Genomic DNA, 57,671 nt, shown 5'->3' on the forward strand with positions numbered 1-57,671 from the left:
TTTTCCTGCTTGATCGCACCTGTGAAGGACAGCTTCTGCTGGCTGGAGTAACCGGCACCGACCTGAATATTGCCGGTCGGCCGTTCTTCCACTGTCAAGATCACATCGACCTGATCCTGGGCACCGGCGACCTCGTTGGTGTCGATGGTCACTTCCTTGAAGTAGCCGAGGCGCTCAACGCGGTCACGCGAGGCCTTGATACGACGACCGTCGTACCAGGCCGATTCGAACTGCCGGAACTCGCGTCGAATCACTTCGTCCCGGGTGCGGTTGTTGCCTGCAATCAGCACGCGGCGCACATAGACACGACGAGCCGGCTCGGCCACGAAGGTCACCACCACTTGGCCGGTGGCCCGATCGATTTCAGGGCGGCTGTCGACACGCGCGAAGGCGTAGCCGAAGCTGCCATACAAATCGGTGAAGGCACGGGTAGTCTGGGCCACGGCCTCGCCCTGATAGGGCTGGCCAGGGCGCAACAGCACCATGCGGCGGAAATCTTCCTCGCGCCCGAGGAACTCGCCCTCCAACTTGACGGCGGTCACGGTGTAGGGCTGGCCTTCATTGACCGTGACGGCAATACTGATGCTCTGCTTGTCCGGCGAGATCGTCACCTGGGTCGAGGTGACGGCGAACTCCAGATAGCCGCGGTTCATGTAGTAGGAGCGCAGCGTCTCCAGATCGGCATTGAGCTTGGTGCGGGAATAGCGGTCGGTCTTGGTGTACCAAGTCAACCAGCCGCTGCTGGTCTGCTCCAGCAGACCCAGCAAGGTGCTCTCGGAAAACACCTTGCTGCCCAGGATGCGCACTTCGCCAATCTTGGCCGGCTCGCCCTCGCTCACGGTGAAGCTGACGTTGACGCGGTTGCGCTCCAGCGGCGTGATGGTGGTGGTGACCTCGGCACCGTAGAGGCTGCGCGTCAGGTACTGGCGCTTGAGCTCCTGCTCGGCGCGGTCGGCCAAGGCGCGGTCAAAGGGCTTACCCTCACCGATGCCCACGTCCTTCAAGGACTTGCTGAGCGCTTCGGTGTCGAATTCCTTCAAGCCGATGAAGCTCACATTGGCAATGATGGGCCGCTCTTCAATCATGATGACAACATCGTTGCCGTCAATATTGATGCGCACATCCTTGAACAGGCCGGTCGCGAACAGGGCGCGCAGTGCGGCCGCGCCCTTGTCGTCGTTGTAGCTGTCGCCGACGCGGAAGGGCAAGGAGGCAAAGACGGTGCCGGGGTCGGTACGCTTCAGACCCTCGACGCGAATATCCTTGAGAACAAAGGGATCCACCGCCCAGGCGGCGCCTGACTGCAGTGTGGCCGCAAGGGCCAAGGTCAGGATGGAGGGGCGCAGGGGCGCTCCCGTTCTAAAGAATGAGGACATGCAAGTAGAGTCAATGCAGGCCCGTCAAGCGGGCCACGTCGTTGGAAAGGGCCAAAGCCATCATCAGCATCAGGATCAGCGCGCCCGCGCGCTGCAGTTGCGTTTGCCACCACTCCGAGACGGGGCGGCCGCTCAAACCCTCGAAAAGATAATACATCAGGTGTCCACCATCGAGCATCGGCAGCGGCAGCAGGTTCAGCACACCCAGACTGACGCTGACCAGAGCCAGAAAGCCCAGATACTGCGCCAGACCCGACCGCGCTGACTGACCCGCGTAGTCCGCAATCGTCAGCGGGCCACTGAGGTTCTTCAGCGAAGCCTCGCCGACCAGCATACGGCCGAACATCTTGAGGGTCATCCATGAGACGTCCCAGGTGCGTTCGGCGCCCCGCAGCAGCCCATCCCACGGGCCGTAACGGACCATCACCATGGCAGGCTGCCCGCCGACCATGGCTTCGATGCGGCCAAACTTGCGGCCGTTCTCGGCCACCACTTTGGGCTGAACCTCTAACTCGACCAACTGATCGCCGCGTGCGACTTGCCAGCGCATCGTCGTGGCCGGCTCTTGCGCGCCGGCCAAGCGGATACGTTCACGCAACTTGGCGGCATCGGGGACGACAACACCATCGACCTGGCGCACCAGGTCACCCACTTGCAGGCCAGCCTGGGCACCCGCACCGCCGGGAGTCAATGGACCCAGCACCGGCTCGCTGTAGGCCGGACCCAAGCCGAGCTTGGTGATCACTTGCGCATCGATCTCATGAGCTCCCAGGCTCTCAGTGTCGAGTTGCACGCTGCGCCGGCCATGCCCTTGGGCGTCGCTGAGCTCCAGATGCAGCTTGCGACCCTGCTCCACCGCCTCGGTCAAGCGCCAGCGCAGATCGGACAAAGAATGCACGTCCTGCCATTGCTGACCATCCAGCGACACCGCCTGCACCCAATCCCCGGCGCGCAAACCAGCGCGCTCGGCCAGGGACTCTCGGGCCGGCGAACCGAGCACGGCCTTGGGCTCCTCTTGCCCGACCCAGTTGACGCCAGCAAATAGCAGAATGGCCAGCAGGAGATTGGCCACCGGGCCGGCAGCCACGACGGCGACACGCTGGCGCAGCGGTCGGTTGTTGAAGGCCTGCTCGCGCAAGCCTGCGGGCACGGGGCCCTCACGCTCATCGAGCATGCGCACATAGCCACCCAGGGGCAAGGCGCAGAGCGTGAACTCGGTGTGCTCCGGGCTGCGTTGGTGGCGCCAGATCACGCGGCCAAAGCCAACCGAAAAGCGCAAGACCTTGACGCCACAGGCGCGCGCCACGCGGTAATGCCCGTACTCGTGCACGATGACCAGCACCGCCAGAGTCAGGATGAAGGCCAGAACGGTGCTCATGCGCCCAGCTCCGCAATCAGAACCAGGGCCTGGCGGCGTGCGCGCTGATCCAGGCTCAGCAAGCCTTCCACGCTATGGCACTCACCGGCCTGTGGCAGTGTGCTTTCCAGACTTTGCGCGTTGACGCGGTGGATGTGGTCGAAACGCAGGCGACCATCGAGGAAAGCGGCAACAGCCTCCTCATTGGCCGCATTGAGCACCGCCGTCGAGCCCTCGGCCGCACGCAGCGCCTGCCAGGACAGATAGAGGCCCGGGAAACGTCGTTCATCGGCTTCCTCGAAGCTCAGAGACGGCTGGGTCAGCAGATCAAGCCGGCTGGCGCCTGCCTCGATGCGTTCGGGGAATGACAGACCATAGGCGATGGGCACACGCATATCCGGCGTACCCAGCTGGGCCAGCACCGAGTTGTCTCGACAGACCACCATCGAGTGAATGATGCTCTGTGGATGGATCAGCACCTTGATCTGCTCGGGCTTGAGCGCGAACAACCAGCGCGCTTCAATCACCTCGAGCGCCTTGTTCATCATGGTGGCCGAGTCGACCGAGATCTTGCGGCCCATCACCCAGTTCGGGTGCGCCACGGCCTGGGCCGGGGTCACCTCATGCAGGGTGGCCGGGTCGCGCTGGCGGAAGGGGCCGCCCGAGGCTGTGAGAACGATGTGATCGATGCGCTGCGCCCAAGTGCTGCGGTCCTCGGGCAGGCATTGGAAGATCGCAGAATGCTCGCTGTCGATGGGCAGCAAGGTAGCCCCGCCCTGCTCCACCGCCTGCATGAACAAGGCGCCACCGACGACGATGGCCTCCTTGTTGGCCAGCAGCAGGCGCTTGCCCGCTTGGGCTGCTGCCAGGCAAGGCGCCAGGCCCGCGGCGCCGACGATGGCAGCCATGACCATGTCCACGTCCGGATGCGCCGCCACAGCGGACAGTGCTTCAGGTCCGTCTAGGACTTCGGTGCGGCTGCCCTGCTCGCGCAGCAAGCCGCGCAGCTGGGCGGCCAGGGTGGCATCGGGAAGCACTGCAAAACGCGGCTGCCATTGCAAGCACTGAGCCAACAAGGCGTCGACCCGGCTCATGGCACTCAAGGCAAAGACTTCAAAACGCTCGGGATGCCGGGCCAGCACGTCCAGGGTGTTGACGCCGATGGAACCGGTGGAGCCAAGCACGCAGATGCGCTGCGGACGGGAATGAAGACTCATGGGAGAGAGGAACTCAGGGAACTCAGCGCCAGAGCCAGAGGGAATACCGGCAGCAAGGCATCGACGCGATCGAGCACACCGCCATGGCCGGGCAGCAACTGACTGCTGTCCTTGGCGCCGACCGCACGTTTGATCAAGGATTCGAACAGATCACCGACCACGCTCATGCTGGCCAGGAAAACCAGGGCCAGCAAGCCCGTGAACAGGCCTTGCCCTTGCAGCAGGCGCTGGTAGAGGCTGGCGGAATCGACCGCGAACTGGCGGTCGATCACAAAGGTCCAGAACAGACCCAGGGCCAACACACCAACCATGCCGGTCCAGACCCCTTCCCAGCTCTTGCCGGGGCTGATGGTGACGGCCAGCTTGCGGCGGCCGAAGGTACGACCACCAAAGTAGGCGGCGACATCGGCCATCCAGACCAGGCAGAAAATGGAGAGCAGGAAGTTGATGCCGGTGGCCTTGGCCTCCAGCATGGCACCCCAGGCAGCCCAGAGCGCAAGAGCACCGAGCAGCAAACGCAAGGCCTTGGAGGCCTGCGGCCAAGCCGCCGGGCCACCGCGCAAGGCATAGGCCCCGCCCAGCACCCAGATCAGGCCCGCCAGCCACCAGCACCAGGCCGGCCGCGGCGCCAGGCCAAACAACCAGAGCGTGCCTGCACAAGCAGCCGCCAGGGCGGCGCCGAATGCGAGAGCCGGCAGGCCACCGGCGGCATTGAGCCTGCACCACTCCCAGCCGGCCGCGCCAATCATCAGCAAGGTCAGCAAGGCAAAAGGCCAGGGCGAGGCGGCGAACAGAGCGGGCAACAAGACGGCCAGCAAGGCCAAGGCCGTGATGATGCGGGCTTTGAGCATGGGGTTCAAACGCCAGCCAGGGCCGGCGCCTCTTTGACGCCGCCGAAGCGGCGGTCGCGTTCACGGAAGGACTCGATGGCCGCGTCCAGCTGCGCCTCACCGAACTCGGGCCAGAGGCAGTCAGAGAACACGAATTCCGTGTAAGCGACCTGCCAGAGCAGGAAATTGCTGATGCGCACTTCGCCGCCGGTGCGGATGAAGAGATCCGGGTCCGGCGCATAGCTCATGGCCATGAACTCGGACAGGCGCGCCTCGGTCAGCTCGGCCGGCGGCACGCCCGCCTCCATGGCCGATTTGCAGGCCTGCACCACATCCCAGCGGCCGCCGTAGTTGAAGGCCACCGACAGAGTCAGCTTGCTGTTGTGCGCCGTGGCCGACTCGGCCTCGTTCCAGGCATTGCGCAGCTTGGGCGAGACCGCCTCGCGATCACCGACGATGCGGATGCGCACCCCCATGGAGCCCATGCGGGCCAGGTAGCGCGACACCGCGGCCAGCACCAGACCCATCAGGCCTGACACCTCATCGCTGGGGCGCTTCCAGTTCTCCGAGGAGAAGGCGAACACCGTCAGATACTCGATCTCCCGGTCGATACAGGCCTGGACCACCTTGACCAAGGCATCGACGCCTTGCTTGTGGCCAAAGAAGCGCGGCAGAAAGCGCTTCTTGGCCCAGCGACCATTGCCATCCATCACGATGGCCACATGACGGGGCACCGCCATCTTCTCGCTCGTCACTGCGTCTGTTCCGCTCAAACCGCCAGAATTTCGGCTTCTTTGCCGGCAACCAGGCGGTCGATCTCGGCGATCGTGCGATCGGTGAGCTTTTGCGCATCGTCGAGGCTGCGGCGCTCGTCATCTTCGCTGATCAGCTTGTCCTTGGTCAGCTTCTTGGCCTGCTCATTGGCTTCGCGGCGCAGATTGCGCACAGCGATCTTGGCGTCTTCACCGGCATTGCGCACCACCTTGGTCAGGTCGCGACGGCGCTCTTCGTTGAGCGGCGGCATCGGCACACGGATCAACTCGCCTTGCGAGGCCGGATTCAGGCCGAGATCAGACTCACGGATGGCCTTCTCGATCTTGGCGCCCATGCCTTTTTCCCAGGGCTGAACGCTGATGGTGCGCGCATCCAGCAAGGTCACATTGGCCACCTGGGAGATCGGCACCATGGAGCCGTAGTAGTCAACGCTGACCTGGTCGAGGATGCCAGGGTGGGCACGACCGGTGCGGATCTTGTGCAACTCGCCCTTCAGTGCCTCGACCGACTTGCCCATCTTGGTTTCGGCGTTCTGCTTGATGTCTGCAATGCTCATGATTCTTGACCTTGAAAACCTTTGTTTCTCAAACGTGCACCAAAGTGCCTTCGTCTTCACCCATCACCACGCGCTTGAGAGCGCCCGCCTTCAAGATGCTGAACACGCGGATCGGCAGCTTCTGGTCGCGGCACAACGCGAAGGCGGTGGCGTCCAGCACTTGCAGATTCTGGGTGATGGCCTCATCGAAGCTGATGCGCGAGTAGCGGGTGGCGTTCGGGTCCTTCTTAGGGTCGGCGGTGTAGACACCGTCCACCTTGGTGGCCTTGAGCACGATCTCGGCGCCGATCTCAGCACCGCGCAGCGCCGCGGCCGTGTCGGTGGTGAAGAAAGGGTTGCCCGTGCCGGCCGCGAACACCACGACCTTGCCTTCTTCCAGATACTGCAGCGCCTTCGGGCGCACATAGGGCTCCACCACCTGCTCGATGCCGATGGCCGACATCACGCGAGCGACGATGCCCTCCTGGCGCATGGTGTCAGCCAAGGCCAGGGAATTCATCACCGTGGCCAGCATGCCCATGTAATCGGCCGTGGCGCGGTCCATGCCGACCGAGCCACCCGCGACGCCGCGGAAGATATTGCCGCCGCCGATCACCACCGCCACTTCAACACCGAGCTCGGTGACCTCACGGATTTCTTGCACCATGCGCACGATGGTCGCGCGGTTGATGCCGAAAGCGTCGTCGCCCATCAGGGCTTCACCGGAAAGTTTGAGCAGGATGCGTTTGTGCGCGGGCATGAGGACCTCTTGATGGCTGCTGTTGCTGGAAATGGGAGTGTCTGGCTTGTGCCGCGTCAGCGGCGTGCCGTTTGAGCACCTGCGGCAACCCAGGGGATAGGAGCTGCCGACTTCAACGGGCACAAGTGTAAAGGGCGCCAGAGGCGCCCTTTGTTTGCTTCAGGGCTTATTGACCCTTGGCGGCGGCCACTTGCGCGGCCACTTCGGCGGCGAAGTCGTCCACCTTCTTCTCGATGCCTTCACCCACCACGTACAGGGTGAAGCTCTTCACCGTGGTGGCCTTGTCCTTCAGCATGGCGGCGACGGTTTGCTTGCCGTCAGCGGCTTTCACGAAGACTTGGTCCAGCAGCGAGACTTCCTTCAGGTACTTCTGCACGGCGCCGTCCACCATCTTGGCGACGATATCGGCCGGCTTGCCGGACTCGGCAGCCTTCTCGGCAGCGATCTTGCGCTCCTTCTCGACCAGATCAGCCGACACTTCGGCTGCCGACAGAGCGGCCGGCTTCATGGCAGCCACGTGCATGGCGACGTCCTTGGCGGCGACTTCATTGCCGTCGAACTCGACCATCACGCCGATGCGGGTGCCGTGCAGGTAGGAAGCCAGCTGGGCGCCCGAGTTGTACAGCTTGATGCGACGCAGGGTCATGTTCTCGCCGATCTTGCCGATCAGGCCGCGGCGCACATCTTCCACGGTCGGGCCGAAGCCTTCTTGCGACAGCGGCAAGCCAGCCAGGGCTTCCACTTCGGACACGGCATTGGCAGCAGCCACTTGGGCGCAGGCATTGGCGAAGGCCAGGAATGCGTCGTTCTTGGTGACGAAGTCAGTTTCGCAGTTCACTTCCAGCAGCGCGCCGGTCGTGCCCACCACGGCCGAGGCGACCACGCCTTCAGCGGTGACGCGCGAAGCGGCCTTGCCGGCCTTGTTGCCCAGCTTGACGCGCAGGATTTCCTCAGCACGGGCCAGATCGCCCTCGGCTTCGGTCAGCGCCTTCTTGCATTCCATCATCGGGGCATCAGTGCGAGCGCGCAGCTCAGCGACCATGCTTGCGGTAATTGCAGCCATTTGAATCTCCGTTACTCAATGGACTCGCCCGGTTTTGAATCAGGCGAACACTTCAATTTGCTTTGAAAAAAAGGGGCTGAACACAGCCCCTTTGCGTCGGCGTCAGCCTGGCAGCTTGAAACTCAAGCGCCTTCGCTGACTTCCACGAACTCGTCGCCAGCCGGGGCAGCGGCTTGCACGACTTCGTTGCCAGCGTTGGCACGGCCTTCGATCACGGCGTCAGCGACGGCGCGAGCGTACAGGGCCACGGCCTTGGCCGAGTCATCGTTGCCGGGGATCACGTAGTCGATGCCGATGGGCGAGTGGTTGGTGTCAACCACGCCGATCACGGGGATGCCCAGCTTCTTGGCTTCCAGCACGGCAATCTTGTGGAAACCCACGTCGATCACGAAGATGGCGTCCGGCAGACCGTTCATGTCCTGGATGCCGCCGATGTTCTTTTCCAGCTTGGCCAGATCACGTTGGAACATCAAAGCTTCCTTCTTGATCGCGGGCTGGGTGCCGGCGTCAACTTGGGCTTGCATGTCCTTCAGGTTCTTCAGCGAAGTCTTGACCGTCTTGAAGTTGGTCATCATGCCGCCCAACCAACGCTGGTCGACGTAAGGCACGCCGGCGCGCTGAGCTTCCATGGCCACCACTTCACGGGCTTGGCGCTTGGTGCCGATCATCATGATCGTGCCGCGCTTGGCCGACAGTTGGCGAATGAACTTCAAAGCCTCTTCGAACGCGGGCAGCGTCTTCTCGAGGTTGATGATGTGGATCTTGTTGCGGTGGCCGTAGATATACGGGGCCATCTTGGGGTGCCAGAAGCGGGTTTGGTGACCAAAGTGGACGCCGGCTTCCAGCATTTCGCGCATCGTAACGGACATGTTTTTAACTCCGAAGGTTGTGTCTAAAATCCGGCCCGAATTGCTCTGCTTTGTGGCCCCAGCCCTGCATCAAAACAGGGCCTGGCCTCTTGCAACAACTTGCAGCAGCAACACCTCTCAGTGGCCGGTTTGCGATTGATTCACCAGCACCAACCCCCTGCAACAATTGCAAAGGGGCGTCCGGCAAAACCCAAAGAGTATACACGACCTATGCCCCACGACCTGAGCAGCGCCTTGACCGCACTGCATGAAGGCCGCCTCCATGCCCTGGATGCCCTACGCACCAGCGAGCAAGCCGCCCACTCCGACGCCTGCCGTCACGCCTTCATCGGCGACTCCCTCGCCGCCATGGCGCCGAGCGCCGAGGCCGCTGCGTGCGCCAGCGACGCCGCAGCACAAGCCGGTGCACCTCGCCCCCTGCTGGGCGGCCTGTCCATCAGCATCAAAGACCTGTTCGACAGCGCCGGCTGCACCACGAGCGCTGGCTCCCGCTTGCTGCAAGGCCAGCCGACGGCCAGCAAGGACAGCCCCGCCGTCGCCCGACTGCGCCGAGCCGGCGCCGCCCTGCTGGGGCGCAGCAATATGAGCGAGTTCGCTTTCTCGGGGGTCGGCATCAACCCCCACCACGACACACCCGCCAATCCGGCCACTCACGCGATCGACGGACTGCAGCGCATTCCGGGCGGCTCCACTTCGGGCGGTGCGGTATCGGTGGCCAGCGGCGCGGCCTGGGCTGCACTGGGCTCGGACACCGGCGGCTCGATTCGAATTCCCGCCGCACTGCAAGGCCTGGTCGGATTCAAGAACACCGCCCGCCTGACGCCGACCGAAGGCTGCATTCCGCTCTCAACCACGCTGGACACGGCCTGCGCGATCACGCGGTCGGTCCGCGACGCAGTGCTGCTGCACGAAGTGCTGGCAGCGCGCGAGGTCCGGCTGAAACCCCGCCCCTTGCGCGCCACCCGGCTGGCCGTGATCCAAGAGCTGTTCCTCGATGGCATGGACAGCACCGTCAGCACCGCCTTCGAGGCCAGCCTGCGCCGCCTGCGCGAGCAAGGTGCGCAGATCGAGGAGATCCAACTGCCCGCCCTGCAAGACCTGCCCCCGCTGCAAGCGCAAGGCGGCTTTGCTGCAGCTGAAAGCTGGGCTTGGCACCGCCCACTGATGGCCCAGCATGGCGATACGTCCTACGACCCGCGCGTGGCCGCCCGCATCCGCCGCGGCGCGGCGATCAGCGCGGCCGACTACATCGACCTGATCCACACCCGCCGGTGCTGGATTGCCACCATGGAGGCGCAGCTGCAAGGCTTTGATGCCGTGCTCAGCCCCACCGTGCCGGTGGTCGCGCCATTGCTGCAGCCCCTGCTACTCAGCGACGAAGCCTTCTTCGCTGCTAACGCCTTTTTGCTGCGCAATCCTTCGGTGGTCAATCTGCTCGACGGCTGCGCCTTGTCCCTGCCCTGCCATGCACCCGACCAGCTGCCGGTTGGCCTGATGCTCTGGGCCCCGGCCTTGCAGGACGACGTACTGCTGAGCCTGGGCCTGCAGGTCGAACTGGCCCTGCGTTCAGCACACACTCACGGCGAGGAGCACTGAGATGCGCATCGCCATCATTGGCGCCGGCGTGGCCGGCGTCTGCAGCGCCTACGAGCTAGCCGCGGCCGGCCACCAGGTCACCGTGTTTGAACGCCGAGGCAGCGTGGCCGCCGAAGGCAGCTTCGCCACCGGCGGACATATCGCGCCCGCTCTGGCCCTGCCCTGGCTCGCGCCTAGCTTCCCGCGCCCCGGTGCCGGCCCGCTGGGCTGGCAATGGCAACGCTGGCGCAGCCAGCGCAAGCCGGCCATGCAGGAGGCGCAGGACCGCGTCTTGCACTTGGCACGTTTCAGCCATGAACGCCTGCAGCAACTGCGCCGCCACCTGCAGCTGGACCATGAGCGGGCCGAAGGGCAACTAGTGCTGCTGCGCCAGGACAAGGACCAGAAGGCCATCCAGTTCGGGCTGGAGCGCCTGCAGCGACTGGACATGCCCTATCGCTTACTCGATGCCGCGCAGTGCCTGGCCGTGGAGCCAGGCCTCAACCCCGAGATCGCTCTGCACGGCGGCATCCAGCTAGGCCTGGGCGAGGTCGGCAACACCCGACAGTTCTGCCACCTGCTGCGCAGCGAAGCGCAGCGCCTGGGCGCTCGCTTCCGCTTTCACACCACGGTGCGCCGCCTGGAGGCCGGGGCGCCCGCAAGCCTGGTGCATGAGTACACACCCACCGATGAGCAGCTGGGCCCGAGCACGCCCCAGCTGCGCCGCGCCGAGCCACCAGACGCGGGCGACACCCAACCCGCGCCGCTTGGTCCGCAAGAGGAGCGCTTTGACGCCGTGCTGGTGTGCGCCGGCACGGGCGCCGCGCCCCTGCTCAAGGCCTTGGGCTTGAAGCCGCGTTGGCGCGAGCTGCACACGCAATCCATCACGGCGCCGCTGCGCGTTCTGGAAGCCCACCCCCACCTGGGCCCGGTCGCCGGCCTGCTGGACTGGCAGCGCCAGGTCGGCATCAGCCGTATCGGCCAGCGCGTTCGCATCGCCAGCCTGCCAAGCCCGATTGCGCTTGAATTGAAGGCCAGCTCCCTGGCACCGCTGCACCAGGCTCTGAGCGACTGGTTTCCCGGTGCCATGCAAGGCGGGCAGGTGCAGAACTGGCAGGGCCGTCATCTGGCACTGGACGACGGCCTGCCCCTGCTGGGCGCCAGCGGCCAAACCGGCATCTGGCTCAATCTCGCTCAGCAATCGCTGGCCCATTCCGGTTGGACCCTGGCTTGCGGCGCGGCGGCCGTGCTGGCCCGGCAGATTGGCGGCGGCACCGCAGCCCAGGGCGCGCAAGACCCGACCCTGCCCGATATCGGCGGGCTGGACATTGGGCGCTGGGCCTGACAAGCTCGGCCCGTGCTGCAGCCCATTGACCTCCCCACCCACGCACTGACTTTGCACAGTGCCGCCCAGAGCCGCGCCCTTGAGGCAGCGGCTCTGGCCGGCCTGTCCAAGGGCGCCCTCATGGAGCGCGCTGGTGTGGCCCTGGCACGACTGATTCTGGCGCTGCCGCGCCGTGGAGAGGGCCCGATCCTGTTTGCCTGCGGCCCCGGCAACAACGGCGGCGACGGCCTGGTCGCAGCACGCCTGCTGCATCAACATGGGCTGGCGGTGCGAGTCCAACTGATCGAGGCCAGGAACGGCAGCAGCCAAGCCAGCGATGCCCGCGACGCACTGCAGGCCGCGCAGGCCGCAGGCGTCAGCATTCACGCTGGCTGGCAAACGCCGGCCCGCAGCAGCCTGGCCGTCGACGCCTTGCTCGGCCTGGGCTTGCAACGCGCACCGGGTGGCGCCTTGGGCGAAGCCATTCGCGCGCTCAATGCGCAGCAGATGTGCGAAGTGCTGGCGGTGGACCTGCCCAGCGGCCTGCTGGCAGACACCGGCATGCCCGCAGAAGGCGACGCTCACAGCCCTGCCCTGGCAGTGAAGGCCCAGCACTGCCTGAGCTTGCTGACGCTCAAGCCCGGTCTTTTCACCGGACAAGGCCGGGCCTTCTGCGGGCGCATCTGGCTTGACCGCCTCGACACCGACGGCATCAGCGTCAGTGACACCGTGACGGCCCGCCTGCTCGGCCACGACAGTCTCGCGCCATGGCACGGCGAGCCGGCCGGCGCACGCCATCTGCAGCACAAAGGCAGCCAGGGCGATGTGTTGGTGATTGGCGGAGCCACCGGCATGCGCGGCGCCGCGCGTCTGGCCGCACGAGCCGCCTTGGCAGCCGGCGCGGGCCGTGTCTACGCTTGGCTGCTGGGCTCCTCAGCGGACAGCGACATCGACCCGCAACGCCCCGAGCTGATGCGCTGGGCGGCCTCCGAGAACCCTGCCGATGCCAGCGCTTGGCGAGCTCGCACCGTGGTTTGTGGCTGCGGCGGCGGCGAAGCCGTGGAGGCCCATCTGGTGACGGTGCTGAAGCAAGCCGAGCGCCTCGTGCTCGATGCCGACGGACTCAATGCGGTGGCGCGCGCGCCAGAATTGGGGGCCCAATTGCTAGCGCGGGCGGCACGCGGCCAAGCCACGGTGCTCACCCCCCACCCGCTGGAAGCTGCGCGCCTGCTCGCCTGCAGCGTTGCCGAGCTGCAGTCAGACCGGCTGCATGCCGCGCAAGCGCTTGCGGACCGCTGGCACTGCACGGTGCTGCTGAAAGGCTCGGGCAGCGTGATCGCCAGCCCAAGCGGCGCTGCCGGTGGGGCAGCACCACCAGCCATCAACAGCAGCGGCAATGCGGCCTTGGCCACGGCCGGCACAGGCGATGTGCTGGCGGGCTGGCTGGGCGGGCTGTGGGCGCAGAAACCCGACATGCCCGCGCAGACCGTGGCCAGCGCAGCCTGCTTCTGGCACGGGCTGGCCGCCAAGCAATACAGCGGCGGGCCCCTGCGAGCCGCCGATCTGGTGGAGCGCATGCACGCGCTCCACCGAGGCTGAAGCCGCTGCTCAGCGACGCTTGCGGGCGGGCTGCTCGGCGACCTTTGCGGCTTTGCCTGCCTTGCTCGCCTTGCTTGATTTACTCGCCTGATTCTTGCGCGCCACCTGGCGCGCCAACTCGACCGGATGCGCCGGCTGGACCGAAGAAGCCGTGGCACGGCTGCGCCCCGCGGCACCGCGGCGAGCGGACTTTGCCACTGACTTGAGCTCGCGATCGCGGCTCAACAGCTGCTCCAACTCATCCTCGGCCGTGGCCGGCAGGGGCCGGGCATTGAGCCCCGCCTTGTCGCGCGCCGCACGAGCGACCAGCTTGGCCTCGCCACTTTCCTGAACCAGACGGAAATCGATCTTGCGGGCATCCAGGTCGACGCGGCTGACCTGAACCTGAACCTTGGCTCCCGTGGCATAGCGGATGCCAGTGCGCTCGCCGCGCAACTCCTGGCGCACTTCGTCGAACTTGAAATACTCGCCGCCCAGTTCGGTGATGTGGATCAGGCCCTCGACGAACAAGGCATCGAGCTGGACAAAGAGACCGAAGCTGGTCACGGCACTGACCGTGCCCGCGAACTCTTCTCCCAGATGCTCGCGCATATAGCGGCATTTGAGCCAGGCCTCGACATCGCGCGAAGCCTCGTCGGCACGGCGTTCGTTGGCGCTGCAATGAGCACCGACCACGTCCCAGCGTTCGATTTCGGTTGAGGCCTTGGCCGGGTCAATCGGCGCCGCGCGACCTGGGCGTTTGGCCGGCATGGGCACGTTCATCTTGCCGGCGTCGAGCTGGTACTTCTTGTCGACCAGCAGCGCCTTGATGACCCGATGCACAAGCAGGTCGGGATAGCGGCGGATCGGGCTGGTGAAGTGGGTGTAAGCCTGATAGCTGAGACCGAAATGGCCCGCATTGGCCGAGGTGTACATGGCCTGCTGCATGGAGCGCAGCAGCATGGCATGAATCTGCGTGGCATCCACCCGGTCCTTGGTGGCTGCCGCAATCGCCTGGTATTCGGCCGGCTTGGGATTGTCACCAATCGACAGCCCGAGACCCAAGGCACGCAGATAGGCCTGCAAGGCCACGCGCTTCTCGGGCGTGGGCCCTTCGTGCACACGGAACAGCGAGCCATGCTTGGAATGCTCGATGAAATCAGCCGCGCAGACATTGGCGGCCAACATGGCCTCCTCGATCAGCTTGTGCGCCTCGTTGCGCGTGCGCGGAATGATCTTCTCGATGCGGCCGTTGTCATCGCAAACGATCTGCGTCTCCACCGTGTCGAAGTCAATGGCGCCGCGCCGATGACGCTCGGCCAGCAAGGCCCGATAGACCTCGTGCAAATGCAGCAGATGCGGCACCAGCTCTCGTCGCTTGGCCGCCTCCGGCCCATGGGTGTTGCCCAGGATGGCTGCGACCTCGTTGTATGTGAAACGCGCTTGGGAACGAATCACCGCGGGGTAGAACTGATAAGCCTGGACTTCCCCGCTCTCGCTGACCAGCATGTCGCAAACCATGGACAGGCGGTCTTCATGGGGATTCAGAGAGCACAGCCCGTTGGAGAGCTTCTCCGGCAGCATCGGAATCACGCGGCGCGGAAAGTAGACCGAGGTGGCGCGCTCGTAGGCATCGCCGTCCAGGGGGTCGCCGGGCTTCACATAATGGCTGACATCGGCGATGGCCACCAGCAGGCGCCAGCCGGTAAAGGCCGTCTTGCCGCGCCCTTGCTTGTGCGGCTCGCAGTAGACCGCGTCATCGAAGTCTCGCGCGTCTTCGCCGTCGATGGTGACCAGGGCGACGTCTCGCAGGTCAATGCGCCCTTTCAAATCGGCGGCGCGCAGCTTCTCGGGCAGCTTGGCTGCCTGGGCCAAGGTTTCGGCGCTGAAGCGGTGCGGCACCTCGTACTTGCGCACGGCGATCTCGATCTCCATGCCCGGGTCGTCGATCTCCCCCAGCACCTCGACCACCCGGCCGACCGGCTGCGCATACAAGGAGGGCGGCTCGATCAGTTCCACGGCCACCACCTGCCCGGCCACCGCATTGGCAATGCCGTTCTTGGGAATCAGAATGTCCTGACCCATTCGCTTGTCTTCCGGCGCCACCAACCAGATGCCCGACTCCAGCAGCAAGCGGCCGATGATGGGCTTCTTCTTGCGCTCCAGGATTTCCAGCACCCGACCCTCGGGCCGTCCGCGCTTGTCATAACGCGTGATTCGCACGCGCAGTCGGTCGCCATGCATGACGGCGTGCATTTCCTGCTGCGACAGGTAGATGTCCTGTGCGCCGACATCGGGCAAGAGGAAGCCATGCCCATCGCGGTGCCCCTGCAAAGTCCCGTCGACTTCGCTGAGCAAACCTGCGTTCTCGGCGGGCGCCACAGCATTTGCGCTGCCAGCACTTGAGTTCTTAAAGTTTTTGATGATAGAATCCTTGCTTTCCTGAAACGTCAGGGCTTACTCAAAAGATCATTCTTGAGAGCAAAGCTTTGAACCTTGCCCAGGTGGCGGAATTGGTAGACGCACTAGTTTCAGGTACTAGCGGGTAACTCCGTGGAGGTTCGAGTCCTCTCCTGGGCACCAAATCCATCAAAGGCCAGTATCGAAAGATACCGGCCTTTGTCATTCTCGCGCCCCAAAAGCTAGGGGCAGCGCGGTCAAAAGAGAAAAGCCGGCCGACGCCGACCTGCAGAAGGTCAGCGTCGCCGGCTTTTTGCATGGCCTGCAGCGTAGGCTCAGACAACAAACTTCTTGGCCAGCGCATCAGGGCGCATGTCGTCGTACTCTTCGAAAGGCTGGTGGATCCAGGGGCTGGTGTCCAGCATTTCGACATAGTAGTCCGGCGTGTAGCTGGACACACCCTTGGTCCAGATCACGGCCGAACGCAGTTCGCTGATCGCCGGCATGCCGCGCAAACGCTCAACCACAGCCTTGAGCGTCACGCCGGAGTCGGCGAGATCGTCCACCAGCAGCACTCGGCCGGCCAACTCGCCCTTGGGCATGGTGATGTACTTGGCAATGTCCAGGCGCCCCTGGATGGTGCCGGCTTCGGCACGGTAGGAGCTGGTGGACATGATGCCCAGCGGCTTGTCGAACACGCGGGACAGCACGTCACCAGGGCGCATGCCGCCACGGGCGAGGCAAAGAATCTGATCGAACTCCCAACCGGAAGCGTGGATCTTGAGCGCCAGGCGCTCGGTCAGCATGTGGTATTCGTCCCAGGACACGTACAGATGCTTGCCGTCGTCGGTCAACATGGATGGTTTCTCCTGTGGAGTGGGCGGGTGAGGCTCAGAAAACTAAAGAAATGCCCAAAGCTAGGCAAGGGATCGGATCAAGCCGTGTAGGGATGACGGAGCAGGATGGTGTGCTCGCGGTCCGGTCCGGTCGAGACCATATCAATCGGCGCGCCAATGACTTCCTTGATGCGCTGCAAGTAATTGCGGGCATTCTGCGGCAAGGCATCCCAGGCCGTCACGCCGAACGTGGTCTCGGTCCAACCCGGGAAGGTTTCATAGATGGCCTCGCTGCCGACGATTTCATCACCATCCAGCGGCAGGATGTCGAGCACGCGGCCGTCGGCCAGCTTGTAGCCCACGCACATCTTGATCTCGCTCAGGCCGTCCAGCACGTCGAGCTTGGTGATGCACAGGCCGGTGATGCCATTGATGATGACCGAGCGCTTGAGAGCAGCCGCATCAAACCAACCGCAACGGCGGGCGCGGCCTGTCACCGTGCCACGCTCCTGGCCGACAGTGGCCAGATGATGGCCGACGGTACCCTCTTTTTCCCACTCCAACTCGGTCGGGAACGGGCCAGAGCCGACACGGGTGGTGTAAGCCTTGGTGATGCCCAGCATGTAGTGCAGCATCTGTGGACCAACGCCGGCACCGGCGGCGGCATTGCCGGCCACGCAGTTGCTGGATGTGACGTAAGGATAGGTGCCGTGGTCGATGTCCAGCAGCGTGCCTTGAGCGCCTTCGAACAGGATGTTGGCGCCCGCCAGGTGAGCCTTGTGAATCATGTAACCCACATCAGCCATCATGGGCTTGATCACCTCAGCCATCTTCATGGCCTGGTCGAAGATGGGCTGGAACTCGAGCGCGGTGGCGTTCAGGTAACCACTGAGTGCAAAGTTATGCAGGTCGAGCAACTCACGCAGCTTCTTGGCAAAGCGATCGGGATGCTTGAGGTCCTGCACGCGCAGGGCACGACGAGCCACTTTGTCCTCATAGGCCGGGCCGATGCCCTTGCCGGTGGTGCCGATCTTGCCGGCGCCGCTGCTTTCACGCAGGGCTTCGCGAGCTTTGTCCACTTCCACATGGAAGGGCAGGATCAGCGGGCAGGATTCGCTGATGAACAGGCGCGAACGCACTTCCACACCGGCTTTTTCCAGGCGCTCGATCTCGCCCAGCAGGTGGGTGGGGTCCACCACCACACCGTTGCCGATGTAGCAGGCCACGCCGTCACGCATGATGCCCGAGGGGATCAATTGCAATGCCGTCTTCACACCCTTGATGACCAAGGTGTGCCCGGCATTGTGGCCGCCCTGGAAACGCACCACGCCTTGCGCGTGATCGGTCATCCAGTCGACCACCTTGCCCTTGCCTTCGTCACCCCATTGAGTGCCCACAACAACCACATTGCGGCCACGAGCGATTTCGCTATTCATCTTGATAACCCGATGATCAAAAGTAAATCCTGGCGACACGCGGCTCAAAGCGCGCGCACCACCCACTGAGTGTCGACCAGCGCCAGTTCCCGGTCGCAGTCGAATTCGTCGCCTTCGTGCTCGTGCCCTGGCAGCACGCACACCACGGTTTCACCCGCTTCGCGCAGACGCCGCACCGCAGCCCGCAGCTCGGCATCTTCGCCCCAAGGCGCACGCACTGCCGCCCGCAAGGGGCTGGCAGGGCTCAAGGCCTCGAGTGTTTTCAGGTCCAGACTGAAACCCACGGCCGGGCGCCGCCGACCGAACACCGCGCCCACCTCGTCATAGCGTCCACCGCGCAAGACAGCATCGCTGAAGCCCGCGGCATACAGCGCGAAACGCACGCCGCTGTAGTAGGCATAGCCGGTGAGATCCGCCAGATCAAAGCCAATGCGGATATCTGGATGACTGTGCTGCAGATGCAGCGCCAACCATTGCAGATCATCGAGCGCCGCGGCGATCAAGGGGTGAGCCGGAAGCTGCTCGCGCGCACGCGCCAGCACCTCGACACCGCCGAACAGTGACAGCAGACTATGCAGGTACCCTTGTACCGAAGCGGGCAGATCCGCCGCCAAGGCTGCCAGCGCGCCCGCATCCTTGCTGGCCATGGCGGCCACCAGCGCATCGAGTTGGGCCGGTGCCAACGACACATCAGCCAGCACGCCGCGCACCAGGCGGGCATCACCCATGTCCAAGGTGGCCTGCTTCAGACCCGCGTGCTGGACGGCATCGAGCGCCAATTCCAGGACTTCAAGGTCAGCCTCAAGACCGGCGTGGCCATAGATTTCGATGCCGAACTGCAGCGGCTCGCGCGTGGCATGCAAGCCGGCGGGCCGGGTGTGTAGCACCGGGCCGCAGTAACACAGACGGGTCACACCGGCTCGGTTCAGCAAGTGTGCGTCGATGCGGGCAACCTGGGGCGTCGTGTCGGCACGCAGTCCCAGGCTGCGGCCCGAGAGCTGATCCACCAGCTTGAAAGTTTGCAGGTCCAGCGCATGGCCGGTCCCGGAGAGCAGCGAGTCCAGATGCTCCAGCAGCGGCGGCATCACCAGCTCGCAACCGTAGCTGCGGGCCATGTCCAGGAGTTCGCGCCGAAGTTCTTCGATGCGGCGAGCCTGGGAGGGCAGGACGTCAGCAATATGCTCGGGCAGCAGCCAAGCAGAGGCCATGGGGATTCGGGAGGGGGTTAAAAACGCATTGTACCGGCCTCACGGCCGGATTGCCCGTAAACCCAGCGCATTCGCGTGACAAGCGCGCGACTCAATCTGCCTTCACTGCGAAATCCACTACAGTGCCGTGAGCCCGGCCAGCAGACTGATCAGACCGACAAAGCGGATCTGCCCGTCACTCATGGCCAACATGCGCGCGAAGACCTGCCGCCAAGCTGCTGGGCTCAATAAAGGCAGCAAGCCTTCAATCACCAGCATCAAGGCCAGCACGGTCAGCAGGCTGTTGCCACCCACGGCCTACCCGCACTCACTTGCGCGCAGGTGCCGGCGCCTGACCCGCGCCGCCGGAGCCACGCATGGCCTTGAAGAAATCACTGCCCGGGTCAACCACCATCACATCGGACTTGTTGCGGAAGCTGCTGCGGTAGGCCTCGAGCTGACGGTAGAACTGGGCAAATTGCGGGTCACGGCCAAAAGCTTCGGCATACAGAGCGGACGCCTTGGCATCGCCCTCACCCTTGACCTTTTGCGCATCACGATAGGCTTCGGCGACGATCACCTCGCGCTGGCGATCGGCATCGGCGCGAATCTTCTCACCGTCAGCGCCGCCCGTGGAGCGCAGCTCATTGGCCACGCGCTTGCGCTCGGACTCCATGCGGCGATATACGGAATCGGTGATGTTGGCGGAGAAGTCCACGCGCTTGATGCGCACATCGACGATCTCGATACCGAACTGCTTGGCCTCGTCTTCCAGACGCTTGCGCACATCATTCATGACCTTCTCGCGCTCGGTGGCCAGCACCGCCAGCACGGTCCGCTTGGTCACTTCCTCGTTGAAGGCTGCCTGGACGATGGGGCTCAAACGGTTCTCGACATTGCGCATGTCGGAGCCGTTGTTGCGAATGAACTGACGCGGCTCGGAGACACGCCATTTGACCAGCCAGTCAATCACCAGGCTCTTCTTCTCGGCCGTGAAAATGGGGCGCGATTCGGGGCTGTCCAGGGTCTGCACCCGGCGGTCCAACAGCACCGCGTTCTGCAGCGGCGGCGGCAGCTTGAACTTCAAACCCGGTTCGGTGATCACATCCTTGATTTCACCCAGGGCATAGACGACCGCGAACTGGCGCTGGTCGACGATGAAGAGCATGGAGCTGGCCAACATGAAGGCGATCAAGGCGCCGACAGCGACGGAGGCAATACGGTTCATCTCAACACTCCCTGGTCTCAACGTCCGTCGCGGCTGCGCAAGCCGTCGCGCGAACGCATATCGGTATTGCCCACGGTAGCCGGGGCCTCGGTGGTCGGCACCGCAGCAGGCGGCGTGGCCGTGACCGTACCTCCGGCCTGCTGGATCAATTTATCGAGCGGCAGATAGAGCAGATTGGAGCCGTTGCGGCTGTCAACCATGACCTTGCTGACGTTGGAATAGACCTGCTGCATGGTGTCGGTGTAGAGGCGGTCGCGGGTCACGCCCGGCGCCTTCTGGTACTCGCTGAGCACGCTCTTGAAACGCTGCGCATCACCTTCAGCCTGAGCCACCACGCGTGCCTTGTAGCCTTCAGCCTCTTCGCGCAGACGCGCCGAAGTGCCCTGAGCCTTGGGAATCACGTCGTTGGCGTAGGCCTGGCCTTCGTTCTTCAGGCGCTCACGGTCGGCGCCGGCCTTGAAAGCGTCGTCAAACGCAGCCTGCACCTGCTCGGGCGCCTGCACATTCTGGACATTGACGTTTTTGATCAACACGCCGGCCTTGAGGCGATCCATCTGGACCTGCACCGACTTGACCAGTTCAGCGGCAATCGCATCGCGTTGCTCGTACAGCACCGAGTCCATATTGCTCTTGCCGACGATTTCGCGCACGGCCGACTCGGCAGCCAGCGTCACCGCCGCCTCCGGATCGCGGTTCTCGAACAGGAAGTCACGCGCATCCTTGAGCGTGAACTGCACGGTGAAGCGGATGTCGACGATGTTCTCGTCCTGCGTCAGCATCGATGAATCACGCAGGCCGGTGGCAGCCACCACCGAATTGCGCCCGACCTCGACCTGCCGCAACTGGGTCACAGCCACGACTTCGCTGGCCTGGAAGGGAAAGGGCAGCCGCCACTGGAAGCCCGCATCGACGGTCTTGCTGTACTTGCCAAAGGAGGTGATCACCCCCTGCTGGCCTTCCTGCACGATGAAGAAGCCGCTGCCCAGCCAACCCACCAGCACCACGCCGCCGATCAACAGTGCGCCGACACCCGCGCTCTTCATGTCCGGCTGGAAGTTGTTGCCGCCGCCAGCGTCGCCGCCGCCACCTTGACCGCCGCCCGAGGGCTTGCCGCCAAACATGCCGGACAGCTTGCGATTGAAATCGCGCCACAGCTCGTCCAGATCGGGCGGGCCGTCATTGCGACCGTTGTTGTTCAACGTGCGACCGGCCTGCCAGCCTTGCGGCATGAGGCCACGTAGCAAGGCGGCAGCAGCCGCCGCCAGAGGCTTGATGCGGCCGGCAGCGGGGCTGCTCATCACGGGCCGCTCGGGGCTCACGCGCTCGTAGGTGTTCATGCTCATGCCTGTGTGGATTGAGTGGCGGCGGGATCGTCAAAATCGACGTCTGCCTGCGGGTTGTCGGAGTCTTCGAAATCAAGCCGTTCGGAGTCCGCCGCTGTATCTGGGGTGAACTCTTTGGAATTCAAGTCGGCCGGGCGCTGCAGCAACAAGGCCTGGACGATTTGCTCGCGCAGGATGTCAAGACCGCTGCCATCCAGTGCACTGACGAACACGCGCGGCACACGCATACCGACGCTGTCTTCGCTCTGGCGTTCAATCCAGTCGAATCCGGTGCGCGGGCGCTGGCTCTCCTCAAGCATGTCCTGCTTGTTGTAGACCAGGATCTGAGGAATGTGAGCGGCGCCGATGTCTTCCAGCACACGCTCAACCTCGAGCATCTGCTCTTCCAAGACCGGCGAGGCGGCATCGACCACGTGCAGCAGCAGGTCGGCATCGGCGGCCTCCTGAAGCGTGGCACGGAAGGCCTCGACGAGCTTGTGCGGCAGATCGCGGATGAAGCCCACGGTGTCGGACAGGGACACGCTGGTCCCTGCTTGCTCCAGATAGAGCGAACGCGTGGTCGTATCCAGGGTGGCGAACAACTGGTCGGCCGCGTAGGTGCGAGCCTTGACCAGCGCATTGAACAGGGTGGACTTGCCGGCATTGGTGTAGCCGACCAGGGAGACGCGGAACACGCTGTTGCGGGCACGGGCCCGCTGCTGGGTGCTACGCTGACGCTGCACCTTCTTGAGCTTTTCCTTGATGGCCTTGATGCGGTCATCGATCATGCGCCGATCCAACTCGATCTGCGCTTCGCCAGGGCCGCCGCGCATACCGATGCCGCCGCTCTGGCGCTCCAGATGGCTCCATCGGCGCACCAAGCGGGTCGCCAGGTATTGCAGACGAGCGAGCTCAACCTGCATCTTGCCCTCATGGCTCTTCGCGCGCGCCGCGAAGATCTCGAGGATCAGGGCCGTGCGGTCGGCCACAGGCACGCCCAGCACCCGCTCAAGATTGCGTTGCTGAGCCGGCGAGATCGCCTGGTCGAACAGCACCGTATGCGCTTGGTGCATCTGCACCAGCAGCTTGATCTCATCGGCCTTGCCCGAGCCGACGAAGAGCGCCGCATCGGGCGCCTGGCGGCGAGCAATCACCCGCGCCACCGGCGTGTCGCCAGCGGATTCGGCCAGCAAGGCCAATTCATCCAGGGTGGGGTCGAACGTGGATGCAAACGAAGACTTGGCGTGGCGACCAAAATCAACGCCCACAAGAATGGCACGCGCCGCCTCAGAAGGCGGCGTCGTGTGGGTGGAGTCAGCGGAACTCAAGGTGAGGGCAAGGGGCAAAAGCCCAGGGTTCAGTTCGCTTCTTCAGCGCTGTCGGCGGTATGGAAGTTCACCGCGCGACCCGGCACCACCGTAGAGATGGCGTGCTTGTAGACCATTTGCGTGACCGTGTTGCGCAGCAGGACCACGTACTGGTCGAAGGACTCAATATGTCCTTGCAGCTTGATGCCGTTGACCAGGTAGATGGACACCGGCACATGCTCCTTGCGCAGCAGGTTCAGGAAGGGATCTTGCAGGAGTTGGCCTTTATTGCTCACGATATGCTCCGTGTTGTGAGAGGGATTTGAAGGGAACGCCGATCACCTTAACACAGGCCGACCGGCAACGCTGCCGCACCGCCCGGCCCCGTTTCAGCTGTCTTTGTCGCTGAAAGGATTCTTGGACGAACGCATTTCGATGCGCATGGGCGTACCCACCAGCTTGTAGTGAGCGCGGATGCGGCCTTCCAGGTAACGCTTGTAGACCTCGGTCACGCCTTCCAGGGAGTTGCCGTGCACGATCACCAGGGGCGGATTCATGCCGCCTTGGTGCGCATAGCGCAGCTTGGGTCGGAAATGGCCGCTGCGTTTGGGTGTTTGGTGCTCCACCGCTTCCTGAATCAAACGGGTCAGCACTGGCGTGGTCATCTTGCGGTAGGCCGAAGCATAGGCATCGGCCAGCGCACCCCAGAGCGGGCCCAGGCCCTGGCGCTTGAGTGCCGAGATGTTGTGGATCGGCGCGAACTTCAAAAACGCCAAGCGCTGCTCGATCGAGCGCTGCAGCTGCTCGCGCTGATAGCTGTCGATGGCATCCCATTTGTTGACGGCCAGCACCACGGCGCGGCCGCTTTCCAGAATGTAGCCGGCGATGTGCGCGTCCTGGTCGGACACGCCTTGGGTGGCATCCAGCAGCAGCAGCACGACATTGGCATCAGCGATGGCCTGCAGAGTCTTGACCACCGAGAACTTCTCGATCGCCTCAAACACCTTGCCCTTGCGACGCAGACCGGCGGTGTCGATCAGCTGAAACTGCTGGCCATTGCGCTCGAAGGGCACGCTAATGGCATCACGCGTGGTGCCCGGCATGTCGAAGGCCACCAGACGCTCCTCACCGAGCCAGGTGTTGATCAAGGTGCTCTTGCCCACATTGGGGCGGCCGGCCACGGCGAGGCGAATGACGCCGTCGTTCTCGGGCGTGGCCTCTTCGTCTTCCTCGAATTCAAAGGGCTCCAGCACCACTTCCAGCAGGCTGCGGATGCCTTGGCCGTGCGAGGCAGAAATCGGATGCGGCTCGCCCAGCCCCAACTCATGGAACTCACCCAGCAGAGGCGACTCGCTCATGCCCTCGGCCTTGTTCACAGCCAGGAAGATGCGCTTGTTGGCTTGACGCAGATAGCGGGCGATGTCGCTGTCCTGAGCCGACAGGCCCAGGCGCACATCGACCACAAAGACCACCGCGTCAGCCTCCGCCACGGCCTGGCGAGTCTGCTTGGCCATTTCCTTGACGATGCCTGTGGTGCTGTCAGGCTCGAAGCCGCCGGTGTCGATGACGATGAACTCACGGTCCCCGAGGCGGCCGTCGCCGTAGTGGCGGTCGCGCGTCAGCCCGGCAAAGTCGGCCACGATGGCATCCCGGCTCTTGGTCAGCCGGTTGAAGAGCGTGGACTTGCCCACATTGGGGCGTCCGACCAGGGCGATGACGGGTTTCATATTTTTATTGTTCTCACTGCTAGGGGTTCAAAGCCGGTCAAGCCGGGGTCTTACTCAGGCCGCAAGGCGAACAGGCCGCCATTGCGTGTGGCCACCAAAATGGTGTTGCCCAGCACCACCGGCGCCGACTGGATGGCCGAGCCATCGGTCGGCAGGCGCAACTCGGTCTTGCCACTCACCCGGTCCAGGAAATGCACCTGGCCCTCGAAATCGCCGACTACCACATTCTTGCCCACGACCAGCGGTGCGCTGAGGCGGCGGTTCTGGAATTGATCGGCCGTCCAGAGCACATCACCATTGGCCAAGCTCCAAGCGGTCAGACGGTCAGAGGCGTCCGCAGCCACCACGGCGGTGGCGTCGCCACCAATGCCATTCATGCCGCCGACATTGCGGCTCCACAGAACACTGCCGCGCTCGGCATTGACGCAACCGACGGCCGACTGAAAGGCGCGCGCGCAGATCAGATCGCCCTGACGGAAAGACGGCGCCACCAGATCGGCCAGGCGCTCGACTTCATTGGTGCCGCGCGGGTTGGCCACGCTGGCCTCCCAGCGCACGGTACCGCGCAAGGGATCGATACCTGCCATGCGCGGGCCCTGGCCGACGATCAAGGTGTCCTTGAAGGCAGCGATCACGCCAGGCTGAGCCAGGGTCAGAGGTTCACCGGGGCGGCGCAGGGTCCAGAGCGCGCGGCCATCGAGTGCGTCGAAGGCCAGCACTTGACGGTCCACGGTCAGCACGAACACGCGCTCGCCGGCGACCAAGGGCGCCGCCAGCACCGCGCTGGGCAGCGGCTTGCGCCACAGCACACGGCCAGCTTCAAGCACGACGACTTCGTTCTCGCGCGTCACCACGGAGGCGAAGCGCCCGTCGCTGCCGACGCCGGCATTGAGCTTTTGGCCCACTTCAACGCGCCACATGGAGCGACCGTCCTGCGCGTTCAAGGCCTCCACCACGCCGCCGCTGCCCGCGACCACGAACTGCTCGCCCCGTGCTGAGATCGACAAGGGGAACTGGACCGCGTCGACACGCGCACTCCAAACCACCCGTCCAGCAATGCTCGGGCTCAAGGTCTCCAGCGGCGCCGGCTTGGGCGCGTTGGAGGAGCCGAAGATCGAGCAGCCCGACAGCCCGGTCAGCACAGCAGCCGCGGCCAGCGCCAGCAGGCCGGCGCGCAGGCCCGGCAGCTTCAAGGCGCGCTTCACTTGGCGGCTCCCGCAGCTGCCGCATCTTCGGCGGCCGGAGCCACGCCCAGGGTGCTCAGCTTGGCTTCGATCAGGCGGCGATAGTCCTGGTTCTTTTCCAGGGCCGCATAGGCCTTCTGGTACTCGGCACGGGCCAAGTCAGGCTTGGATTGCAGGACCAGCAGGTCACCGCGGCGGTCGGCCTGCAAGGACAGGAAATCCGGCGACTTGATGGCATCCAGCGTCTTGCCCGCTTCGTCGTACTGCTTGGCATCCAACTGCAAGCCAGCCAGGCGCAGGCGGGCCAGATCACGCACCGCCTCTTGCGAAGCCGTGCTGGCAGCCCAGCTCAGGCTGGCACGGGCAGCATCGGCTTGACCCTTGTCGAACTGAGCCTTGGCTGCTTGCAGCGCAGCCTGCGCGGCATAGCTGGTGCCGGGATAACGATCCTTCAGATCGGTGAACACGCGGCCGGCCTTGTCGGCATCGCCGGCCTGCACGGCACGGTCCAGCTCGTCATACATGGCCGCGGCCTTGGCAGCCTGGTCACGCTGGTAGTAGTTCCAGCCGTTCCAACCCGCATAAGCGGCCAGAGCGATGGTCAACGCCCAGGTGATCAGATTGCCCCAGGTTTTCCAGAAAGCCTTCAGCTGGTCCAGCTGTTCTTGTTCTTCGAGATCGAGATGCGACGCCATGAATGAAAGATTCTCGGATTGCGGTGGTGAAAACGGGAGGAAGGCCGCGATTATGCGTTGAGCAGCTCGGCTGCCCAGTCGGCCGCCGACGAAATGCTGCGGGTGTACTGCGCCGCCCCCTCGGGTTGCATTCCCTGGCGGAGCGGCTTGACGGCCACTTCACCACGGGCGACTTCGTCCTCGCCGAAGATCAAGGCAAAGGCCGCGCCGCTGGCATCGGCCTTCTTGAACTGCGACTTCATGCTGCTCTGCCCCGGGTGCAAGACCACGCTGACGCCGGCGCCCCGCAGGGCCTCCAGCGCCACCATGACCTGGGCCAGGCCGTTCGCCGAGGGCACGATGGCGTAGGCATGCGGGGTCGGCGCAGCCGGCGCCACGCCCACTTCTTCGAGCAAGAGCAGCATGCGCTCCATGCCCATGCCGAAGCCCACGGCCGGCGTGGCCTTGCCACCCAGTTGCTCGATCAGGCCATCGTAGCGGCCGCCACCGCAGACCGTGCCTTGCGAGCCCAGCTTGTCGGTGACCCACTCGAACACGGTCAGGTTGTAGTAGTCCAGACCGCGCACCAAGCGCGGGTTGATGCGGTAAGCCACGCCTGCGGCATCGAGGATGGCGCGCACGCCGTTGAAATGCGCCAGCGAGGCCTCGCCCAGGAAATCGAGCAGCTGCGGCGCCGCATTGGCCATTTCCTGCAAGGCCGGGTTCTTGGTGTCCAGCACGCGCAATGGGTTGGTGTAGAGGCGGCGCTGGCTGTCTTCGTCGAGCAGGTCCTTGTGCGCCTCCAGGTGGGCGATCAAGGCCTCGCGGTGAGCGCGGCGCTCGGCCGCTTCGCCCAGGCAGTTCAGCTCCAAGCTGACATGCTCGCCATCCTTCAAGCCCAGCTCGCGCAAAAGGCGGCTGCCCATCAAGATCACTTCGGCGTCGACATCGGGGCCGGCAAAACCCAGGGCCTCGACACCCATCTGATGGAATTGCCGGTAACGGCCCTTCTGCGGCTTTTCGCGGCGGAACATGGGGCCGAAGTAGTAGAGGCGGCGGCCCGAGTCGCGCAGGAAAGAATGCTCGATCATGGCGCGCACCACGCCGGCCGTCATCTCCGGGCGCAGGGCCAGATGCTCGGCCTGGCCATGCTTGTCGGCTCGGTCTTCGAAGGCGTACATCTCTTTTTCGACGATGTCGGTCACCTCGCCGATACCGCGCACGAACAAAGCCGTGGGCTCGACGATGGGCGTGCGCACATTCTGGTAGCCGTAGCGCTGCAGCACGCTGCGCATCTGGGCTTCCAGCCATTCCCAGCGCGCCGAGTCCGGCGGCAGGATGTCGTTCATGCCCTTGACGGCTTGCAACTGGGGCAACTTCTTCGGTTCACTCATGGGTGTGGAATTCGCGGGGTTCTTCTTTTCAAGCAATGCCGGCACTCAAGCCGCTTGCACAGCGCCGAAGCGCTTTTCGATATAGCTCTCGACCAAGGCGTGGAATTCGTTGGCGATGTTTTCGCCGCGCAAGGTCAGGGCCTTTTCGCCGTCAATGAAGACCGGTGCCGCTGGCGCCTCGCCGGTGCCCGGCAGGCTGATGCCGATGTCGGCGTGCTTGCTCTCGCCCGGGCCGTTGACGATGCAGCCCATCACGGCGACCTTGAGGTTTTCCACGCCGGGGTACTTCTTGCGCCAGACCGGCATCTGCTCACGCAGGAAATCGTCGATCTGCTTGGCCAGCTCCTGGAAGGTGGTGCTGGTGGTGCGGCCGCAGCCCGGGCAGGCGGTCACGCTGGGGTTGAAGGCGCGCAAACCCAGGGACTGCAGAATCTCCAGCGCCACCACCACCTCTTGCGTGCGAGATTCGCCAGGCTGGGGCGTCAGCGAGACACGGATGGTGTCGCCAATGCCTTCCTGCAGCAGGATGGACAAGGCCGTGGCCGAGGCCACCGTGCCCTTGGTGCCCATGCCGGCTTCGGTCAGACCCAGGTGCAAGGCGTAATCGCAGCGCTCGCTGAGCGCACGGTAGACCGAGATCAGGTCCTGCACGCCGCTGACCTTGCAGCTGATGATGATGTTGTCGGGGTTCATGCCCAGCTCACGGGCATAGTCGGCCGAACTCAGGGCCGATTGGATCAGCGCCTGGTACATGACCTGCTTGGCATCCCAAGGCTCAGCGCGGGCGGCATTCTCGTCCATCATCTGAGCCAGCAGTTCGGAGTCGAGGCTGCCCCAGTTGACGCCGATGCGCACGACCTTGTCGTACTTGATCGCGGCCTCGATCATCATGGCGAACTGGCGGTCCTTCTTGTCGCCCTTGCCCACATTGCCGGGGTTGATGCGGTACTTGGACAAGGCTTGCGCCATAGCCGGGAATTCGGTCAGCAAGCGGTGGCCGTTGTAATGGAAATCACCGACCAGGGGCACGTCAATGCCCATGCGGTCCAGTTGCTCGCGGATGTGCGGCACGGCTTCGGCCGCCTCGGGCGTATTGACCGTGATGCGCACCATCTCCGAGCCGGCGATCGCCAGCTCCTTGATCTGTATGGCGGTACCGATCACGTCTACTGTGTCGGTGTTGGTCATGGACTGCACGCGCACCGGCGCGTCGCCACCCACAGTGACCACGCGCGAACCCCAACGAACCTGGGCCTGGCGCGAACGACGCGCAGCCGGCTGGGCGGCCGCAATGGCTTGGGAAATGGAAGGCTCCAGCGCTGGGCTGGGCAGGACGGGCGATGCGCTCATGGTGGGTGCTGCTGCTTTGCTGTTCATACCGGCCACACGCCAAGGGCATGGGCTTCGATCAGTTCATTCAATTGAGTTCCAGGCGGGCTACGTTGTCCTTGGAGCGCCCAAGCAGGTCCACCGGCTCGCCGCGCAGGATCAGTTCAGTGCCCGCGACATTACCCACGCGCACGCGCAGCGGCGGCAGACCTTGCAGGGTCTGGGCATCGCCGGGGCGCAGCAGTTTGGAGAGCAAGGTTCGCCCCGAAGAGTCGACCACTTCGACCCAGGACTCCGAACTCACCTTGACTTGCAAGGGCACCGAGCCTGGCGCCGGCGCTGCCACAGGCAAAGCCTCGGGCGCCGCAGCCACGGGGCGGGTCGGCGCTGCCGCGTTGGGTAGCGGTGCAGGCGTAGGGGCAGCACTGAGCGCGGATGGGAGCGGCACAGCACTCGCGACTGGCAGCGAAAGCAAGGCCGCCGTCGGCGCCGAGGCCGGCAGACTGGCAGTCGAAGCTGAAGCCGAAGCCGATGCCGACTGTTGTGTGGCCTCAAGCGCGGATGGCGGCATCAGAGTCGGTGTGGCTTCGACGGGCTCAGCAGTGCTGCTGCCGACACCGCCGCCGCTCGGCAACCAGCCCGCGGGCATCAGATAGACCGCCGCCGCAGCGGCCAACAACAGGGCCGGGCCCCAGACCACCGGACGCTGCACCAGCGCCAGCGAGAAGCCGGCGTCACCCGAGGAACGGTCCCGAAATGGTTGATTGAGGCCGCGCGACATGGTCAGCTCACGGTCCTCGCTGCTCGGCAGCAAGGCCAGCACCGGTGCTGCGTCCACATTGAGCACCCGGCAGATCGCCTTGGCCAGGGCCCGCACAAAGGTGGTGTCCGGCAGTTCTTGCCAGCGGTCGGCCTCCAGCGCCTCCAGCTTGGCTTGCGGCACTTTGAGCATGGCGGCCAAGGCAACGATGTGCAGGCCGCGCTGCTGGCGTGCCTCGCGCAGCCAGGCGCCGGCAGTCTGGCGCGGCGCGGCCGCGCCAGAGCCAAGTCCTGCCTCGCTCAGGATCGAAGACATGCGTTCTCCCTCTTCACTCATCGAAGCGCCCGTTGTTGAAGGCCTGCAGTTCTGGCGACTGCGGATGGCGGCGGCGCAGCAACTGGCTGAGCTGCTCCACGCCACTTTGATTGTTCATGCGTCGTTCAATGCGCAGCGCCAGCCACAAGGTTTGGGCATTGCTCTGCTCGGACTGGGCATTGACGCGATTGATGTAGAAGCGGGCCCGCTCGAACTGCTGATTGCGGTACAGCACTTCCGCCAGATTGACGGCCACGGCCGGATTGGCGGGATCAAACTCGAAGGCCTTGACCAGGCTGGCTTCGGCGTCGGCCAAGCGGCCCGCACGCGCTTCACAGACGCCCTTGGCCAGGTAGGTGCGCGCCGGCGCGCGGTAGCTGGGCGAGGCCAGGGCCTGGTCGAAGCGACTGTTCGCCTCGGCCCAACGCTGCTGCTGGCAAAAGAGCCAGCCATAGTTATGCAGGGTGTCCGGATCTTGCGGGTAGAGCGTCAGGGCGCGGCGGAAGTTCTCGTCCGCCAACTGGGGCTCACCCATGGCCGCGTAGACCAGGCCGCGCAAATTGATGGCCTCGCGCATGTCCGGTTTGACCGCCAGGGCTTGCTTGATCTCGTCCAGCGCCGTGTTGTGCTGACCGCGCGCGAAATAGCCGGCCGCCAATTCCAAGCGAACACCAGCCCGGCGATCCGCATCGGTCTGGTCAGAGTCGGTACGCGGCCCAGAACTGCTGGGCGCCGGCGCCGCACATGCAGCCAATACCAGCACCAAGCCCGCCAACAGCATGCGGGAGCCGGACCTCAGCATCAGAGACCCAAAACCTGTGTCATCAGTTTTTTTCATCGGGCTGTTGTCTTCACCAGGGCTTCGAAATTGAATGGCAATCAGGGAGAACTTGCGCCTTTTACCACCACCGGCGCACGCACCATGCGAATGTGGGCCTGGGTGCGGTCCTGCACCTCACCCGCCAGTTGCCCGCAGGCCGCGTCAATGTCATCGCCACGCGTCTTGCGCACCGTCGTCACCAGGCCGGCGTTGAGCAGCACCTCGGCAAACGCCTTGACGCGCTCGTTTGAGCTGCGCAACAAGCCGGAAGCAGGGAACGGATTGAACGGGATCAGATTGATCTTGCAAGACACATGACCGCGCAGCAGCTTGACCAAGGCATGCGCCTGCTCGGGCGTGTCGTTGACGCCGTCCAGCATGCAGTACTCGAAGGTGATGAAGTCGCGCGGCGCCTTGTCCAGATAGCGATTGCAGGCATCCAGCAGCTCGGCAATTGGGTACTTCTTGTTCAGCGGCACGAGCTGGTCGCGCAGCGGATCGGTCGGCGCGTGCAGGGACACGGCCAGGGCCACCGGGCAGTCCTCGCGCAGGCGGTCGATCATGGGCACCACGCCCGAAGTCGAGACCGTCACGCGGCGGCGCGACAGGCCGTAGCCATGGTCGTCCAGCATCATGCGCAGGGCCGGCACCAGCGCGTTGTAGTTTTGCAGGGGCTCGCCCATGCCCATCATCACCACATTGGAGATGATGCGTTCATCGCGGCCCAGGTCACGGCGCAGCTGGTGCTCGGCATACCAGAGCTGGGCAATGATTTCCCAGGTCTCGAGATTGCGGCTGAAGCCCTGGTGGCCAGTGGAGCAGAAACGGCAGCCCACGGCGCAACCGGCCTGGCTGGACACACACAGCGTGCCGCGATCACTCTCGGGGATGTAGACGGCTTCCACGGCATTGCCGGCGCCGACGTCAAACAACCATTTGACCGTGCCGTCCGAGGAGCGGTGTTCAGAAATCACCGGCAGCGCCTGGATATGCGCCCGGGTGGCCAGTTTGTCGCGCAGCGACTTGGCCAGGTCGGTCATCTGAGTGAAATCAGATGCACCTTTTTGATGGATCCAGCGGAACAGCTGGGTGGCGCGAAAGCGCTTTTCCCCCAGCTGCTCACAGTACGCAGCCAGGCCTTCCAGATCGAATCCAAGCAGGTTGACCGCGTCCATGATCTTGCCTCTATCTCTTGTCGTCAGGGCGGGTGCCGCAAGGGCGCCGCCCTGGTTTGCAAAAACCGCCGCAAGCCCGAAGGCCGGCAGGCGGTTCACAGCTCTAACTCACAGCCTCCAGGCTGCCAGCACAAGAGGCGTCAGACCGAATTAACGGCTGTAGACATTCATGCCGGGGAAGAAGAACGCCACTTCAGCGGCGGCCGTCTCGGCGGCGTCAGAGCCGTGCACGGCATTGGCGTCGATGCTGTCGGCGAAGTCAGCGCGGATGGTGCCCTTCTCGGCCTTCTTCGGGTCGGTGGCGCCCATCAGGTCGCGGTGCTTCAGGATGGCGTTCTCGCCTTCCAGAGCCGAGATCACGACCGGACCGGAGATCATGAAGTTCACCAGGTCGTTGAAGAAAGGACGTGCCTTGTGCACGGCGTAGAAAGCTTCGGCTTCGCCGCGCGACAGATGGGTCATCTTGGCCGCCACGATCTTCAGGCCTGCGCCTTCAAAACGGGCGTAGATTTGGCCGATCACGTTCTTGGCGACGGCATCGGGCTTGATGATGGAAAGGGTACGTTCGATCGCCATGGTATTTCTCCTGAAATCTAAGGGCTTGGCAAAACCCGCGATTGTACTGTGTGCCGGTGTCAGCGCTGTTTCAGCGGCCGCCGGAGCGACCACCGAAATGCGCCTTGCGGCACGGCAAATCAGCGCTTGCGGCCACCGAAGCCGCCACCACTGCGGCCGCCGCCACCACTGTTGCTGCCCTGCCCGCCTTGGCCACCGCGGCCGCCGCCGCCACGCCCGGTGCGACGCACAAAGGCATCGGCACCGATATAACCCACCGAGGTCTGCATGGGATCGGGTTGGCGCGGGCCGTCACCGCCTTGACCACCACGCCCGCCACGGCCCTGGCCGCCACGCGGCTCCTGGCTGCTGCTGCCACCGGCACCAAAACCCTGCGGGAAGCCACGGCCCTTGTTGCCCGCAAAACGGCGGTCAAAAGTTTGCTCCAGCGGGTTGATGTTGCGCGGAATCACATCGTCAAAATCATCATCGCCACGGTCCAAGTCGCGATCCCGGTTGGGGGCAGCTTCCTGGTTGCGCGGACGCTCACGATCGGGCCCGCGCTCATTGCGCTCCGGACCGCGAGGCTCGGGTGCCCGGCTGGGGCGCGGCCCAACACCAGCATGACGACCATCGGCACGGCGGCCACGCGAACGGTCGGCATTGCGGTCAGGGCCGGCACCGCGCTCGCCACCACGCTCATTGCCACGATCACCGCCGCGGTCATTGCCGCGCGGAGCACGCTCCTGACGTTCACCACGCGGTTCGCCACGATCGTCGCGACCACGCCCCTGAGACTCACCACCGGCCAAGCGACGGATGACACGCACATCCTCTTCGCCCAACTCAATCCAAACGCAACGCTTCAGGCCGCGCGGCAAGACCACGGTGCCATAGCGGATGCGGATCAGGCGACTGACGGTCAGGCCCACGGTGTCGAACAGCTTGCGCACTTCGCGGTTGCGGCCTTCGGTGATGACCACACGGTACCAGTGGTTCACACCCTCGCCACCGCCATCCTCAATGCTCTTGAAGGCTGCCTTCTGGCCTTCAACGATGACGCCATCCAACAGGCGCGCCTTTTGATCGGGCGTCAGCGTACCCAGCACACGAACCGCGTACTCGCGCTCCACGCCGAAGCGCGGGTGCATCAGCTGGTTGGCCAACTCACCGGAATTGGTGAACAGCAACAGACCTTCGGTGTTGATATCCAAGCGACCGACCGACTGCCACTTACCCTGCTGCAAACGCGGCAGATGGCGGAACACGGTCGGGCGACCTTCCGGATCGTTGAAGGTGACGACTTCACCCGCCGGCTTGTGATACGCCAGGATGCGGGGCGCCGGCGGCGAGATGCGCACACGGATCGGCTTGCCGGCCACACGAACCTGATCGCCAAATGAAATGCGCTGGCCGATATGGGCCACTTCGCCGTTCACCTCGATCTTGCCGTCGGCGATCATGTCTTCGATGTCGCGACGCGAGCCAATGCCGGCCTGGGCCAGCACTTTCTGCAGCTTGGGCGCGTCGGGCTCAGCGGCCAGCACGCGCTTGGTATCGACCTCTTCCTCGTCGGCTGCCACGGCAGCCTCAGGAACTTCGTCCTCGCCACCATCAAACTCACCCGCCAGCACTTCAGCAAAGCGCTCGCCCACGGCTGCCAGCACCTCTGGCGCCGGTGCCACGGCCTGCACCGCGACACGGGCCGGACGCTCGGCGCCCTCGCCTGCCGGCGCACCCTCGACACCTTCGACGCGATTGGGTCGGTCCTTGCGACCGCGACGACGGTTGCGATTGCGGCCACCGCGCTCGCCGGCCTCGCCAGATTCAGCATCGTCACCCGCAGAACCGCCTTCAGCCGATTCAACCGAGTCGGCCGACGCCGACGACGCCACCGCTTGCTGGGGCTCAATCTCGGGTGCCAGTGTGAACACCGGCTTGCGCTCGGCCGGCGCCGGCGCGACGGCGGCATCAGCCTCCGGCTGGGCTTGCACAGTCTTGGCGGCAGCCGTCTTGCGCGGGGCCCGGCGCTTGGGGGCTTCGGCTTCGCTCTGCACCTCGGCAAGCACCGGCTCCGCGGCGACCACAGCGACCTCTGCCTCAGCGGCAGGCTTCTTGGCTGCCGTCTTGCGCGGTGCGCGCAGCTTCACCGGCGCGGCTTCCGCCGCCGGCTCCACTGCCGCAGCAGGCGCACCGGCCTCGGCCGTCGCAGTCACCGCCGCCACTTTGGGCTTGGCCGGAGCGCGCTTGCGCTTGGGCGCAGCGGCTTCACCGCCTTCGGCAGCTTGGGTACTGGAGTCGGCTTGGGGATCGGTTTCGTTGGAATTCATGCGTCGGGTTGCACCGGTTCGGCGGCGTCAGTCTGAGGGTCCGGCAAGGCCGGAACGGATGCGCCGATATCGTTGCCGATAGGCGCGGAACTTGGTTCTGCTGGCAGATCCACAGCGGGTTCTGCCGATTCTTTTTCATTCACATCTTCGGAAGGTGGCTCACCTTCCAGCAACTGGCCTTGCAGCCCCGCCACTTCGGCCAAGGCCGCAGCAGGCAGTTGCCCGGCATCGAGCTCAGGCAGTTGCTCCAGGCTGTTCAAACCCAGATCGTCGAGAAACTGCTGGGTCGTCGCATACAAGGCCGGTCGCCCGGGCGCTTCGCGATGACCGATCACATCAATCCAAGCCCGATCTTCGAGCTGCTTGACGATCTGGGTGGAGACCACCACACCGCGAATATCCTCAATATCACCCCGCGTCACCGGCTGCCGGTAGGCAATGATGGCCAGGGTCTCCATCACGGCTCGCGAATAGCGCTGCGGCTTTTCGGGGTGCATTCGATCCAGGAACTCACGCATCTCGGGCCGACTTTGAAAACGCCAGCCACTCGCCACAGCCACCAACTCGACGCCCCGGCCCTCCCAATCACGGGACAACTCATCCAGCACCATGCGCAAGGTATCTGGGCCGACCGCGTCGACAAACAAGCTGCGCATTTCGCGCAGCGTCAAAGGCTGCTGGGCGCAAATCAGCGCGGTCTCGAGGACGCGCTTAGCATCCTGTGTGTTCATTGACTTTCGTCATCATTCCCGTTTCATGCGGGTGTTTACTTGTCCCGGCCTTGCTGGGTCGGGCGCTTGGCTTCAAGCCATGCCAGTTGCGCATTGACACTCGGGCCAGGGAGGCAGCGCCGGGTCGGCATTGCGTCCATTCCAACTGTCAGACAAGAGGCGGGCTGGGTTTGTGGCTGGGGGCTGCGCGGCGTCTGCATCGACATCGGCACGACATCGACCCCGAACCCGCGGCACCACCGCACCGAGCTTGAGACACGCGACGCGGGCCAGGGACTGCCACCCACGTTTCATATGCTGCATCATCAACTGTGCGCGATTGTAGCGCCCTCAATCGAAGATCGGCGGCAAGCTCAGCGGCGGCAGATCCAGCTGTTCCCAAGCAGCAGCCAAATCGGCCGGCAAGCCAGCCTCAAATTGCAAGGCGGCACCGCTGACCGGGTGGGCGAAAGAGAGCCGTGCGGCATGGAGCGCCTGACGCGTCAAACCCAGAGCCGGGACGCCTCCATACAGCGCATCGGCGACCAGAGGGTAGCCCTTGTAAGCCAAGTGAACCCGGATCTGGTGGGTGCGGCCGCTGTGCAACACACAGTGCACCGCACTGATGCTGCGCACCCCCTGCTCACCCATGCCCAGCAGATAGACATCGGTGCGCGAAGGCTTGCCGGTAGCCAGCACTGCCATCTTGATGCGCGAGATCAAGTCGCGACGCAGCGGCGCGTCCACGGTCATTTCCTCGGGCACCCGGCCATAGGCCAGGGCCACATACTCGCGGTGCACCTCGCGCGCCGCGATCATTCGGGTCAGCGCCGTCACGGCTTCACGGCTCTTTCCCACCATCATCAAGCCGCTGGTGTCCTTGTCCAGGCGGTGGACGATGCCAGCACGAGGCAGCGAGGCTGCGGCCGGGTGGTAGGCCAGCAAACCGTTCATGACGGTACCGGTCCAATTTCCGGACGCGGGATGAACCACCATGCCTGCCGCCTTGTTGAGCACGAGCAAATGCTCATCCTCATAGACGATGTCCAGGGGCAAGACTTCGGCCCGGAAGGCCCTGCTTTCTTCCGTGGGTTGCAACTCGACCCGCACGCGCTGGCCGGCCTGCAACTTGCGCGACGCGCTGGGCGCCGGTTGGCCGTTGATGCTGACGCAGCCCCGCTCAATCAGGCTTTGCAGGTGGTTGCGCGAAAACTCGGGCGCCAGGTCCACCATCCAACGATCCAGGCGCTGGCCATGCCAGCCGGCATCCACCAAAGCTTCGCGGACCTCGACGGTCTCGTCTGCCGCTACTGCGGGGTCTTGTTCGCCGTCCCATTCATCGTCGCCATCCACGGGCGCGAGGGTCGGACTTGCAGGCAGAGCCTGAACCATATAATCGTTGCTCCGTCTTCAGCTGAGGGCCGGTGATGAGCACCGGCCTGTAGGGATCATGATCGAAAATTGCGTGGAGCGCCGCCTGGCGCGGGCATCAAACGGCTTGCCAGCCCAATCGCTCCAAGAGCAGCGCCAAGAGGCTTCAGTGGCGGGATTTCCCCGGACTGTGGCTTGGCGTTCAGGCCTGATCGCGGCCCTCGCCCTGGCCCTGGCAGCCTGTTCATCGGCCCCCAAGGACGACCCGAATTCTCAGGCCAGTCTGGACAAATTGTACTCAGAGGCCAAGGACGACCTGAGTTCCGGCAGTTACGACCGCGCCATCAAGAGCCTGGAACGCATCGAAGGCCGGGCCGCAGGCACGGTGGTGGCCCAGCAAGCCCAGCTCGATCTGGCCTGGGCCTTCCACAAGAGCGGAGAGCGCGCTCAAGCGGTCAGCACCCTGGACCGCTTCATCAAGCTCAACCCGTCCAGCCCGGCCATGGACTACGCGCTCTACATGAAGGGCCTGGTCAATTTCAACGAAGACCTGGGCCTGTTCGGCCGCCTGGCCAGCCAGGACATTTCCGAACGCGACCAGCAAGCTTCACGCGATGCCATGTTGGCATTCAAGCAGCTGATCGACCAGTTCCCGGATTCCAAGTACTCGGCCGAAGCTCGCATCCGGGTGGACTACATCACCAACACCCTGGCGGTGTATGAAGTCCATGTGGCCCGCTACTACTTCAACCGCGGCGCCTATCTGGCGGCGGCGAACCGCGCCCAGCAGGCCGTGCAGGAATTCCAGCGCGCCCCGGCCGCCGAGGAAGCCCTGTTCATCCTCGCCCAGAGCTATGACAAGCTGGACCTGCCCGCCTTGCGAGACGACGCGACCCGCGTGCTCAAGCAAAGCTTCCCGGCCAGCCCATACCTGAGCGGCGACTACGACGGCGGCAAGAAGGCCTGGTGGCGCTTCTGGTGACACGCCGGCCACACAGCCTGCATCACTGAACATCGAACGCGTGCCAAGGCACGCGTTTTTCATTTCAGACCGGCAGACGCTCGGCGGCCAACTGCGCCAGCCAAGCCAGTGCCTGGCCCTCATCGTTCAAGGGCGTCATGGGCGGCAGGGCGGCACGCAAACGGCGACCGTAGTTCATGCCAGCCATGCGCGGGTCGCAGACCACCAGCAGCCCACGGTCTTGCTCGGTACGAATCAAGCGGCCGGCACCCTGCTTGAGGGAAATGGCGGCTTCGGCGATGAAGTACTCCGAGAAGGCATTGCGCCCCGCCGCCTCCAGCCGCTGCACCCGCGCCTCGACCAAGGGGTCATTGGGGGGCGGAAACGGGAGCTTGTCGATCAGCACGCATTGCAGCTTGTCACCGGGCACGTCAATGCCCTCCCAGAAACTCGCCGAACCGACCAGCACAGCGCTGGGGTTGTCGAGAAACTGCTGCAGCAGCAAACGCTTGGGCGCAGCGCCCTGCTGCAGCACCGCGATCGCATCGCAGCCGGCTTCGAACTCGGCGCGCAGGCCGTCGCCAATGATTTGCAGCGCGCGCAGGGTGGTGGTCAGCACAAAGGTGCGCCCACCGAGCGCGCGGGCACAGCGCGCAGCCATGGCGGCGACCTGAGGCGCGTGATCGGGCTCATTGGGCTTGGGGAAGCCGCGCGGCACATAGAGCCGCGCATTTTCGGCGTAATTGAATGGGCTGCCGACGCGCAGCACGGTGGCCTGCTCGAGACCAGCCGGCTCGGTGAACCAGCTCAAGCGCTCGTCTTCACCGAGGGTGGCGGACGTGAAGATCCAAGCCTTAGGGGGCCCCTGGAGCTGCTCCTGCATCGCCTCGCGGATATCAAGCGGCGACTGCACCAAGCGCGCCTGATGCGGGCTCAAATCGATCCAGCGCACATCACCAGGCTCGGGCTCCTGCGCAAAAGTCTCGGCCAGCTCGCGCAAGGCCACGGCGCGTTCGTGCAGCCTGAGGAAGTCAGGCGAAAGCTCGGTCACCGTGGCCAAGCATTCAATCGCCTGCTCGGCCGCCGCCGCCACTTCCTGCAATGCCGCGTCAAAGCCGGGCCGACCGGCGCGCTCTTTCCAGCTCAGCTTGAGCATGCCGCGCACCTCGCGCCCGGCGGTGGCCAAGGGACCAGCGCAAACCAGGCGCAGCTCGCGCGCAGCCAGCTCCATGCGCGCCTGCAAAGCCTGCCAGTCCTGCAAGCCGCGGGCCTGTGCCAGACCCAGGCCGAGCAGATCGCGGCCAAAGTCCAGCAGCTGCGAGCTGCCCAGCAAGGTGCCGAGAAACTGCACACCCGCCTCGGCCAGCTGATGCGCCTCGTCAAAGACGGCAAGATCGACGCTAGGCAGCAGCTCGGCGACACCGCTGTCGCGCAGCGTCACGTCGGCGAAGAAAAGGTGGTGATTCACCACCACCACATCCGCCTCCATGGCCTCGCGCCGCGCCTTGACGACAAAACAGGACTTGAACTCCGGGCACTCCGAACCCAGGCAGTTGTCGCGGGTGGAGCTGACCAGAGGGATCACGGGTGAGCGCTCGTCCAGCCCATCCATCTCGGCCAGATCACCGCTCGATGTGCCCTGCGCCCAGCGCTCCACCCGCGCCAAGGCCATGACCGCACGACGATCGGGCAGCTCGGCGCTGTGGCGCGCCTGATTCATTCGGTGCAGGCAGAGATAGCTGCCCCGACCCTTGAGCAGGGCGATGCGAACCGGCACTTGCAGGGACTGACACAGGCGCGGCAGATCGCGCATATAGAGCTGGTCCTGCAAATTCTTGGTCGCCGTGCTGATCAGCGCGCGCCCGCCGCTGAGCAGGGCCGGCACCAAATAGGCAAAGGTCTTGCCGACCCCCGTGCCCGCCTCCACCACCAGGGTTTCGCGTCGGGCAATCGCCTGCGCCACCGCCTGAGCCATGGCCAGCTGCTGTTCGCGTGGCGCGTAGCCGGGATCACTGCGCGACAAGGGGCCTCCGACATCGAAGGCCGCCACCACCCATTGCTCAAGTTCGCTGGCCTGCAGAGTCGGCGCCACGTCTAGAGCAGCCACGAAGTCTGCGTCCAGCTCGCCGGCAGGAGCTTCGTCCATGACGGGCCATTCGGGCGGCATGTTGGCGTTGTCGGAAGGAAGATCAGCAGCGGTCACATCAATTCAGCGCGCAGGCTGTCTCGCTAGATTCAAAGTGGAGGCCACGCCCCCGAGGCCGGCAGAAAGCCCAGAAAGCGATCAGGCGAGCTCGTCCGGACCGCTGGCCATTTCCAGCCGCGAGATCAGGTCGCGCAGCTGCAAGCGTCGCTTCTTGAGCCGCCGCAAACTCAGCTCATCCAGCGGCAGCTCCAGCGCGACGCGATCAATCAACACATCCAGATCGCCATGTTCGATGCGCAGTTCGATCAAGCGGCGCGACTGAGAGTGAAGTTGTTCATCCATGAGGGCTTTGCCCGGGCGAAGTGGCGCAGTTTAACGTTTATAGTTTTCGGCATGACGCGCACTCCTCCAGGCTTTCGCCTGAGCGCGGCCACCGGCATTCATCGCGGCGACCGCCTGTACCAGCAAGATCAGGTTCAAGTCCTGACCCATGCCCGCCTGAGCGGCTGTCTGCTGGCCGTGGTGGCCGACGGCATGGGCGGCAAAAGCGGCGGGCGCAAGGCCTCCGACCAGGTCATGCTGACGGCCCAGCAACTGTTCGAACGCTTTTCACCCGAAAGCGAAATGCCGCAGACGCTGCTGGACCAGTTGGTGGCCGAAGCCCATTTGATGATCAAGCTGACCGCCTTGTCGGCGGAAGAAGAGCCGCACAGCACCGTGGCCGCTTATTTGATCGGGCCAGACCGGCATTGCCACTGGATCCATTCAGGCGATTCGCGCATCTACCATTACCGCGGACCCAATCTGGTCAAGCGGACCATGGACCATTCCTATGTGCAGCGCCTGGTCGATGAAGGCCAGATCAGCGAAGCCGAAGCCAGCAGCCATCCGCAGTCCAATCTGCTGACCGGCTGCCTGGGCACGGTGGCCGAGCCCACCATCAGCACCCACACGATTGAAAACCTGGTCGCAGGCGACACCTTGATGTGCTGCAGCGATGGCCTTTGGCACTACTTCAGCGCCAATGAGATCGGCACCGTGCTGCACAGTCTGCCACCCCGGGAAGCCGCCGAACTGCTGATCAGCAAAGCCCGTCAACGGGCACGCGGAGGCGGTGACAACCTGTCCTTGGCGATCACCAAGTTTGAGCCCTTGAGCTGAGGCGGCGCGGCACTTCTTGCGTCTGCAGCGCCTTTTCAGCGCGCCCCGCTGGCCGGCGCCGACGCCGCCCGCAATGCAGCGATCTCCGCAGCGCTGGGCACCGGCAAAGGAGGCGCCAGCGCTTTCTTACGCTGCTCCTGGCGCTGTTTCACATCCCGTTGATGCGCCTGCAAGATGCGCTCCTGCTCGGCTCGCTGTGAGGCGTGCCGTTTTGCCGTCTGTTCTGCTTGCTGCTGCTTGAGCTGCGCACCAGCCCCTGGCGACGCTTTACCCAGCTTTCGAACCGCCGCCGATGCGGCCGCCGGCGGCGCGGCAGACGCCTCGGGCCGCAGAAGCGCCTGGCTGCGTCGCTCAGCCTCCTCCGCGGCAAACTCCTGCTGTCGCTGTTGCACGCGTTCACGCTGCGCTTGCGCACGCGCACTGCGCAACTGGGCTTCGATTTCATCCTCTCGCTGCTTCAAGGGTCGCAGCTGCGCTTGGTGCTGCAAGCGCAGCTGCTCGATGCAATCATTGACCGCAAACTTCCGATGGCAATCGGCCACAGCGACAAGGTAGGCGGATTCAAGCCGATCTTGGGACTGCTTGAGGCGGCGCAGCTCGGCCTGCTCGGTTGCGTTGCCAGGCGAAGCAGGCTCCGCGGCTTGCGCCAACGACATGCCCCGAGCCAAGAACAGCGCCAGCATCAAAGGCAAAGCAGGCATCCAGCCCGCGAATCCAAACGGCGCCTTCATGTCAGCGAGGTATCGACATCACGCCGGGACAGCGACAGATACTCCTGCGACTGCATCTCTTGCAGGCGCGAGACCGTGCGCGGGAACTCATGGGCCAGCGGGCCGTCGGCATACAGCTGCTCGGGCGGCACGGCGGCCGAAATCACCAGCTTGACGCGGCGGTCGTACAGCACATCGACCAGCCAGGTAAAGCGTCGCGCCTCACTGGCCAGGCGCGGCGGCATTTCCGGCACATTGGACAGGATCAGGGTATGAAACTGGGTGGCCAGCTCCAGATAATCGTTCTGCGAACGCGGGCCGCCGCAGAGCTGAGCAAAGTCAAACCACACAACGCCCCCAGCACGGCGCCGGGCGCGGATCTGGCGCTGCTCGATCTGCAGACGCGGGTCTTCGTCGCGCGCCTCGGCCAGGGCCTCGAAGGTGGCGGTCAGAGCAGCTTCAGCCTCATCACCCAGCGGCTGGTGGTAGAGCTGAGCCTGGTCCAGGGTGCGGCGACGGTAGTCGAAGCCGTTGTCCACATTGATCACCTCCAGCTTGGCCTTGAGCAGCTCGATGGCCGGAAGGATGCGGTCGCGATGCAGGCCGTTCGGATACAAGCCGTCAGGGTGAAAGTTGGAGGTGGTGACGATGGAAACACGGTTCTTGAACAGGGAATCCAAGAGGCGATACAGGATCATCGCGTCGGTCACGTCCGAGACATGGAACTCGTCAAAGCAGATCAGGCGGAAGCGCTTGGCGATGCGTTTACCGAGCTCCTCCAGCGGGTCGGCAATGCCCTTGAGTTCCAGCAGCTCGCGGTGCACCTCACGCATGAACTCATGGAAGTGCAGCCGCGTCTTGCGCGTCAGCGGCACGGCCTGGAAGAAGCAATCCATCAGAAAGCTCTTGCCCCGCCCCACCCCGCCGAACATGTAGACGCCGCGCGGCAGCGGCGGGCGCACCAGCAGCTTGGTCACGGCATTGCTGCGCCGCGCCTTGTAGTCGGCCCATTCGTCCTGGCAGCGCTGCAGCGCCGCCACGGCGCGCAGCTGCGCGGGGTCGGCGGTGTAGCCGCGCTCGGCCAGGGTTTGCTGATAAAGCTCGGTAACGCGGGTCATGAGAGAAACACTACAACCTTCTTCGAGATGGACCAAGGGGCGACCACGGCCGCCCCTTGTTGCTTGCGAATTCCGACCGGAATCAGAAGTTCAGCGTGCGCTTGTCCACGGCCAGGGCCGCTTCCTTGGTGGCTTCGCTCAAGCTCGGGTGAGCATGGCAAATGCGCGCGATGTCTTCGGCCGAGGCCTTGAACTCCATCGCAACCACGGCTTCCGAGATCAGCTCAGAAGCCATCGGGCCGATGATGTGCACGCCGAGGATTTCGTCGGTCTTGGCATCAGCCAGGAACTTGACGAAACCGTTGGTGTCACCCAGCGCGCGGGCGCGTCCATTGGCCAGGAAGGGGAACTGACCGGCCTTGTACTCGACGCCATCGGCCTTGAGCTGTTGCTCGGTGCGGCCAACCCAGGCGATCTCGGGGCTGGTGTAGATGACCCAGGGGATGGTATTGAAGTTGACATGACCATACTGGCCGGCAATGCGCTCGGCCACGGCCACGCCTTCTTCCTCGGCCTTGTGCGCCAGCATCGGGCCACGCACCACATCGCCGACCGCCCAGACATTGGGCAGATTGGTCTTGCAGTCGCAGTCCACCTCGATGGCGCCACGCTCGTCCAGCTTCAGGCCCACAGCCTCAGCATTCAGACCGATGGTGTTGGGCACGCGGCCGATCGAGATGATCAGCTTGTCGACGGCCAGGGTCTGGGCAGCGCCCTTGGCATCGGCGTAGGACACCGTCACGCCGTCCTTGCTCTTGGCGACTTCGCCGATCTTCACGCCCAGCTCGATCTTCAGGCCTTGCTTCTTGAACAGCTTGGCGGCTTCCTTGGCGACCGATTCATCGACCGCGCCGAGGAAGGTCGGCAGACCTTCCAGTACGGTGACTTCCGCGCCCAGGCGACGCCAGACCGAGCCCATTTCCAGGCCGATCACGCCGGAGCCGATCACGCCCAGCTTCTTCGGCACTTCGCCGATGCGCAAGGCGCCGTCATTGGACAGGATCAGCTCCTCGTCAAACGCTGCGCCAGGCAGCTGGCGAGCGTTGGAGCCGGTGGCCAGCACCACATGCTTGGCCAGGATGACTTCTTCGCCGGCCTTGACTTCGTACAGGCCGTCCTTGGCCGCCACGAAGGAGCCGCGGCCGTGGAAGAACGTGACCTTGTTCTTCTTGAACAGGTAGAGGATGCCGTCGTTGTTCTGCTTCACAACGGTGTCCTTGCGACCGATCATCTTCTTGATGTCGATGCGCACGTTGTCCGCCGAGATGCCGTGATCGGCAAAGTGGTGGTTGGCGTGCTCGAAGTGCTCGCTCGATTGCAGCAAGGCCTTGGACGGGATGCAGCCGACATTGGTACAGGTGCCGCCGGGCGCCGGGCCGCCCTTCTCGTTCTTCCACTCGTCAATGCAAGCGGTGTTGAAGCCCAGCTGGGCGGCACGGATGGCAGCGATATAGCCGCCGGGGCCGCCACCGATGACGACGACGTCGAATTGTTTGGTGCTCATTTGATTTCCTTCCAACGCAAACCCCGCAGCAGCGGGGCGTAGCGAGCGGCTTCAGGGCAAGGCGCGGGTGCCGAGGCACCGGAACGTAGCGGCGCTACGTGAGGATGCCGAGGACGGGCCCCGCAACGCCGCCATGAAGCCGCGCAGTAGCCCTAGGCTCAGATGTCGAACAACAGACGGGCGGGATCCTCGAGGGCTTCCTTCATGGTGACCAAGCCCAACACCGCTTCGCGGCCGTCAATGATGCGGTGGTCATACGACATGGCCAGATAGTTGATCGGGCGCACCACCACTTGACCGTTTTCGACGACGGCGCGGTCCTTGGTCGCATGCACGCCCAGGATGGCCGATTGCGGCGGGTTGATGATGGGGGTCGACAGCATGGAGCCGAAGGTGCCGCCGTTGGAGATCGAGAAGGTACCGCCGGTCAGGTCGTCCAGCGAGATCTTGCCTTCCTTGGCCTTTTGGCCGAATTCGGCGATCTTCTTTTCGATGTCGGCGAAGCTCAGCTGGTCGGCATTGCGGATGATGGGCACCACCAAGCCGCGCGGCGAACCGACGGCGATGCCGATGTCGAAGTAGCCGTGGTAGACGATGTCATTGCCATCGACCGAGGCGTTCAGCACCGGGTACTTCTTCAGGGCAGCGACCGCGGCCTTGACGAAGAAGCTCATGAAGCCCAGCTTGACGCCGTGTTCCTTCTCGAACTTTTCCTGGAACTTCTTGCGCATCTCCATCACCGGGGCCATGTTCACTTCATTGAACGTGGTCAGGATGGCGTTGGTCGCTTGCGATTGCAGCAGACGCTCGGCGACGCGGGCGCGCAGGCGGGTCATGGGCACGCGCTGCTCGGGGCGGTCGCCCAGATTCAGGGCAGCCGGTGCAGCCACGGCGGGCAGCGGCTTGGCCACAGACGGAGCGGCGGCCACGGCCACCGGAGCGGCCACAGCGGCGGGCTTGGCGCCAGCGGCCAGGGCGTCTCCCTTGGTCACGCGACCGTCCTTGCCGGAGCCGGCCACATCGGTGGCCGACAGGCCCTTCTCGGCCAGGATCTTGGCGGCGGCCGGCATGGCCACATCACCCTTGGCACCGCCGGTGACGGCGGCCGGGGCTGCAGCAGCCGGAGCAGCGGCGGCCACCACGGCCTTCACTTCCAGCGGGCTGACTTGTGCCGTGCCATCGGTGTCGATGCGGGCGATGACTTCTTCGCTGACCACGCTCTCGCCGTCGTTCTTGACGATCTGGGCCATCACACCGGCGCTCGGTGCGGGCACTTCGAGCACGACCTTGTCGGTCTCGATTTCCACCAGGATTTCATCGATGGCGACGGCTTGGCCGGGCTTCTTCTTCCAGGTCAGCAGCGTGCCTTCGGCGACGGACTCAGACAGCTGGGGGACTTTGACTTCAACGATTGCCATGATCTGTGTTCTTTCAACGTGTTCGCGGAGCTGAGGCGCCGTCTTGCGGCGGCATCAACAACAACATCAACAAGGGCGGCAAAAAGCGGGCGCTGTCTTGGCAGACGCCCGCTCGGCCCTTCTTACTTGGTGAGGATGAAACCCTTGAGCTTGCCGAAGGCCTGATCCAGCAGCGACTTCTGCTGCTCCTGGTGCAGGTGGGCGTAGCCGCAGGCCGGCGAGGCCGAAGCGGGACGGCCCGCGTAGCCCAGCTTCTGGCCGTCCAGCATGTTCTCGTGCACATAGTGCTGGACGAAGAACCAGGCACCTTGGTTCTGGGGCTCGTCCTGGCACCACACCAGCTCAGTCGCGCCGGGGTACTTCTTGATCTCGGCAGCGAAAGCCTTGTGCGGGAAGGGATAGAGCTGCTCGACGCGGATGATGGCCACGTCGGTGGACTTCTTTTCCTCGCGCTTGCGAACCAAGTCGTAATAGACCTTGCCCGAGCAGACGATCACGCGCTTGACCTTGTCGGCGCTGATCGAGGCATCCTGCTCGCCGATCACGGTGCGGAATTCACCCTTGGTGAATTCGCTCAGCGCCGACGTCGCGTCCTTGGCGCGCAGCAGGCTCTTGGGCGTCATGATGACCAAAGGCTTGCGGAACATGCGCAGCATCTGACGACGCAGGACGTGGAAGATCTGGCTGGCCGTGGTCGGCTGGACGATCTGCATATTGTTGTCCGCGGCCAGCTGCATGAAGCGCTCCAGGCGAGCCGAGCTGTGCTCGGGGCCTTGGCCTTCATAGCCGTGCGGCAGCATCATCACCAAGCCGTTGGCCCGGCCCCACTTCACTTCGCCGGAAGCAATGAACTGGTCGATCACCACCTGGGCGCCGTTCACGAAGTCGCCAAACTGAGCTTCCCAGATCGTCAACGAGTTGGGTTCAGCCGCGGCATAGCCGTACTCGAAGCCCAAGACCGCCTCTTCGCTGAGGATGGAGTCGATCACCACGAAGGGAGCCTGTCCTTCGGCCACGTTCTGCAAGGGGATGTAGGCACCCTCATCCCAGTTGCTGCGGTTCTGGTCGTGAATGACCGAGTGGCGGTGGGTGAAGGTGCCGCGGCCCGCGTCTTCGCCCGACAGGCGGATCGGATAGCCGCTGGCCACCAGCGAGGCGAAAGCCATGCTCTCGCCCATGCCCCAGTCCACATTGATCTCACCCCGGCCCATGGCCGCACGATCAGCGTACAGCTTTTGCACCAAGTTGTGAGCGACCAGGTCCTTGGGCAGCGTGGTCAGCTTGTCAGCCAAGCGCTTCCACTCGGACACCGGCAATGCGGTATCGCAGCTGTCAGTCCACTTCTTGCCAAGGAAAGGCGACCAGTCGGTGGCGTACTTGCTCTTGAAGTTGGTCAGCACCGGGTCCACGGTGTGGCGGCCTTCGTCCATGGCGGCACGGTAGGCCTTCACCATCTGGTCAGCACCGGCAGCATCGACCACGTTCTGTGCGGCCAGCTTGTCGGCGTAGACCTTGCGGGTACCCGGGTGGACCGCGATCTTCTTGTACATCAGGGGCTGGGTCAGAGAGGGGGTGTCCTGCTCGTTGTGGCCCAGCTTGCGGTAGCAGACGATGTCCAGTACCACGTCCTTGCGGAACTCGGCGCGGTAGTCCATGGCCAGTTGCATGGCCCACACCACCGCTTCCGGATCGTCGCCGTTCACATGCAGCACCGGCGCTTCGATCATCTTGACGACGTCGGTGCAATAGGCCGTGGAACGCAGGTCACGCGGATCGCTGGTCGTGAAACCGATCTGGTTGTTGATGACGATGTGCACCGTGCCACCCGTGCCGTAGCCACGGGTCTGGGCCATGCACAAGGTTTCCTGCACCACGCCCTGACCACCGAAGGCCGCATCGCCGTGCACCAGCACCGGCAAGACTTGGCTGCCGTTCTTGTCACCACGACGCTCCTGGCGGGCACGCACGCTGCCCTCGACGACCGGGTTGACGATCTCCAGGTGCGAGGGGTTGAAGGACAGCGACAGGTGAACCGGGCCACCCTTGGTGCTCACGTCGGAGCTGAAGCCTTGGTGGTACTTCACGTCACCGGCCGGCAGGTCTTCTGCGGCCTTGTGTTCGAACTCGGCGAACAGGTCGGCGGGCATCTTGCCCAGGGTGTTGACCAGCACGTTCAGGCGGCCACGGTGGGCCATGCCGATCACGATTTCCTGCACGCCACGTTGGCCGGCGCGCTGGATCAGTTCGTCCATGGCGGCGATGAAACTCTCACCGCCTTCCAGCGAGAAGCGCTTCTGGCCAACGTACTTGGTGTGCAGATAGCGCTCCAAGCCTTCCGCCGCCGTCAGGCGGTCCAGGATGTGACGCTTTTCTTCGGCGGTGAAGGTCGGCTTGCCGCGCGACTTCTCCAGGCGCTCTTGCCACCAGCGCTTTTCGCCGGGGTCGGTGCAGTGCATGAACTCGGAACCGACCGAGCTGCAGTAGGTTTCGCGAAGGGCCTGGACAATTTGACGCAGGCTCATCGTCTCGCCACCAAAGTAGGTGTTGGAGGCCGAGAAGCTGATGTCCATATCGGACTCGGTCAGGTCGTAGAACGCCGGATCGAGTTCAGGAATTTTGGGGCGCTCTGCGCGCTTGAGCGGGTCGAGCTCGGCCCAGCGGTTACCGAGGAAGCGGTAAGCGGCAATCAGGCTCTGCACATGCACTTGCTTGTGCGCAACGGCCAGATCGGCGCTCGAGGCCTTGGCGGCAAAGGCGTTGGCCTTGGCGCGTTGAGCGAAAGATTCGATCACCGGCGCATGCGGGACATCGCGTCCTTCGCCGCCATCGGTGGCGGGCACATGCTGAAGCGCGTCAAAGTACGCACGCCAGTTGTCGGGCACGGAGCCCGGGTTGTCGAGGTAAGCCTCGTACATCTCTTCGACATAGGGCGCGTTGCCCCCGAACAGGTATGAATTGGACCTGTATTGCTGCATCATCTTCGCTCACCTCTAGCCCCGGCTTCCAGGGATTTGGCTGGTTGATAAACCTTCCGCGACACGGCTCGACCGGTTGGCGGATTGCGACCCACCTTCGCTGTTGCCAGGAAAAGGGACGGGAAGGACCTAAAGTCTCAAGGGCGCGACTTTAACACCCTTGATTTCCTTCCACCCCCGAATTACGCGGGAGTTACCGCAACCGCCAAGCTCGCAGACCTTCGGCTGTATCGGCTTCCCCACGCAGAAGTTGAGGCTTTGTGCACGGATGTCGATCACCCGCCTCGTCGGCTTGCCTGCTCTGCTTTCACACGAAACTGCGCTACCGGTGGCCAAAACAAGGCCAAGCACGCCAAGCAAACGTTTGCGAATCATTCTCGATTGGCGCTAGACTCAGCCCTGCGCGCCGCGGCCCCGCGATTGAATGGCACGGCGTCGGGACAAAGATCAGGAGATCCCATGCAAGTTCGCGTCGTTGACTACCGGGCGGCCGATGCGGCCGAAGCCTTCACCCGTTCCCTGCACGAAACCGGCTTCGGCGTGCTGGTCAACCACCCCATCCAGCAAGAGCTGGTCGAGAAGATTTACACCGATTGGCTGGCCTTCTTCAACACCGAAGAAAAACACCAGTTCACCTTTTCCAAGGAAAAGCAGGACGGTTACTTCTCCACCGAAATCTCCGAGACGGCCAAGGGCGCGAGCCAGAAGGACATCAAGGAGTATTTCCATGTCTACCCTTGGGGTCGTGTGCCCGCTTCGCTGAAGGCGGATGCGGACAGCTATTACGCAAAGGCCAACACCTTGGCGCAGGAGCTTTTGGGCTGGGTGGAACGCTATACGCCGCCCGAGATTGCCCAACACTACAGCGAGCCGCTCTCGCAGATGATCCAGGACAGCCAGCAAACCCTGCTGCGTGTGCTGCGCTACCCGCCCCTGACCGGCCAAGAACCGGCTGGCTCGATCCGCGCCGCGGCCCATGGCGATATCAATCTGCTGACCATCCTGCCCGCAGCCAACGAACCGGGCCTGCAGGTGCAAGACATGAACGGCAATTGGATCGATGTGCCCTGCGACTTCGGCATGCTGATCATCAATATCGGCGACATGCTGCAGGAGGCTTCGCGCGGCTACTACCCTTCGACCCAGCACCGCGTCGTCAACCCGACCGGCGACGGTGCCAAGAAGAGCCGCATCTCCCTGCCCCTGTTCCTACATCCGCGCAACGAGGTGGTGCTGAGCGAGCGTTACACCGCCCACAGCTATCTGCAGGAGCGTTTGCGCGAACTGGGCGTCAAGGCCTGAGACCGGGCGGCGCCACAATCGCGCCATGCCCGGCCCCGCCATCATCGAGATCCACCCCGAAGCGCCGCCCAAGCCGGCGCGAGGGCTGCCCTGCAATGGCTGCGGCCTGTGCTGCTTGAGCGAGCCCTGCCCGATCGGTGTGTTGGTCAGCCGAAAGCGCCAAGGGCGCTGCAATGCCCTGCGCTGGTCCGCTGAAGAGCGCCGCTATGTTTGCGGCATGCTGAGCACGCCTTGGCGACATCTGGGCGCTACTCGCCCCTGGGCCAATGATGCTGCGCGCCGCCGCAATCGCCTGCTGGCCCGGCTGTGCCGGCGCTGGATCGCCGCTGACGTCGGGTGCGATGCCGATCTTGAAGCCGAGGCCGCGCCGACATCCGGGCAAGCCACTACGAACGAGTCGGAACAGCAGGGCTAGCATGCGCGCTGAAACCGGCCCACCACCATCCCGTGTGGGCCGTGCTCGAAACTCGACAGGAGTATTCCTTGAAGCACGCATACAAGCCCCTGATCCAGCGCAGCACCTCGGCGCTGTTCGGCAGTTCCGCCCTGACCCTGGCCATGGCCTTCAGCGGCCTGATGAGTCTGCATAGCGCCACCCAGGCCGCACCGCTGCGCTGGGCTGCCCAGAATGACATCCAGACTCTGGATCCGCATGCGCAGAACCACTCGACCACCACCAACATCACCGGTTACGCCTACGAAGGCCTGACCCGCTACAACGAGAAATTCCAGCCCGAGCCTTCCCTGGCCAGCAAGTGGACGCAGATCAGCCCGACGCAGATCCGCTTTGAACTGCGCCGCGGCGTCAAGTTCCATGACGGTACGCCCTTCACGGCTGACGATGTGGTCTTCTCGCTGGCTCGCATTCGCCAACCTCAGGCCAATATGCAGATCTTCGTCAGCGGCATCAAAGAGGCGAAGAAGATCGACGACCACACCGTCGACCTGATGCTCGACGGCCCCAACCCGGTGCTGCTGCGCAACCTGACCAACTTCCGCATCATGAGCAAGGCTTGGGCGGAGAAGAACAAGTCGGTCAACCCGCAGGACTACAAGGCCAAGGAAGACACCTTTGCCTCGCGCAATGCCATGGGCACTGGCCCCTACCGCATCACTGCGTGGCAGCCCGACCAACGCATCAGCATGGTGGCCAACAAGGACTGGTGGGACACGAACAAGGGCAATGTCACCGAGATCAGCTACCTGCCGATCAAGAGCGATGCCACCCGCGTGGCCGCCCTGCTCTCCGGCGACGTCGACCTGCTGACCGACCTGCCCACCCAAGATGTCGCCAAGCTCAAGGCTGACCCCAAGCTCAAGGTCCTGGACGGCCCCGAGAATCGCACCATCTTCTTCGCCATGGACGAGAGCAGTGACGAGCTGCGCGGCTCCAACATCAAGGGCAAGAACCCCTTCAAGGACCGCCGCGTGCGCGAGGCGCTGAACCTGGCCATTGACCGCGAAGCGATCCGCCGCAGCCTGATGCGCGGCCTGTCGGTGCCGGCTGCCATCATGGTGGCACCTGGCGTCAACGGGCACACGCCCGACATCGACCAGCCGCTCAAGGCCGATATTGAAAAGGCCAAGAAGCTGCTGGCGGAAGCCGGCTATGCCGATGGCTTCGAGGTGCCGCTGAACTGCCCGAATGATCGCTACGTCAACGACGAAGAGATCTGCCAGGCTGCGGTGGCCATGTGGGCCAAGATCGGCGTCAAGGCCAAGCTCAGTGCCCAGCCCATGTCACAGCACTCGGTGCTGCTGCAGAAATACGAATCGCCCTTCTACCTCTACGGCTGGGGCGTGCCGACCTTTGACGGCCAGTACACGCTGCAAGACATCGTCCACACCAAGACCTCGGGCGTTGACGGCAAGGGCAATTATTCGCGGGTCAGCGATGCCAAGATCGACCAACTGGTCCAGGCCATGAAGACCGAAAACGATGTGGCCAAGCGCAATGGCATGATCCGCGAAGCGCTGCTGCGGGTGCGCGATGAGTACTTCTTCATCCCCATCCACCACCAAGTCCGTCCCTGGGCCATGCGCAGCAATGTCGACACCCTGCACCGCGCGGACGACAAACCCGAGGCGCGCTTCACGACGCTGAAGTAGAGAGGCCACAACGGCCAAGCGTCATGAACAAGCCACCCATCGGGGTGGCTTTTTTGCTTACTCAACGATGCGGCGAGCAACACCTATCGGCACTGAGCCGTCGTTCGCGGAGAAGTTTCAGCACGCAGAGTTCGCAGAGGACCGCAGAGGACGCTGAGAACGCAATCCTCGCTCTTCTTCTCTCTCTGCGACCTCTGCGAGCCTCCGCGCACTCTGCGTTCGTATTCAAATCTCAGTGAACGACGGTTCTGTGCCGCAAGCGGTCCACGGCACACCACTACGTCAGCCACTTCTTAAGCAGCCGATGCGAGGTCAACCCAGGCTCAAGCGCTTGCGTGCCGCCTGGTACTCGCTCGCCAAGCGCGCCACCAGCTCGGCCGCAGGCACCACGGCGCGGATGGCACCGATGCCCTGGCCACAGCCCCAGATGTCTTTCCAGGCCTTGCCGCCGGCGCTGCCGCCGAAGTTCATCGCACTGGGGTCGCTTTCGGGCAGGTGGTCCGGGTCCATGCCGGCCTTGACGATGGAGCCACGCAAGTAGTTGCCGTGCACGCCGGTGAACAGGTTGCTGTAGACGATGTCGTCGCTGTTGCTGTCGACAATCATCTGCTTGTAATCCTCGGCGGCGCGGGCCTCCTCGGTGGCGATGAAGGCCGAACCGATATAGGCCAGATCCGCACCCATGGCCTGGGCGGCCAGCACCGCGTCGCCGCTGGCGATGGAGCCCGACAGCGCCACCGGGCCCTGGAACCATTCGCGGATTTCCTGGATCAGCGCGAACGGGCTCTTCACCCCCGCATGGCCGCCAGCACCGGCCGCGACGGCGATCAGGCCGTCGGCGCCCTTCTCGATCGCTTTCTTGGCGAACTTGTTGTTGATGACGTCGTGCAGCACGATGCCACCCCAGGCGTGCACGGCCTGGTTGACGTCCTCACGCGCGCCCAGCGAAGTGATGATGATGGGCACCTTGTACTTGGCGCACACCGCCATGTCGTGCTCGAGCCGTTCATTGCTCTTGTGCACGATCTGGTTGATGGCGAAAGGAGCAGCCGGCTTGTCCGGGTTGGCGCGGTTGTAGGCCGCCAATTCGGTGGTGATTTCGTTCAGCCATTCATCGAGCAACTCGGCCGGCCGGGCATTGAGCGCCGGCATGGAGCCGACGATGCCGGCCTTGCACTGCGCGATCACCAGCTTGGGGTTGCTGATGATGAACAGGGGCGAGCCGATGATGGGCAGCGGCAGCTGCTTCAGGATCTCAGGGAGTGCCATCGTGCCGCGCCCGATCAGAAAGCGTCCAGGGCCAGGGCGGTGACGCTGTCGGCGCCCTCGACGATGGCATCGCGCGTGCCACCGGCACGGCTCAGGATGTGCTCGGCATAGAAGCGCGCGGTGGCGATCTTGGCCGACATGAAGGCGGTGTCTTCACCGGCCGCCAGCTTGTCCTCGGCCACCAGCAGTGAGCGCGCCAGCTGCCAGCCGGCGACCAGATTGCCAGCCAGCATCAGATAGGGCACGGAGCCGGCGTAGGTCGCATTCGGGTTGCTGCGGGCATTGGCGGCGATGAAGTTCACCACATCGACAAAGGCCAGGCGGGCCGCGGTCAGGCGCTTTTGCACCGCGCGGGCGGCGGCGCTGTCGCGCGTCAGCAGCTGCGCTTCGGTGGCCTCGACCATGGCCGCGATGGCGCGGGCAAAGGCGCCGCCGTCGCGTGCAGTCTTGCGGCCGACCAGGTCATTGGCCTGGATGGCGGTCGTGCCTTCGTAAATCGTCAGGATCTTGGCGTCGCGGTAATGCTGGGCGGCGCCGGTTTCCTCGATGAAGCCCATGCCGCCGTGCACCTGCACGCCCAGGTCGGTGACCTCCAGGCTCATCTCGGTGCTGTAGCCCTTGACCAGGGGCACGAGGAATTCGTAGAAGGCTTGGCTCTGCTTGCGGATCTCGGCATCGGCGTGGTGGTGGGCCGCGTCGTAGGCCGCGGCGGCCACGCTGGACATGGCACGGCAACCCTCGGTCAGGGCGCGCATGGTCATCAGCATGCGACGCACATCGGGGTGGTGGATGATGGCGCCGGCACCCGGCAGCGAGCCGTCCACCGGGCGCGACTGCACGCGCTCGCGGGCGAAGCTGGCGGCCTTTTGGTAAGCGCGCTCGGCCACCGCGATGCCCTGCACGCCGACGCCAAAGCGGGCGGCGTTCATCATGATGAACATGTACTCGAGGCCACGGTTCTCTTCGCCGATCAGCGTACCGATGGCGCCGCCATGGTCGCCGAACTGCAGAACACAAGTCGGGCTGGCCTTGATGCCCATCTTGTGCTCGATGGACACGCAGTGAGCGTCGTTGCGCGCGCCCAGGGAGCCGTCGGCATTGACCAGGAACTTGGGCACGATGAAGAGGCTGATGCCCTTCACACCTTCCGGCGCACCGGCCACACGGGCCAGCACCAGATGGACGATGTTCTCGGCCATGTCGTGCTCACCGTAGGTGATGAAAATCTTGGTGCCGAAGATCTTGTAGGTACCGTCACCTTGGGGCTCGGCGCGGGTGCGCACCTGGGCCAGGTCCGAACCGGCTTGCGGCTCGGTCAGGTTCATGGTGCCGGTCCAGCTGCCGTCGATCAGCTTGGGGATGAAGGTATTCTTTTGTTCGTCGGAACCCGCCGTCAGCAGCGCTTCGATGGCGCCATCGGTCAGCAGCGGGCAGAGCGCAAAGCTCAGATTGGCGCTGTTGATCATCTCGCCGCAGGCGGCACCGATGGTCTTGGGGAGGCCCTGGCCGCCAAAATCAGCGGGGTGCTGCAGACCTTGCCAGCCGCCTTCGGCGAACTGCTTGAAGGCCTGTTTGAAGCCGGTGGTGGTGAAAACTTCGCCATCCTTCCAGTAGGAAGGGGCCTTGTCACCTTCCCAGTTCAGCGGTGCGACCACGTCCTCGTTGAACTTGGCGCACTCTTCCAGCACGGCCTGAGCGGTGTCGATGCCGAAATCGGCGAATGCAGGGATTTGCTCGGTCAGGGCTTGCAGGCCAGCGAGCTCCTGCATATTGAACAGCATGTCCTTGACGGGGGCACGGTAGGTCATGATTTTGTCTCCAGCGATCTCAGATTCAGATACAACAAGGGCGCCGCGACCGTGAGTCGGGCGCCCTGGGGCTCACTCGATGGTGGGGGCTGAGCGCGAACTCAGAGGCTGTTCACCAGCTCCGGCACGGCGGTGAACAGATCGGCTTCCAGGCCGTAGTCGGCCACCGAGAAGATCGGCGCTTCGGCGTCCTTGTTGATCGCGACGATCACCTTGGAATCCTTCATGCCGGCCAGATGCTGGATCGCGCCGCTGATGCCGCAGGCGATGTAGAGCTGTGGGGCGACGATCTTGCCGGTCTGGCCGACCTGCCAGTCGTTCGGGGCATAACCGGCATCCACGGCGGCACGCGAGGCGCCGAGCGCGGCACCCAGCTTGTCGGCCAGGGGCGTCAGCACTTCCATGAACTTGTCGTTGGAACCCAGGGCACGGCCACCGGAGACGATGATCTTGGCAGCGGTCAGCTCGGGGCGGTCGCTCTTGGTCACTTCACGGCCGGCGAAGCTGCTCTTGCCGCTGTCGGCGGCGGCAGCCACGGTTTCCGCGGCGGCGCTGCCACCTTGAGCGGCTGCGGCGTCAAAACCGGTGGTGCGCACGGTCAGCACCTTGGTGGCATCGCTGCTTTGCACGGTGGCGATGGCATTGCCGGCGTAGATGGGGCGCTCGAAGGTGTCGGCGCTGATGACCTTGGTGACATCGCTCAGCTGGGCCACGTCCAGCAAGGCGGCCACGCGCGGCGCGACGTTCTTGCCCGAGGCGGTGGCCGGGAACAGGATGTGGCTGTAGCCGCCGGCAATCGCCAGCACCTGGGCGGCCAGGTTTTCGGCCAGGCCGTTTTCCAGCGCGGCGGAGTCGGCGTGCAGCACCTTGCTCACACCAGCGATCTGGGCCGCAGCAGCGGCCGCGGCGCCGGCGTTGAAACCGGCCACCAGCACATGGACGTCACCGCCGGCAGCCAATGCCGCGGTCACGGTGTTCAGCGTCGCGCCCTTGATGGAGGCGTTGTCGTGTTCAGCAATCACGAGAGCAGTCATTGTGTTTTCTCCGAATTCTTCTGATCTGGGTTCAGCCAATGACCTTGGCTTCGTTCTTCAGCTTGTCGACCAGGGCGGCCACATCGGCCACCTTGATGCCGGCGCTGCGCTTGGGCGGCTCTTCGACCTTGAGGGTCTTGATGCGCGGGCTCACGTCCACACCCAGATCGGCCGGCTTGACGATGTCCAGCTGCTTCTTCTTGGCCTTCATGATGTTGGGCAGGGTGACGTAGCGCGGCTCGTTCAGGCGCAGGTCGGTGGTGATGACGGCCGGCAGGCTCAGCTTCACGGTTTCCAGGCCGCCATCGACTTCACGGGTGACGGACACGGCGCCATCGGCCACTTCCACCTTGCTGGCGAACGTGCCTTGCGGCAGGCCGGTCAGGGCCGCCAGCATCTGGCCGGTCTGGTTGCAGTCGTCGTCAATCGCCTGCTTGCCCAGGATGACCAGCTGAGGTTGCTCCTTGTCGACCAGGGCCTTGAGGATCTTGGCCACGGCCAGGGGCTGCAATTCGGCATCGGTCTCGACCAGGATGGCGCGGTCGGCGCCGATGGCCATGGCGGTGCGCAGGGTTTCCTGGCACTGGGTGACACCGCAGGACACCGCGATCACCTCGGTGACCACGCCTTTTTCCTTCAGGCGCACGGCTTCTTCGATGGCGATCTCGTCGAAGGGGTTCATCGACATCTTGACGTTGGCGGTGTCCACACCGCTGCCGTCGCTCTTGACGCGCACCTTGACGTTGTAGTCGACCACGCGTTTGACTGGGACCAAGACCTTCATCGATTACTCCAAGGCTAATTGACGTTAACGTTAATCAGATTCTAAGGGGGCCAC

49 protein-coding genes and 1 tRNA gene (1 of these 50 cut by a window edge) are annotated in these 57,671 nt (G+C 64.3%); 9 read left to right on the forward strand and 41 right to left on the reverse strand.

Going from position 1 to position 57,671, the window contains the following annotated elements; all coding sequences use genetic code 11:
- The 9 genes from bamA to rpsB all read right to left on the reverse strand — a co-directional run.
- A protein-coding gene (gene bamA, locus LNV28_RS19290; RefSeq protein ID WP_263519569.1) for an outer membrane protein assembly factor BamA crosses the window boundary here: on the reverse strand, positions 1-1,376 show its 5' portion. The gene continues 952 nt to the left of window position 1, outside the view; only the first 1,376 of its 2,328 coding nucleotides appear in the window; it begins with the start codon at positions 1,374-1,376; its stop codon lies off the left edge, out of view.
- 10 nt (positions 1,377-1,386) lie between these two features.
- On the reverse strand, positions 1,387-2,754 hold the full coding sequence (gene rseP / locus LNV28_RS19295; protein ID WP_263519568.1) for an RIP metalloprotease RseP: 1,368 nt from the start codon (positions 2,752-2,754) through the stop codon (positions 1,387-1,389).
- A complete protein-coding gene (locus LNV28_RS19300; RefSeq protein WP_263519566.1) occupies positions 2,751-3,950 on the reverse strand; it encodes a 1-deoxy-D-xylulose-5-phosphate reductoisomerase in 1,200 nt (399 codons plus the stop codon). The genes rseP and LNV28_RS19300 overlap by 4 nt, the downstream gene beginning before the upstream one ends.
- Entirely contained in the window at positions 3,947-4,801 is an 855-nt protein-coding gene (locus LNV28_RS19305; RefSeq protein ID WP_263519564.1) for a phosphatidate cytidylyltransferase, read from the reverse strand. Before LNV28_RS19305 ends, LNV28_RS19300 begins: the two co-directional genes overlap by 4 nt.
- Positions 4,802-4,806: 5 nt before the next feature.
- Positions 4,807-5,520 carry a polyprenyl diphosphate synthase gene (gene uppS / locus LNV28_RS19310; protein WP_263519562.1) on the reverse strand — a complete coding sequence of 238 codons (714 nt, stop codon included), beginning with the start codon at positions 5,518-5,520 and terminating at the stop codon, positions 4,807-4,809.
- A gap of 29 nt (positions 5,521-5,549) precedes the next feature.
- Positions 5,550-6,110, reverse strand: coding sequence for a ribosome recycling factor (gene frr / locus LNV28_RS19315; protein ID WP_263519560.1), 561 nt, complete (start codon positions 6,108-6,110; stop codon positions 5,550-5,552).
- Between the two features lie 28 nt (positions 6,111-6,138).
- Positions 6,139-6,849: a UMP kinase gene (pyrH, locus tag LNV28_RS19320; protein ID WP_263519558.1), complete on the reverse strand. Its 711-nt coding sequence runs from the start codon at positions 6,847-6,849 to the stop codon at positions 6,139-6,141.
- A gap of 166 nt (positions 6,850-7,015) precedes the next feature.
- Complete coding sequence (gene tsf / locus LNV28_RS19325) at positions 7,016-7,912, reverse strand: translation elongation factor Ts (RefSeq protein WP_263519557.1); 897 nt, start codon at positions 7,910-7,912, stop codon at positions 7,016-7,018.
- Positions 7,913-8,034: 122 nt separating this feature from the next.
- The gene (rpsB, locus tag LNV28_RS19330) at positions 8,035-8,781 is read right to left on the reverse strand and encodes a 30S ribosomal protein S2 (protein ID WP_263519555.1); all 747 of its coding nucleotides are present in this window, start codon (positions 8,779-8,781) and stop codon (positions 8,035-8,037) included.
- Positions 8,782-8,991: 210 nt separating this feature from the next.
- Here rpsB and LNV28_RS19335 point away from each other — a divergent pair, with 210 nt between their 5' ends.
- The 3 genes from LNV28_RS19335 to LNV28_RS19345 are packed head-to-tail and all read left to right on the forward strand — an operon-like array spanning position 8,992 to position 13,279.
- Positions 8,992-10,377, forward strand: coding sequence for an amidase (locus LNV28_RS19335; protein ID WP_263519553.1), 1,386 nt, complete (start codon positions 8,992-8,994; stop codon positions 10,375-10,377).
- Position 10,378: 1 nt separating this feature from the next.
- The gene (locus tag LNV28_RS19340; RefSeq protein WP_263519551.1) at positions 10,379-11,701 is read left to right on the forward strand and encodes an FAD-dependent oxidoreductase; all 1,323 of its coding nucleotides are present in this window, start codon (positions 10,379-10,381) and stop codon (positions 11,699-11,701) included.
- A 12-nt stretch (positions 11,702-11,713) separates the two neighbouring features.
- The gene (locus LNV28_RS19345; RefSeq protein WP_263519549.1) at positions 11,714-13,279 is read left to right on the forward strand and encodes an NAD(P)H-hydrate dehydratase; all 1,566 of its coding nucleotides are present in this window, start codon (positions 11,714-11,716) and stop codon (positions 13,277-13,279) included.
- Positions 13,280-13,288: 9 nt separating this feature from the next.
- Here the strand turns inward: LNV28_RS19345 and rnr are convergent, their stop codons facing one another.
- The gene (gene rnr, locus LNV28_RS19350; RefSeq protein WP_263569031.1) at positions 13,289-15,640 is read right to left on the reverse strand and encodes a ribonuclease R; all 2,352 of its coding nucleotides are present in this window, start codon (positions 15,638-15,640) and stop codon (positions 13,289-13,291) included.
- A 116-nt stretch (positions 15,641-15,756) separates the two neighbouring features.
- Here rnr and LNV28_RS19355 point away from each other — a divergent pair.
- A tRNA-Leu gene (locus tag LNV28_RS19355) sits at positions 15,757-15,841 on the forward strand.
- A 152-nt stretch (positions 15,842-15,993) separates the two neighbouring features.
- Here LNV28_RS19355 and LNV28_RS19360 read toward each other — a convergent pair.
- The 20 genes from LNV28_RS19360 to LNV28_RS19455 form a co-directional block, all read right to left on the reverse strand.
- The gene (locus tag LNV28_RS19360; RefSeq protein ID WP_263519546.1) at positions 15,994-16,515 is read right to left on the reverse strand and encodes a phosphoribosyltransferase; all 522 of its coding nucleotides are present in this window, start codon (positions 16,513-16,515) and stop codon (positions 15,994-15,996) included.
- Positions 16,516-16,592: 77 nt separating this feature from the next.
- Positions 16,593-17,930 carry an adenylosuccinate synthase gene (locus LNV28_RS19365; protein WP_263519544.1) on the reverse strand — a complete coding sequence of 446 codons (1,338 nt, stop codon included), beginning with the start codon at positions 17,928-17,930 and terminating at the stop codon, positions 16,593-16,595.
- Positions 17,931-17,974: 44 nt separating this feature from the next.
- Positions 17,975-19,138 carry an ATP phosphoribosyltransferase regulatory subunit gene (locus LNV28_RS19370; RefSeq protein WP_263519542.1) on the reverse strand — a complete coding sequence of 388 codons (1,164 nt, stop codon included), beginning with the start codon at positions 19,136-19,138 and terminating at the stop codon, positions 17,975-17,977.
- A gap of 117 nt (positions 19,139-19,255) precedes the next feature.
- A complete protein-coding gene (locus LNV28_RS19375; RefSeq protein WP_263519540.1) occupies positions 19,256-19,432 on the reverse strand; it encodes a DUF2065 domain-containing protein in 177 nt (58 codons plus the stop codon).
- Positions 19,433-19,445: 13 nt separating this feature from the next.
- Positions 19,446-20,345 (reverse strand): protease modulator HflC, encoded by a 900-nt coding sequence (hflC, locus tag LNV28_RS19380; RefSeq protein WP_263519538.1) that lies wholly within the window; start codon positions 20,343-20,345, stop codon positions 19,446-19,448.
- 17 nt (positions 20,346-20,362) lie between these two features.
- Positions 20,363-21,574, reverse strand: a complete 1,212-nt coding sequence (gene hflK / locus LNV28_RS19385) for an FtsH protease activity modulator HflK (RefSeq protein ID WP_263519683.1) — start codon at positions 21,572-21,574, stop codon at positions 20,363-20,365.
- Positions 21,575-21,684: 110 nt separating this feature from the next.
- A complete protein-coding gene (gene hflX, locus LNV28_RS19390; RefSeq protein WP_411969997.1) occupies positions 21,685-22,995 on the reverse strand; it encodes a GTPase HflX in 1,311 nt (436 codons plus the stop codon).
- A gap of 29 nt (positions 22,996-23,024) precedes the next feature.
- Positions 23,025-23,270, reverse strand: coding sequence for an RNA chaperone Hfq (gene hfq, locus LNV28_RS19395; RefSeq protein WP_263519536.1), 246 nt, complete (start codon positions 23,268-23,270; stop codon positions 23,025-23,027).
- A 93-nt stretch (positions 23,271-23,363) separates the two neighbouring features.
- The gene (der, locus tag LNV28_RS19400; protein ID WP_263519534.1) at positions 23,364-24,701 is read right to left on the reverse strand and encodes a ribosome biogenesis GTPase Der; all 1,338 of its coding nucleotides are present in this window, start codon (positions 24,699-24,701) and stop codon (positions 23,364-23,366) included.
- A gap of 50 nt (positions 24,702-24,751) precedes the next feature.
- A complete protein-coding gene (bamB, locus tag LNV28_RS19405; RefSeq protein ID WP_263519532.1) occupies positions 24,752-25,906 on the reverse strand; it encodes an outer membrane protein assembly factor BamB in 1,155 nt (384 codons plus the stop codon).
- The gene (locus tag LNV28_RS19410) at positions 25,903-26,580 is read right to left on the reverse strand and encodes a YfgM family protein (protein ID WP_263519531.1); all 678 of its coding nucleotides are present in this window, start codon (positions 26,578-26,580) and stop codon (positions 25,903-25,905) included. Before LNV28_RS19410 ends, bamB begins: the two co-directional genes overlap by 4 nt.
- Before the next feature lie 50 nt (positions 26,581-26,630).
- Positions 26,631-27,953: a histidine--tRNA ligase gene (gene hisS / locus LNV28_RS19415; RefSeq protein WP_263519529.1), complete on the reverse strand. Its 1,323-nt coding sequence runs from the start codon at positions 27,951-27,953 to the stop codon at positions 26,631-26,633.
- A 45-nt stretch (positions 27,954-27,998) separates the two neighbouring features.
- Positions 27,999-29,303, reverse strand: coding sequence for a flavodoxin-dependent (E)-4-hydroxy-3-methylbut-2-enyl-diphosphate synthase (ispG, locus tag LNV28_RS19420; protein ID WP_263519528.1), 1,305 nt, complete (start codon positions 29,301-29,303; stop codon positions 27,999-28,001).
- Between the two features lie 67 nt (positions 29,304-29,370).
- The gene (locus LNV28_RS19425) at positions 29,371-30,357 is read right to left on the reverse strand and encodes a helix-turn-helix domain-containing protein (RefSeq protein WP_263519527.1); all 987 of its coding nucleotides are present in this window, start codon (positions 30,355-30,357) and stop codon (positions 29,371-29,373) included.
- 13 nt (positions 30,358-30,370) lie between these two features.
- Complete coding sequence (gene pilW, locus LNV28_RS19430) at positions 30,371-31,138, reverse strand: type IV pilus biogenesis/stability protein PilW (RefSeq protein WP_263569032.1); 768 nt, start codon at positions 31,136-31,138, stop codon at positions 30,371-30,373.
- Between the two features lie 98 nt (positions 31,139-31,236).
- Entirely contained in the window at positions 31,237-32,352 is a 1,116-nt protein-coding gene (rlmN, locus tag LNV28_RS19435) for a dual-specificity RNA methyltransferase RlmN (RefSeq protein WP_263519523.1), read from the reverse strand.
- Between the two features lie 150 nt (positions 32,353-32,502).
- Complete coding sequence (ndk, locus tag LNV28_RS19440) at positions 32,503-32,928, reverse strand: nucleoside-diphosphate kinase (RefSeq protein ID WP_263519522.1); 426 nt, start codon at positions 32,926-32,928, stop codon at positions 32,503-32,505.
- Between the two features lie 119 nt (positions 32,929-33,047).
- A complete protein-coding gene (locus LNV28_RS19445; RefSeq protein WP_263519520.1) occupies positions 33,048-35,237 on the reverse strand; it encodes a pseudouridine synthase in 2,190 nt (729 codons plus the stop codon).
- Positions 35,234-35,968: an SMC-Scp complex subunit ScpB gene (gene scpB / locus LNV28_RS19450; protein ID WP_263519519.1), complete on the reverse strand. Its 735-nt coding sequence runs from the start codon at positions 35,966-35,968 to the stop codon at positions 35,234-35,236. The genes LNV28_RS19445 and scpB overlap by 4 nt, the downstream gene beginning before the upstream one ends.
- A 330-nt stretch (positions 35,969-36,298) precedes the next feature.
- Positions 36,299-37,339, reverse strand: coding sequence for an RluA family pseudouridine synthase (locus LNV28_RS19455; RefSeq protein ID WP_411969998.1), 1,041 nt, complete (start codon positions 37,337-37,339; stop codon positions 36,299-36,301).
- A 169-nt stretch (positions 37,340-37,508) separates the two neighbouring features.
- Here LNV28_RS19455 and LNV28_RS19460 point away from each other — a divergent pair, with 169 nt between their 5' ends.
- Positions 37,509-38,300, forward strand: a complete 792-nt coding sequence (locus LNV28_RS19460; protein ID WP_263519515.1) for an outer membrane protein assembly factor BamD — start codon at positions 37,509-37,511, stop codon at positions 38,298-38,300.
- Between the two features lie 64 nt (positions 38,301-38,364).
- Here the strand turns inward: LNV28_RS19460 and yoaA are convergent, their stop codons facing one another.
- The gene (gene yoaA / locus LNV28_RS19465; RefSeq protein WP_411910561.1) at positions 38,365-40,425 is read right to left on the reverse strand and encodes a DNA repair helicase YoaA; all 2,061 of its coding nucleotides are present in this window, start codon (positions 40,423-40,425) and stop codon (positions 38,365-38,367) included.
- Between the two features lie 138 nt (positions 40,426-40,563).
- Entirely contained in the window at positions 40,564-40,767 is a 204-nt protein-coding gene (locus LNV28_RS19470; RefSeq protein WP_263519513.1) for a YdcH family protein, read from the reverse strand.
- A gap of 51 nt (positions 40,768-40,818) precedes the next feature.
- Here LNV28_RS19470 and LNV28_RS19475 point away from each other — a divergent pair, with 51 nt between their 5' ends.
- Positions 40,819-41,586 (forward strand): PP2C family protein-serine/threonine phosphatase, encoded by a 768-nt coding sequence (locus tag LNV28_RS19475; RefSeq protein WP_263519511.1) that lies wholly within the window; start codon positions 40,819-40,821, stop codon positions 41,584-41,586.
- 35 nt (positions 41,587-41,621) lie between these two features.
- Here the strand turns inward: LNV28_RS19475 and LNV28_RS19480 are convergent, their stop codons facing one another.
- From LNV28_RS19480 to LNV28_RS19500, 5 genes are all read right to left on the reverse strand, one after another.
- Positions 41,622-42,047, reverse strand: a complete 426-nt coding sequence (locus tag LNV28_RS19480) for a hypothetical protein (RefSeq protein WP_263569033.1) — start codon at positions 42,045-42,047, stop codon at positions 41,622-41,624.
- A 266-nt stretch (positions 42,048-42,313) separates the two neighbouring features.
- The gene (gene zapE, locus LNV28_RS19485) at positions 42,314-43,414 is read right to left on the reverse strand and encodes a cell division protein ZapE (protein WP_263519506.1); all 1,101 of its coding nucleotides are present in this window, start codon (positions 43,412-43,414) and stop codon (positions 42,314-42,316) included.
- An 82-nt stretch (positions 43,415-43,496) separates the two neighbouring features.
- Positions 43,497-44,918: a dihydrolipoyl dehydrogenase gene (gene lpdA, locus LNV28_RS19490; protein ID WP_263519504.1), complete on the reverse strand. Its 1,422-nt coding sequence runs from the start codon at positions 44,916-44,918 to the stop codon at positions 43,497-43,499.
- A 158-nt stretch (positions 44,919-45,076) separates the two neighbouring features.
- Positions 45,077-46,336, reverse strand: a complete 1,260-nt coding sequence (gene odhB, locus LNV28_RS19495; RefSeq protein ID WP_263519503.1) for a 2-oxoglutarate dehydrogenase complex dihydrolipoyllysine-residue succinyltransferase — start codon at positions 46,334-46,336, stop codon at positions 45,077-45,079.
- Between the two features lie 122 nt (positions 46,337-46,458).
- Positions 46,459-49,314, reverse strand: a complete 2,856-nt coding sequence (locus LNV28_RS19500; protein ID WP_263519502.1) for a 2-oxoglutarate dehydrogenase E1 component — start codon at positions 49,312-49,314, stop codon at positions 46,459-46,461.
- A gap of 456 nt (positions 49,315-49,770) precedes the next feature.
- On the opposite strand from LNV28_RS19500, the gene LNV28_RS19505 reads away from it, so the two are divergent.
- From LNV28_RS19505 to LNV28_RS19515, 3 genes are all read left to right on the forward strand, one after another.
- Complete coding sequence (locus LNV28_RS19505; RefSeq protein ID WP_263519500.1) at positions 49,771-50,613, forward strand: isopenicillin N synthase family dioxygenase; 843 nt, start codon at positions 49,771-49,773, stop codon at positions 50,611-50,613.
- A gap of 25 nt (positions 50,614-50,638) precedes the next feature.
- On the forward strand, positions 50,639-51,028 hold the full coding sequence (locus LNV28_RS19510; RefSeq protein WP_263519499.1) for a hypothetical protein: 390 nt from the start codon (positions 50,639-50,641) through the stop codon (positions 51,026-51,028).
- Between the two features lie 143 nt (positions 51,029-51,171).
- Positions 51,172-52,722, forward strand: a complete 1,551-nt coding sequence (locus LNV28_RS19515; protein WP_263519680.1) for an ABC transporter substrate-binding protein — start codon at positions 51,172-51,174, stop codon at positions 52,720-52,722.
- Positions 52,723-53,034: 312 nt separating this feature from the next.
- Here LNV28_RS19515 and LNV28_RS19520 read toward each other — a convergent pair whose 3' ends face one another.
- The 4 genes from LNV28_RS19520 to LNV28_RS19535 all read right to left on the reverse strand — a co-directional run bounded on the left by LNV28_RS19520 (position 53,035) and on the right by LNV28_RS19535 (position 57,617).
- On the reverse strand, positions 53,035-53,991 hold the full coding sequence (locus LNV28_RS19520; protein WP_263519498.1) for an NAD(P)H-dependent flavin oxidoreductase: 957 nt from the start codon (positions 53,989-53,991) through the stop codon (positions 53,035-53,037).
- A 14-nt stretch (positions 53,992-54,005) separates the two neighbouring features.
- Entirely contained in the window at positions 54,006-55,799 is a 1,794-nt protein-coding gene (locus LNV28_RS19525; protein WP_263519497.1) for an acyl-CoA dehydrogenase, read from the reverse strand.
- Between the two features lie 101 nt (positions 55,800-55,900).
- The gene (locus LNV28_RS19530; protein ID WP_263519496.1) at positions 55,901-56,833 is read right to left on the reverse strand and encodes an electron transfer flavoprotein subunit alpha/FixB family protein; all 933 of its coding nucleotides are present in this window, start codon (positions 56,831-56,833) and stop codon (positions 55,901-55,903) included.
- Positions 56,834-56,864: 31 nt separating this feature from the next.
- A complete protein-coding gene (locus LNV28_RS19535; protein WP_263519495.1) occupies positions 56,865-57,617 on the reverse strand; it encodes an electron transfer flavoprotein subunit beta/FixA family protein in 753 nt (250 codons plus the stop codon).
- Positions 57,618-57,671 lie beyond the last annotated feature (54 nt).

Source organism: Paucibacter sp. DJ2R-2, from assembly GCF_025717675.1.
Classification (GTDB): Bacteria; Pseudomonadota; Gammaproteobacteria; order Burkholderiales; family Burkholderiaceae_C; genus Paucibacter_A.

Bases quoted from the DNA above. Each gene is read 5' to 3' on its own strand.
- LNV28_RS19300 (WP_263519566.1), bottom strand. From the start codon at position 3,950: ATGAGTCTTCATTCCCGTCCGCAGCGCATCTGCGTGCTTGGCTCCACC.
- scpB (WP_263519519.1), bottom strand. From the start codon at position 35,968: ATGAACACACAGGATGCTAAGCGCGTCCTCGAGACCGCGCTGATTTGC.
- LNV28_RS19410 (WP_263519531.1), bottom strand. From the start codon at position 26,580: ATGGCGTCGCATCTCGATCTCGAAGAACAAGAACAGCTGGACCAGCTG.
- ispG (WP_263519528.1), bottom strand. From the start codon at position 29,303: ATGAGCGCATCGCCCGTCCTGCCCAGCCCAGCGCTGGAGCCTTCCATT.
- pilW (WP_263569032.1), bottom strand. From the start codon at position 31,138: ATGCTGTTGGCGGGCTTGGTGCTGGTATTGGCTGCATGTGCGGCGCCG.
- LNV28_RS19335 (WP_263519553.1), top strand. From the start codon at position 8,992: ATGCCCCACGACCTGAGCAGCGCCTTGACCGCACTGCATGAAGGCCGC.
- rlmN (WP_263519523.1), bottom strand. From the start codon at position 32,352: ATGGACGCGGTCAACCTGCTTGGATTCGATCTGGAAGGCCTGGCTGCG.
- hflK (WP_263519683.1), bottom strand. From the start codon at position 21,574: ATGCCGCAAGGCTGGCAGGCCGGTCGCACGTTGAACAACAACGGTCGC.
- tsf (WP_263519557.1), bottom strand. From the start codon at position 7,912: ATGGCTGCAATTACCGCAAGCATGGTCGCTGAGCTGCGCGCTCGCACT.
- LNV28_RS19475 (WP_263519511.1), top strand. From the start codon at position 40,819: ATGACGCGCACTCCTCCAGGCTTTCGCCTGAGCGCGGCCACCGGCATT.
- LNV28_RS19370 (WP_263519542.1), bottom strand. From the start codon at position 19,138: ATGGCCTCTGCTTGGCTGCTGCCCGAGCATATTGCTGACGTCCTGCCC.
- LNV28_RS19470 (WP_263519513.1), bottom strand. From the start codon at position 40,767: ATGGATGAACAACTTCACTCTCAGTCGCGCCGCTTGATCGAACTGCGC.
- rpsB (WP_263519555.1), bottom strand. From the start codon at position 8,781: ATGTCCGTTACGATGCGCGAAATGCTGGAAGCCGGCGTCCACTTTGGT.
- LNV28_RS19445 (WP_263519520.1), bottom strand. From the start codon at position 35,237: ATGAATTCCAACGAAACCGATCCCCAAGCCGACTCCAGTACCCAAGCT.
- yoaA (WP_411910561.1), bottom strand. From the start codon at position 40,425: ATGGACGAAGCTCCTGCCGGCGAGCTGGACGCAGACTTCGTGGCTGCT.
- LNV28_RS19365 (WP_263519544.1), bottom strand. From the start codon at position 17,930: ATGAATAGCGAAATCGCTCGTGGCCGCAATGTGGTTGTTGTGGGCACT.
- hisS (WP_263519529.1), bottom strand. From the start codon at position 27,953: ATGAGTGAACCGAAGAAGTTGCCCCAGTTGCAAGCCGTCAAGGGCATG.
- LNV28_RS19535 (WP_263519495.1), bottom strand. From the start codon at position 57,617: ATGAAGGTCTTGGTCCCAGTCAAACGCGTGGTCGACTACAACGTCAAG.
- LNV28_RS19305 (WP_263519564.1), bottom strand. From the start codon at position 4,801: ATGCTCAAAGCCCGCATCATCACGGCCTTGGCCTTGCTGGCCGTCTTG.
- odhB (WP_263519503.1), bottom strand. From the start codon at position 46,336: ATGGCAATCGTTGAAGTCAAAGTCCCCCAGCTGTCTGAGTCCGTCGCC.
- LNV28_RS19425 (WP_263519527.1), bottom strand. From the start codon at position 30,357: ATGTCTTCGATCCTGAGCGAGGCAGGACTTGGCTCTGGCGCGGCCGCG.
- hflC (WP_263519538.1), bottom strand. From the start codon at position 20,345: ATGAACCGTATTGCCTCCGTCGCTGTCGGCGCCTTGATCGCCTTCATG.
- LNV28_RS19515 (WP_263519680.1), top strand. From the start codon at position 51,172: ATGGCCTTCAGCGGCCTGATGAGTCTGCATAGCGCCACCCAGGCCGCA.
- ndk (WP_263519522.1), bottom strand. From the start codon at position 32,928: ATGGCGATCGAACGTACCCTTTCCATCATCAAGCCCGATGCCGTCGCC.
- rseP (WP_263519568.1), bottom strand. From the start codon at position 2,754: ATGAGCACCGTTCTGGCCTTCATCCTGACTCTGGCGGTGCTGGTCATC.
- LNV28_RS19525 (WP_263519497.1), bottom strand. From the start codon at position 55,799: ATGACCTACCGTGCCCCCGTCAAGGACATGCTGTTCAATATGCAGGAG.
- LNV28_RS19340 (WP_263519551.1), top strand. From the start codon at position 10,379: ATGCGCATCGCCATCATTGGCGCCGGCGTGGCCGGCGTCTGCAGCGCC.
- LNV28_RS19510 (WP_263519499.1), top strand. From the start codon at position 50,639: ATGCCCGGCCCCGCCATCATCGAGATCCACCCCGAAGCGCCGCCCAAG.
- LNV28_RS19520 (WP_263519498.1), bottom strand. From the start codon at position 53,991: ATGGCACTCCCTGAGATCCTGAAGCAGCTGCCGCTGCCCATCATCGGC.
- uppS (WP_263519562.1), bottom strand. From the start codon at position 5,520: ATGGCGGTGCCCCGTCATGTGGCCATCGTGATGGATGGCAATGGTCGC.
- pyrH (WP_263519558.1), bottom strand. From the start codon at position 6,849: ATGCCCGCGCACAAACGCATCCTGCTCAAACTTTCCGGTGAAGCCCTG.
- der (WP_263519534.1), bottom strand. From the start codon at position 24,701: ATGAAACCCGTCATCGCCCTGGTCGGACGCCCCAATGTGGGCAAGTCC.
- LNV28_RS19505 (WP_263519500.1), top strand. From the start codon at position 49,771: ATGCAAGTTCGCGTCGTTGACTACCGGGCGGCCGATGCGGCCGAAGCC.
- lpdA (WP_263519504.1), bottom strand. From the start codon at position 44,918: ATGAGCACCAAACAATTCGACGTCGTCGTCATCGGTGGCGGCCCCGGC.
- zapE (WP_263519506.1), bottom strand. From the start codon at position 43,414: ATGACCCGCGTTACCGAGCTTTATCAGCAAACCCTGGCCGAGCGCGGC.
- LNV28_RS19530 (WP_263519496.1), bottom strand. From the start codon at position 56,833: ATGACTGCTCTCGTGATTGCTGAACACGACAACGCCTCCATCAAGGGC.
- LNV28_RS19360 (WP_263519546.1), bottom strand. From the start codon at position 16,515: ATGTTGACCGACGACGGCAAGCATCTGTACGTGTCCTGGGACGAATAC.
- frr (WP_263519560.1), bottom strand. From the start codon at position 6,110: ATGAGCATTGCAGACATCAAGCAGAACGCCGAAACCAAGATGGGCAAG.
- LNV28_RS19500 (WP_263519502.1), bottom strand. From the start codon at position 49,314: ATGATGCAGCAATACAGGTCCAATTCATACCTGTTCGGGGGCAACGCG.
- LNV28_RS19455 (WP_411969998.1), bottom strand. From the start codon at position 37,339: ATGGTTCAGGCTCTGCCTGCAAGTCCGACCCTCGCGCCCGTGGATGGC.